The 57,118-nt window shown below is 64.3% G+C and carries 53 protein-coding genes and 1 pseudogene (2 of these 54 only partly in view); 32 read left to right on the top strand and 22 right to left on the bottom strand.

The features are described from left to right. Nucleotides 1-16, bottom strand: partial view of a hypothetical protein gene (locus LDZ24_RS02865; RefSeq protein ID WP_248321464.1) — the 5' end (the start) only. Its footprint begins 530 nt before the window's first position; the window shows 16 of its 546 coding nt (coding positions 1-16); it begins with the start codon at nt 14-16; its stop codon lies off the left edge, out of view. A 412-nt stretch (nt 17-428) separates the two neighbouring features. Between LDZ24_RS02865 and LDZ24_RS02860 the strand changes: the two genes are divergently transcribed. From LDZ24_RS02860 to LDZ24_RS02850, 3 genes are all read left to right on the top strand, one after another. After that, complete coding sequence (locus tag LDZ24_RS02860) at nt 429-1,118, top strand: hypothetical protein (RefSeq protein WP_248321462.1); 690 nt, start codon at nt 429-431, stop codon at nt 1,116-1,118. 456 nt (nt 1,119-1,574) lie between these two features. Further along, entirely contained in the window at nt 1,575-2,285 is a 711-nt protein-coding gene (locus LDZ24_RS02855; protein WP_248321461.1) for a pseudouridine synthase, read from the top strand. A 142-nt stretch (nt 2,286-2,427) separates the two neighbouring features. Further along, nucleotides 2,428-2,604 (top strand): hypothetical protein, encoded by a 177-nt coding sequence (locus LDZ24_RS02850; RefSeq protein WP_248321459.1) that lies wholly within the window; start codon nt 2,428-2,430, stop codon nt 2,602-2,604. Here LDZ24_RS02850 and LDZ24_RS02845 read toward each other — a convergent pair. Continuing rightward, a complete protein-coding gene (locus LDZ24_RS02845; protein WP_248321458.1) occupies nt 2,601-3,617 on the bottom strand; it encodes an NAD-dependent epimerase/dehydratase family protein in 1,017 nt (338 codons plus the stop codon). The genes LDZ24_RS02850 and LDZ24_RS02845 overlap by 4 nt on opposite strands. Before the next feature lie 81 nt (nt 3,618-3,698). Here LDZ24_RS02845 and LDZ24_RS02840 point away from each other — a divergent pair, with 81 nt between their 5' ends. The 3 genes from LDZ24_RS02840 (at nt 3,699) to LDZ24_RS02830 (ending at nt 6,614) form a co-directional block, all read left to right on the top strand. After that, the gene (locus tag LDZ24_RS02840; protein WP_248321456.1) at nt 3,699-4,730 is read left to right on the top strand and encodes a CDP-6-deoxy-delta-3,4-glucoseen reductase; all 1,032 of its coding nucleotides are present in this window, start codon (nt 3,699-3,701) and stop codon (nt 4,728-4,730) included. Nucleotides 4,731-5,010: 280 nt separating this feature from the next. Beyond that, complete coding sequence (locus tag LDZ24_RS02835) at nt 5,011-6,195, top strand: acetylornithine transaminase (RefSeq protein WP_248321454.1); 1,185 nt, start codon at nt 5,011-5,013, stop codon at nt 6,193-6,195. After that, a complete protein-coding gene (locus tag LDZ24_RS02830) occupies nt 6,192-6,614 on the top strand; it encodes a GNAT family acetyltransferase (protein ID WP_248321453.1) in 423 nt (140 codons plus the stop codon). Before LDZ24_RS02835 ends, LDZ24_RS02830 begins: the two co-directional genes overlap by 4 nt. A 732-nt stretch (nt 6,615-7,346) precedes the next feature. Here the strand turns inward: LDZ24_RS02830 and LDZ24_RS02825 are convergent. The 7 genes from LDZ24_RS02825 to LDZ24_RS02795 all read right to left on the bottom strand — a co-directional run bounded on the left by LDZ24_RS02825 (nt 7,347) and on the right by LDZ24_RS02795 (nt 14,231). Then, nucleotides 7,347-8,051, bottom strand: coding sequence for an ABC transporter ATP-binding protein (locus tag LDZ24_RS02825; RefSeq protein ID WP_159837870.1), 705 nt, complete (start codon nt 8,049-8,051; stop codon nt 7,347-7,349). Between the two features lie 18 nt (nt 8,052-8,069). Beyond that, the gene (locus LDZ24_RS02820; RefSeq protein ID WP_175939658.1) at nt 8,070-8,846 is read right to left on the bottom strand and encodes an ABC transporter ATP-binding protein; all 777 of its coding nucleotides are present in this window, start codon (nt 8,844-8,846) and stop codon (nt 8,070-8,072) included. 15 nt (nt 8,847-8,861) lie between these two features. Then, a complete protein-coding gene (locus tag LDZ24_RS02815; protein WP_248321451.1) occupies nt 8,862-10,031 on the bottom strand; it encodes an ABC transporter ATP-binding protein in 1,170 nt (389 codons plus the stop codon). A gap of 24 nt (nt 10,032-10,055) precedes the next feature. Beyond that, on the bottom strand, nt 10,056-11,006 hold the full coding sequence (locus tag LDZ24_RS02810; RefSeq protein WP_248321449.1) for a branched-chain amino acid ABC transporter permease: 951 nt from the start codon (nt 11,004-11,006) through the stop codon (nt 10,056-10,058). Nucleotides 11,007-11,227: 221 nt separating this feature from the next. Further along, nucleotides 11,228-12,445: a branched-chain amino acid ABC transporter substrate-binding protein gene (locus LDZ24_RS02805; protein WP_248321447.1), complete on the bottom strand. Its 1,218-nt coding sequence runs from the start codon at nt 12,443-12,445 to the stop codon at nt 11,228-11,230. Nucleotides 12,446-12,804: 359 nt separating this feature from the next. After that, complete coding sequence (ispH, locus tag LDZ24_RS02800; protein WP_248321446.1) at nt 12,805-13,773, bottom strand: 4-hydroxy-3-methylbut-2-enyl diphosphate reductase; 969 nt, start codon at nt 13,771-13,773, stop codon at nt 12,805-12,807. A gap of 2 nt (nt 13,774-13,775) precedes the next feature. After that, nucleotides 13,776-14,231, bottom strand: coding sequence for a peptidylprolyl isomerase (locus tag LDZ24_RS02795; RefSeq protein ID WP_206467698.1), 456 nt, complete (start codon nt 14,229-14,231; stop codon nt 13,776-13,778). Nucleotides 14,232-14,435: 204 nt separating this feature from the next. Here LDZ24_RS02795 and radC point away from each other — a divergent pair, with 204 nt between their 5' ends. From radC to nadB, 4 genes are all read left to right on the top strand, one after another. Continuing rightward, nucleotides 14,436-15,323, top strand: a complete 888-nt coding sequence (gene radC, locus LDZ24_RS02790) for a DNA repair protein RadC (protein WP_248321444.1) — start codon at nt 14,436-14,438, stop codon at nt 15,321-15,323. A 262-nt stretch (nt 15,324-15,585) separates the two neighbouring features. After that, on the top strand, nt 15,586-15,819 hold the full coding sequence (rpmB, locus tag LDZ24_RS02785; RefSeq protein WP_175939651.1) for a 50S ribosomal protein L28: 234 nt from the start codon (nt 15,586-15,588) through the stop codon (nt 15,817-15,819). An 11-nt stretch (nt 15,820-15,830) separates the two neighbouring features. Then, nucleotides 15,831-15,998 (top strand): 50S ribosomal protein L33, encoded by a 168-nt coding sequence (rpmG, locus tag LDZ24_RS02780; protein ID WP_007180630.1) that lies wholly within the window; start codon nt 15,831-15,833, stop codon nt 15,996-15,998. A 216-nt stretch (nt 15,999-16,214) separates the two neighbouring features. Next, on the top strand, nt 16,215-17,813 hold the full coding sequence (gene nadB, locus LDZ24_RS02775) for an L-aspartate oxidase (protein ID WP_248321442.1): 1,599 nt from the start codon (nt 16,215-16,217) through the stop codon (nt 17,811-17,813). 3 nt (nt 17,814-17,816) lie between these two features. Here the strand turns inward: nadB and nadC are convergent, their stop codons facing one another. From nadC to purN, 6 genes are all read right to left on the bottom strand, one after another. Continuing rightward, nucleotides 17,817-18,689 (bottom strand): carboxylating nicotinate-nucleotide diphosphorylase, encoded by an 873-nt coding sequence (nadC, locus tag LDZ24_RS02770; protein ID WP_248321440.1) that lies wholly within the window; start codon nt 18,687-18,689, stop codon nt 17,817-17,819. Further along, on the bottom strand, nt 18,689-19,816 hold the full coding sequence (gene nadA / locus LDZ24_RS02765) for a quinolinate synthase NadA (RefSeq protein ID WP_248321438.1): 1,128 nt from the start codon (nt 19,814-19,816) through the stop codon (nt 18,689-18,691). The genes nadC and nadA overlap by 1 nt, the downstream gene beginning before the upstream one ends. A 102-nt stretch (nt 19,817-19,918) precedes the next feature. After that, nucleotides 19,919-21,118, bottom strand: a complete 1,200-nt coding sequence (locus LDZ24_RS02760) for an acyl-CoA desaturase (RefSeq protein ID WP_248321436.1) — start codon at nt 21,116-21,118, stop codon at nt 19,919-19,921. A 251-nt stretch (nt 21,119-21,369) separates the two neighbouring features. After that, a complete protein-coding gene (locus tag LDZ24_RS02755; protein ID WP_248321434.1) occupies nt 21,370-22,746 on the bottom strand; it encodes a mechanosensitive ion channel family protein in 1,377 nt (458 codons plus the stop codon). Between the two features lie 7 nt (nt 22,747-22,753). Next, a complete protein-coding gene (locus LDZ24_RS02750) occupies nt 22,754-24,091 on the bottom strand; it encodes an RsmB/NOP family class I SAM-dependent RNA methyltransferase (RefSeq protein WP_248321433.1) in 1,338 nt (445 codons plus the stop codon). Further along, complete coding sequence (gene purN / locus LDZ24_RS02745; RefSeq protein WP_248321431.1) at nt 24,088-24,738, bottom strand: phosphoribosylglycinamide formyltransferase; 651 nt, start codon at nt 24,736-24,738, stop codon at nt 24,088-24,090. The genes LDZ24_RS02750 and purN overlap by 4 nt, the downstream gene beginning before the upstream one ends. A gap of 166 nt (nt 24,739-24,904) precedes the next feature. Between purN and LDZ24_RS02740 the strand changes: the two genes are divergently transcribed. The 6 genes from LDZ24_RS02740 (at nt 24,905) to dut (ending at nt 32,062) form a co-directional block, all read left to right on the top strand. After that, nucleotides 24,905-25,900, top strand: coding sequence for a bifunctional riboflavin kinase/FAD synthetase (locus tag LDZ24_RS02740; RefSeq protein WP_175939644.1), 996 nt, complete (start codon nt 24,905-24,907; stop codon nt 25,898-25,900). A gap of 99 nt (nt 25,901-25,999) precedes the next feature. Next, entirely contained in the window at nt 26,000-28,831 is a 2,832-nt protein-coding gene (ileS, locus tag LDZ24_RS02735) for an isoleucine--tRNA ligase (protein WP_248321430.1), read from the top strand. Continuing rightward, entirely contained in the window at nt 28,831-29,337 is a 507-nt protein-coding gene (gene lspA / locus LDZ24_RS02730) for a signal peptidase II (RefSeq protein WP_175939642.1), read from the top strand. The genes ileS and lspA overlap by 1 nt, the downstream gene beginning before the upstream one ends. 55 nt (nt 29,338-29,392) lie before the next feature. Beyond that, a complete protein-coding gene (coaBC, locus tag LDZ24_RS02725; RefSeq protein WP_248321428.1) occupies nt 29,393-30,598 on the top strand; it encodes a bifunctional phosphopantothenoylcysteine decarboxylase/phosphopantothenate--cysteine ligase CoaBC in 1,206 nt (401 codons plus the stop codon). A gap of 7 nt (nt 30,599-30,605) precedes the next feature. Then, nucleotides 30,606-31,613 carry an LLM class flavin-dependent oxidoreductase gene (locus LDZ24_RS02720; RefSeq protein ID WP_248321426.1) on the top strand — a complete coding sequence of 336 codons (1,008 nt, stop codon included), beginning with the start codon at nt 30,606-30,608 and terminating at the stop codon, nt 31,611-31,613. A 2-nt stretch (nt 31,614-31,615) separates the two neighbouring features. Continuing rightward, on the top strand, nt 31,616-32,062 hold the full coding sequence (gene dut / locus LDZ24_RS02715; protein ID WP_175939640.1) for a dUTP diphosphatase: 447 nt from the start codon (nt 31,616-31,618) through the stop codon (nt 32,060-32,062). A 71-nt stretch (nt 32,063-32,133) separates the two neighbouring features. On the opposite strand, the gene clpA is transcribed toward dut, so the two are convergent. Both clpA and clpS read right to left on the bottom strand, forming a co-directional pair. Further along, nucleotides 32,134-34,437, bottom strand: a complete 2,304-nt coding sequence (clpA, locus tag LDZ24_RS02710) for an ATP-dependent Clp protease ATP-binding subunit ClpA (RefSeq protein ID WP_175939639.1) — start codon at nt 34,435-34,437, stop codon at nt 32,134-32,136. Further along, nucleotides 34,434-34,748, bottom strand: coding sequence for an ATP-dependent Clp protease adapter ClpS (gene clpS, locus LDZ24_RS02705; RefSeq protein ID WP_008351199.1), 315 nt, complete (start codon nt 34,746-34,748; stop codon nt 34,434-34,436). The genes clpA and clpS overlap by 4 nt, the downstream gene beginning before the upstream one ends. 514 nt (nt 34,749-35,262) lie before the next feature. On the opposite strand from clpS, the gene LDZ24_RS02700 reads away from it, so the two are divergent. Beyond that, nucleotides 35,263-35,469 carry a cold-shock protein gene (locus LDZ24_RS02700; protein ID WP_175939638.1) on the top strand — a complete coding sequence of 69 codons (207 nt, stop codon included), beginning with the start codon at nt 35,263-35,265 and terminating at the stop codon, nt 35,467-35,469. A gap of 91 nt (nt 35,470-35,560) precedes the next feature. Here LDZ24_RS02700 and icd read toward each other — a convergent pair whose 3' ends face one another. Further along, nucleotides 35,561-36,817: an NADP-dependent isocitrate dehydrogenase gene (gene icd, locus LDZ24_RS02695; RefSeq protein WP_248321424.1), complete on the bottom strand. Its 1,257-nt coding sequence runs from the start codon at nt 36,815-36,817 to the stop codon at nt 35,561-35,563. A gap of 220 nt (nt 36,818-37,037) precedes the next feature. On the opposite strand from icd, the gene LDZ24_RS02690 reads away from it, so the two are divergent. The 10 genes and pseudogenes from LDZ24_RS02690 to LDZ24_RS02645 all read left to right on the top strand — a co-directional run bounded on the left by LDZ24_RS02690 (nt 37,038) and on the right by LDZ24_RS02645 (nt 48,197). Then, nucleotides 37,038-37,613 (top strand): pseudouridine synthase, encoded by a 576-nt coding sequence (locus LDZ24_RS02690; RefSeq protein ID WP_248321422.1) that lies wholly within the window; start codon nt 37,038-37,040, stop codon nt 37,611-37,613. 347 nt (nt 37,614-37,960) lie between these two features. Then, nucleotides 37,961-38,179, top strand: a complete 219-nt coding sequence (locus LDZ24_RS02685; protein ID WP_248321421.1) for a hypothetical protein — start codon at nt 37,961-37,963, stop codon at nt 38,177-38,179. Between the two features lie 333 nt (nt 38,180-38,512). Continuing rightward, a complete protein-coding gene (locus tag LDZ24_RS02680) occupies nt 38,513-38,983 on the top strand; it encodes a DUF192 domain-containing protein (protein ID WP_371747403.1) in 471 nt (156 codons plus the stop codon). Nucleotides 38,984-39,308: 325 nt separating this feature from the next. Beyond that, nucleotides 39,309-41,414, top strand: a complete 2,106-nt coding sequence (gene fusA, locus LDZ24_RS02675; protein ID WP_248321419.1) for an elongation factor G — start codon at nt 39,309-39,311, stop codon at nt 41,412-41,414. A 102-nt stretch (nt 41,415-41,516) separates the two neighbouring features. Continuing rightward, nucleotides 41,517-41,996, top strand: coding sequence for a cupin domain-containing protein (locus LDZ24_RS02670; protein WP_248321417.1), 480 nt, complete (start codon nt 41,517-41,519; stop codon nt 41,994-41,996). A 113-nt stretch (nt 41,997-42,109) separates the two neighbouring features. Then, complete coding sequence (locus tag LDZ24_RS02665) at nt 42,110-43,771, top strand: ABC transporter substrate-binding protein (RefSeq protein ID WP_248321415.1); 1,662 nt, start codon at nt 42,110-42,112, stop codon at nt 43,769-43,771. Next, a complete protein-coding gene (locus LDZ24_RS02660) occupies nt 43,768-44,787 on the top strand; it encodes an ABC transporter permease (protein ID WP_371747379.1) in 1,020 nt (339 codons plus the stop codon). The genes LDZ24_RS02665 and LDZ24_RS02660 overlap by 4 nt, the downstream gene beginning before the upstream one ends. Further along, nucleotides 44,784-45,635 (top strand): ABC transporter permease, encoded by an 852-nt coding sequence (locus LDZ24_RS02655; protein ID WP_248321413.1) that lies wholly within the window; start codon nt 44,784-44,786, stop codon nt 45,633-45,635. The genes LDZ24_RS02660 and LDZ24_RS02655 overlap by 4 nt, the downstream gene beginning before the upstream one ends. Further along, complete coding sequence (locus tag LDZ24_RS02650) at nt 45,632-47,713, top strand: ABC transporter ATP-binding protein (RefSeq protein WP_248321411.1); 2,082 nt, start codon at nt 45,632-45,634, stop codon at nt 47,711-47,713. The genes LDZ24_RS02655 and LDZ24_RS02650 overlap by 4 nt, the downstream gene beginning before the upstream one ends. Nucleotides 47,714-47,789: 76 nt before the next feature. Then, nucleotides 47,790-48,197: pseudogene (locus tag LDZ24_RS02645) on the top strand (hypothetical protein). Between the two features lie 139 nt (nt 48,198-48,336). Here the strand turns inward: LDZ24_RS02645 and LDZ24_RS02640 are convergent. From LDZ24_RS02640 to aspT (LDZ24_RS02630), 3 genes are all read right to left on the bottom strand, one after another. Then, nucleotides 48,337-49,182 carry an aldo/keto reductase gene (locus LDZ24_RS02640; protein WP_248321409.1) on the bottom strand — a complete coding sequence of 282 codons (846 nt, stop codon included), beginning with the start codon at nt 49,180-49,182 and terminating at the stop codon, nt 48,337-48,339. 78 nt (nt 49,183-49,260) lie between these two features. Next, on the bottom strand, nt 49,261-50,949 hold the full coding sequence (aspT, locus tag LDZ24_RS02635) for an aspartate-alanine antiporter (protein ID WP_248321407.1): 1,689 nt from the start codon (nt 50,947-50,949) through the stop codon (nt 49,261-49,263). Between the two features lie 22 nt (nt 50,950-50,971). After that, complete coding sequence (gene aspT, locus LDZ24_RS02630; protein ID WP_248321405.1) at nt 50,972-52,654, bottom strand: aspartate-alanine antiporter; 1,683 nt, start codon at nt 52,652-52,654, stop codon at nt 50,972-50,974. Here aspT (LDZ24_RS02630) and LDZ24_RS27970 point away from each other — a divergent pair. The 3 genes from LDZ24_RS27970 (at nt 52,653) to LDZ24_RS02620 (ending at nt 55,252) form a co-directional block, all read left to right on the top strand. Further along, nucleotides 52,653-52,778, top strand: a complete 126-nt coding sequence (locus LDZ24_RS27970) for a hypothetical protein (RefSeq protein ID WP_256465380.1) — start codon at nt 52,653-52,655, stop codon at nt 52,776-52,778. The genes aspT (LDZ24_RS02630) and LDZ24_RS27970 overlap by 2 nt on opposite strands. Before the next feature lie 365 nt (nt 52,779-53,143). Then, entirely contained in the window at nt 53,144-54,151 is a 1,008-nt protein-coding gene (locus LDZ24_RS02625) for a LysR family transcriptional regulator (protein WP_248321404.1), read from the top strand. A gap of 69 nt (nt 54,152-54,220) precedes the next feature. Beyond that, nucleotides 54,221-55,252, top strand: coding sequence for a 2-hydroxyacid dehydrogenase (locus LDZ24_RS02620; RefSeq protein WP_248321402.1), 1,032 nt, complete (start codon nt 54,221-54,223; stop codon nt 55,250-55,252). 47 nt (nt 55,253-55,299) lie between these two features. Here the strand turns inward: LDZ24_RS02620 and LDZ24_RS02615 are convergent, their stop codons facing one another. Next, entirely contained in the window at nt 55,300-55,797 is a 498-nt protein-coding gene (locus LDZ24_RS02615) for a hypothetical protein (RefSeq protein WP_248321400.1), read from the bottom strand. Nucleotides 55,798-56,015: 218 nt separating this feature from the next. Here LDZ24_RS02615 and LDZ24_RS02610 point away from each other — a divergent pair, with 218 nt between their 5' ends. Together LDZ24_RS02610 and LDZ24_RS02605 are read left to right on the top strand one after the other, a co-directional pair. Then, nucleotides 56,016-57,065, top strand: coding sequence for a ligase-associated DNA damage response exonuclease (locus LDZ24_RS02610; protein WP_248321398.1), 1,050 nt, complete (start codon nt 56,016-56,018; stop codon nt 57,063-57,065). Then, nucleotides 57,062-57,118: the start of an ATP-dependent DNA ligase gene (locus LDZ24_RS02605; RefSeq protein ID WP_248321397.1), read on the top strand. The gene runs 1,611 nt beyond the window's last position; the window shows 57 of its 1,668 coding nt (coding positions 1-57); it begins with the start codon at nt 57,062-57,064; the stop codon falls past the right edge of the window. Before LDZ24_RS02610 ends, LDZ24_RS02605 begins: the two co-directional genes overlap by 4 nt.

The following is a 57,118-nucleotide window of genomic DNA, read 5'->3' as shown; positions in this document are numbered from 1 at the left end:
CGACAGCCCCCGCCAAGTCCGTGCCGCCTGCGTCCGCTCTCGCGGCCAACGTTCCTGTTGGTCCGGCTGCGAGCGAACGCGCGCAGTCAAAGGCCGATGCGACGCCGAGCGGTTCCCATGCGCCGATGTCTTCGTTGCCGATGACTGCGCCAGCGCCCCACGCCGAACCGCAGGCCCATGCGACGGCGATGACGCATCCGGCGCCCGCTTCGCCGATGGCTGCTTTGCCGGCGAACGGCTTGGCGCCAAGCCTCGCTTCTCAGCCGCAAATGACGACGACGCATCCGGCACAACCTTCGTCGATGGCATCGCTGTCGGCGAACCGTCCAGCGTCTGGCCTCGCGCCGCAGTCGCAAGATGCCGCTGCGCGCCCGGCGCCGGTCTCGCCGATGGCATCGCTGTCGGGAAGCGGTTCAGCGTCTAACCTCGTGCCGCGAACGCAAGAGCCGGCCGCGCGCCCGGCGCAAGCCTCGCCGACGGCATCGCTGCCGGCGAACCGTCCGAGTCTCGCGCCGCAGTCGCAGACGGCCATGGCCGACAAGCCGACGCTACCGGCAGCAAACGCCAACGCAAGCACAACCGCACGCCCCCAAGACAACTCGCCGCAAAAAGCATCGCCCGCGGTCGCGCGAAACATCGTCGCGGTAAAGCAGGCGCTGGCCGCTCACGACCTAACCGCAGCGCGCCGCCACATGCGCGGCCTGTACGCGAATCAGGCGCTGAGCCCGGAGATCCAACAACTGGCCGCCGATGTCGCGCGTCAGGAGCGCGCACGCGACAGCGCGATGGCCAACGCCCGCTCATGCTCGGTGAAGCAGGAGCCCGCCTGCGCCGTGCGCAACGCGCGCCGCGCGGTGGCGCTCGATCCGCGCAATCCGCAGACGCAGACGCTGCTGCGCCAGGCGACCGCCGCCCAGGCCGAAGCCAACACCGCGTATTTCCGTCAGGCGAGCGCGCTGCCCGCGCCGATGCCGGCAGCCATGACCTTCGACGGACGCTGGAGCGCCGCAGGCAGGCATGTCGCCACGGCGAGCCAGCAGGACCGCTCGCCGTCGACGTTCACGATCTTCGGCTTGGGCGTGCCGACGGTGGCGAAGGGTCGCGGCGACGCGCACTGAGGAAGCAGCGGTCCGCGCCTGTTCGACGCACGTAACTGCCCGGCGAGTGGCTTAGCCGACAGCACCGAACGCGCATGCGATTCGGCGATCGACCGTCCCCGCGCCTGTTCAACTCAGACAACTCGCCTCCGCGCGGCTTGGCCGAAAGCTCCGAACGCGCGTGCCATGCGGCCATCGGCCGTCCCCCGCCCGTTCGACGAGGACAACTGGCCGGCGCGCGGCTTCGCCGACAGCACCGAACGCGCATGCGATGCCGCGATCGACCGCGCCCGCGCCTGTTCGGCTCAGACAACTCGCCTCCGCGCGGCTTAGCCGACAGCGATCGGCCGCCCGCCCGCCTCTCCGCCGAGGGCAACCGCAGCCGCGCAGCTCAGCCGACAGCGCATGCCGGTGACTGACCTCGCGCGTTCACGCGCTCCCGCTTGCTAAAATGCGCCCTCCGTCCTCACTCGTCCGATGGACCTCGAATCACTCCTCTTCTCGCAAGGCTTCGGCTCGCGCCGTCAATGTCGCGGCATCATCGCGGAGGGCCGCGTGCGCATCGGCGGCGAGGTATGCAGCGATCCGAACGCCGATGTCGCGGTCGCTGAATCGCCGGACTTCGAAGTCGACGGCACCGTGTGGACGTATCGCGAGAAGGCGTATATCGCGATGAACAAGCCCGCGGGCTACGAATGCTCGCGCGATCCGCAACATCATCTGAGCGTATTTCACCTGTTGCCGCCGCAACTCATCGAGCGTGGCGTGCAGCCGGTCGGCCGGCTCGATCAGGATACGACGGGCCTCCTCCTTTTCTCCGACGACGGCGCGTTCGTCCACGCCTTGACGTCGCCCAAGCGCAAGGTGCCGAAGGTGTATCTCGCGACGCTGCGCCACCCGCTCGACGACGCCCAACTCACCAGCCTGCGCGACGGCGTGCTGCTGCACGGCGAAACGAAACCCAGCGCCGCGCTGGCCGCGCTTCGCCGCGACGAACGGCTGCTCGAACTGACCGTGCTCGAAGGCAAATACCATCAGGTGAAGCGGATGGTCGCGGCAGCGGGGAATCGCGTGGAGAAGCTGCATCGGGAGCGCGTGGGCGGTTATGCGCTGCCGGCATCGCTCGCGGAAGGCGAATGGCGCGGGCTCGACAGCGCCGATCTCGCTGCACTGCGCGCCCACGACTGACGCGCCCCGCAGCCACCAATCTTCACGCCAATCGGTACAAGCCCCGATGCCTCGCCGCTGCGCCGCAGCATGCCTTCTGCGCGCGGCGCTCATATACTCGTCTTACGGAATCAAAATCACTAGAAGAAAGCAGGAGGGCATCATGGCTTCCCACATGAGCGTCGCGCTGATCGCGTTCGTGGCGTCGAGCGCGGTCGTGATCGGGGTATTGGGTGTCGTCATGCACGTGCGTCACCGCTACTCGCCGAACCTCATCGGCGCTCTGATCGGCGCGCTGATGTGCTTCGTCCTGCTCGAAACGATTCCCGCGCTGATCTAGCGCAGCGTCGTACCGGCGCGAGAGCGCAAGAAGTCGTCCACGGTCGGATGACGCAGCGCGTAGCCTAACTCGCGCTTCATGCGTGCGTTGGACAGACGGCGCGACTCGCGCATGAACGAGAGCGTGAGCGGTTCCAGACGCGCTTCCGCCTCCTCGCGCGTGATGCGCGGCACGCGCGGCAAACCGTACGCGTCGGCGACGCGATCGAAATAGTCGGCCATGCGCAAATCCGTGTCGTCCGACGCGTTCACGACGCGCTGCGCCCGCCCGCGCCCGAGCGCGCGCACGAGAATCGCGGCGAGATCGTCCGCGTGAATGTGATTCGTGTAGACATCGTCGCGTTCGATGAGCGCGGGCATCGCCCGTTCGATGCGCGCAAGCGGCAGGCGATTCTCCGCGTAAATGCCGGGAATCCGGACGATGGAAACGCGCCAGCCGCTTCGCGCGCCCACGCGGCGCAACTGCTGCTCCGCCGACACGCGCCGCCGCGCGCGCTCGTTCTCCGGCCGCGCAGGCCGCGTTTCGTCGATCAGCGCGCCGCCGCAGTCGCCGTAGACGCCCGTCGTGCTCGCATACACGAAGCGATAAGGCATGGCTCCCGATGTGGCTCCAAAAGGGGCGTCGGGTACAATGAAAGTCGATGCGCGCCAAGCACGATGCCGGGCAACGGCGGCCTGAGCGCCACGCGCGACCGAACGGCGCGGCGCGCGCAAGGCCGCGAGCAACGCACGCGTGCGGCGGTCGGTGTCGCCTTCGCGCTGAGGCGGCGCAAGATGCAGCACGTGCGGCGCGATGCCCGCGAGCCTGCGAAGGCTGCGCTTCGCATCGAGGTCGCCGGCAATCGGCAACGCGCCCGCGGCACGAAGTTCGGCGGCGCGTTCCGGATGATGCGTGAGCGCGATCACGCGGGGGGACGCGGCGCGCGATCGCAAGAGCGGCAACACGCGCAGCCCGACATCGCCGCATCCGACGATCAGCACGCGCGGGCGGCGCAAGGTTCGAGTGGCGATCATGCCGAGCATTGTATCCGCCGCTTGCCTGACGCGTTCCGGCGTCATCGTAAGACACATTCACACATCGCTAGAAATCGATCTATGGCATTCAACGTAACGCTCCGGCAAAGCGGCCGGCAGTTTCAGGTGGAACCCGACGAGCCGGTGCTGACCGCGGCGCTGCGCCAGGGCATCGGCTTGCCTTACGGCTGCAAGAACGGCGCGTGCGGTTCCTGCAAGGGCGCGGTCGTCGAAGGCGAAGTCGAGCAGGCGCCGCATTCGTCGTCCGCGCTCTCCAACGACGAAAAAACGCGCGGCATGGCGCTCTTCTGCTGCGCGACCGCGCAGAGCGATCTCACCATCGACGTGCGCGAAGTCGCGGGCGTCGGCGACGTGCAGGTCAAGAAGCTGCCGTGCCGCGTGAACGCGCTTCAGCGCAAGGCCGACGACGTCATCGAAATGAAGCTGCAACTGCCCGCCAACGAGCGCCTGCAATACCTCGCGGGGCAGTACATCGAATTCATTCTGAAGGACGGCAAGCGCCGCAGCTATTCGATGGCGAGCCCGCCGCATCACGAAGGCCCGCTCGAATTGCACATTCGCCACATGCCGGGTGGCACGTTCACGGACCACGTGTTCGGCGCGATGAAAGAGCGCGACATCCTGCGCTTCGAAGGTCCGCTCGGGACGTTCTTTCTGCGCGACGAGTCGGACAAGCCCATCGTGCTGCTCGCTTCGGGCACGGGCTTCGCGCCGATCAAGGCGATCATCGAACATGCGGCCTTCAAAAACCTGAACCGGCCGATGACGCTCTACTGGGGCGGCCGCCGCAAGAAAGACCTGTACATGATGGACCTCGCCGAGCAATGGGCGAAGGAAGTGCCCAACTTCAAGTTCGTGCCGGTGCTGTCCGAACCCGATCCGCATGACGGCTGGACCGGCCGCACGGGCTTCGTTCATCGCGCTGTCATCGAAGATCTGCCAGACTTGAGCGCGTATCAGGTCTATGCGTGCGGCGCGCCCGTGATGGTGGAATCGGCGCAGCGCGATTTCACGCAGCATCACCGCTTGCCGGAGGACGAGTTCTACGCCGATTCGTTCACGAGCGCAGCGGACCTCGCGCATCCGGTCTGACGGCGCGCTCGGTCCACTTATGCCGCCGGCGCGCAACAAATCGACGCCGGCGGTTTACATGCACGAACGTCATCACGTATCCTTCGCGAATGAACCGAATCGCAACCATCGTCCGACGCCGCCGCTCGCCGCTTCCCTAGGGATGCCGCTGGCTCGTCATGCATTCGCGCTCGTCATGTTCGGTTAGTCTGAAGCGCAGAAAATGAAGCCACGGAAACACCGTGGCTTTTGTTTTTTGCGCGCCTTTTTTTACCTGAGTCAACGCCCGGAGCCCGCTGTCATGAATTTCAATGAGTACCCCGTCGATTCGCTGATGTACATCACGAACCGCCCCGAGATCGTGTTCACGCACGGCAAGGGCTCCTGGCTTCACGACAACACCGGCAAACGCTATCTCGACTTCATCCAGGGCTGGGCCGTCAACTCGCTCGGTCACTGCAACGACGGCGTAATCGAGGCGCTCGAGAAGCAGGCGCGCACGCTGATCAATCCGTCGCCCGCGTTCTATAACGAGCCGATGGCAAAGCTCGCCGCGCTGCTCACAGAGCACAGTTGCTTCGACAAGGTGTTCTTCGCCAACAGCGGCGCGGAAGCGAACGAAGGCGCGATCAAGCTCGCGCGCAAGTGGGGCCGCAAGTTCCGCAACGGCGCGTACGAGATCATCACGTTCGATCACAGCTTCCACGGCCGCACGCTCGCGACGATGTCCGCGAGCGGCAAGGCGGGCTGGGACACCATCTATGCGCCGCAGGTGCCGGGCTTTCCAAAAGCGGATCTGAACGACATCGCATCCGTCGAAAAACTCATCACCGAAAAGACCGTGGCCGTGATGCTGGAGCCGATTCAGGGCGAAGGCGGCGTGATTCCCGCGACGCGCGAGTTCATGCAGGAGCTGCGCGCGCTGACGAAGCGGCACAACATCCTGTTGATCGTCGATGAAGTGCAAAGCGGCTGCGGTCGCGCGGGGACGTTGTTCGCCTATGAGCTGTCGGGCATCGAGCCGGACATCATGACGCTCGGCAAGGGCATCGGCGGCGGCGTGCCGCTCGCTGCGCTGCTCTCGACTGCGGATGTGGCGTGCTTCGAAGCGGGCGATCAGGGCGGCACGTACAACGGCAATCCGCTGATGACGGCGGTGGGCTATTCGGTGATTTCGCAGCTGACGGCACCGGGCTTTCTCGAAGGCGTGCGCGAGCGCGGCGAGTATTTGCGTTCGGAATTGCTGAAGCTCTCGGACGAACGCGGTTTCAACGGCGAGCGCGGCGAAGGTCTCTTGCGCGCGTTGCTGCTGGATGGCGATCAGGGGACGCAGATCGTCGAGAAGGCTCGGCTGATGCAGCCCGATGGACTCTTGCTGAACGCGGCGCGGCCGAATCTGCTGCGCTTCATGCCTGCGCTCAATGTGACTAAGGACGAGATCGATCAGATGATGTCGATGCTGCGCTCGGTGCTCGATTCGCTGTGATCATCCGCACGTTCGATGCGAGCGATCGCGATGCCGTGATCGCTCTGTGGCGCGATGTGTTTCCAGAGTACGCGGATGCATCGCGGCCACAGCGCGATCCGGCGTTGTCGATTGCTAATAAGCTGCGCACGCAGCCGGAGTTGTTCTTTGTCGGCGCGCTCGATGGCGATGTCGTCGGCAGTGTGATGTGCGGGTATGACGGGCATCGCGGGTGGATTTATTCGCTCGCCGTTTCGCCTGCCATGCGGGGGCGCGGGTTCGGGCGCGCTCTGATGCTTCATGCGGAAGCGGCGCTTGTTCGGGCTGGATGTCCTAAGGTTAATTTGCAGATTCTTTCTGCTCGGCGGGATCTGGTTCCGTTCTATGAACGGCTTGGGTATCGGGTGGATGAGGTTGTTAGTCTTGGGAAGCGGCTTTAGTTTTTTGCTTCGTTCTTTTGTGTCAGTCTATTTGCGTCGCCCCTTCCCGGGGCGGGGTTGCTCGCTGCTTTCTTCGGGGAACTTGTGTTCGTGTCGGTCTATTAGCGTTGCCCCTCCCCGGGGCGGGGGTCACTTTCTTTGCTGCTGCAAAGAAAGTAACCAAAGAAAGCAGCTTTTTTCTGGCCCGCAGCAGCAAGAGTGCGGTCACTCCGCAGATATGCGGTGGCGCTCAGCTATAAGCAGCCTTGAATCACCCTCCGCACCCACTGAGCACCACGTCCTCCGAGCCCTTTGGCTCGTTAACACCGAACGGTTGCATAGGTACGCGCGCTTGTCCGCGCGAATGCGCGTCCGCATAACGTTAGTATTCCGAACAGCGTTTGGGCGGTCTTCAACTAAGCCTGGATCGCAGGCGGAGCATAAAACGGGGGTGTGGTGTTAACGAGCCAAGGGGCTCGGGGGACGTGGCGCTCAGCGGGCGTGGAAGGTGATTCAGGGCTGCCGATTAGCTGAGTGCCACGGTTCTTCTGCGGAGTGACCACGCTATTACTGCTGCGGGCCAAGAAAGCTGCTTTCTTTGGTTACTTTCTTTGCAGCAGCAAAGAAAGTGACCCCCGCCCCGGGGAGGGGCAACGCTAATAGACCGACGCGAAGACAAGTTCCACGAAAGAACCAAGAAAGACGAGCGGGAAGCAAAGAAAGCCCCCCGCCCCGCGAGAAAAGAAAACCCCGTCACTCGCCCAAATAAGCAGCCCGAACCTTAGGATCATCGAGCATGACCTTAGCATCGCCGGACATGGTGACGGTACCCGAATCCATCACATACCCGCGATTAGCGGCCTGAAGCGCCAACCGAGCATTCTGCTCGACGAGCAGCACCGTCAGCCCTTCGCTGGAAATCTCGCGAACGACTTCGAAGATCTTCTCAACCATGATCGGCGAAAGTCCCATCGAAGGCTCATCCAAAAGCAGCAGTTTCGGACGCGACAACAACGCACGCGCCATCGCCAGCATCTGCTGCTCGCCGCCGGACAGCGTGCCCGCATACTGCGACGCCCGCTCCTTCAGACGCGGAAAGAAGCCGAACATCCGTTCGGTGTCCTTCTGAATGCCATCCGAATCGTTGCGCAGGTACGCGCCCATCTGCATGTTCTCGAGAATCGACATGCGCGCGAAAATGCCGCGGCCTTCCGGCACCATCGCGAGGCCGCGCTTCAACAGCTCGTGCGTGGGCACGCCCTTGATCGACTGGCCCATGTACTCGATATCGCCACCCGAGAACGGCTTCAGGCCCGTGATGGCCTTCATCGTCGTGGTCTTGCCCGCGCCGTTCGCGCCGATCAGCGTGACGAGTTCGCCCTGCCCGACTTCCAGATCGACACCCTTCACCGCCTGGATGCCGCCGTAGTTCACCTGCAGACCCTTGACCTTCAACATTGCGCTTGTGGTCGCCATTTAGTGCACCCCCGCACCCAGATATGCCTCGATCACCTTCGGGTCCTTCTGCACGTCCTGCGGCAGACCCTCGGCGATCACCTTGCCGTAATCGAGCACCGTCATGCGGTTGCACAATCCCATCACGAGTTTCACGTCGTGTTCGATCAACAGAATCGTCTTGCCGTCCGCGCGAATCTTGTCGAGCAGGCGCGTGAGTTCCACCTTCTCCGTCGCGTTCATGCCGGCTGCGGGTTCGTCGAGCGCGAGGAGCTTCGGATCGGTCGCCAAAGCACGCGCGATTTCCAGACGACGCTGGTGGCCATACGACAGATTGCGCGACGTGTAGTCCGCGTATTGCAGCACGCCGACGTACTCCAGCAGTTCCAGCGCGCGCTCCTTGATTTCCTTTTCTTCGCGACGCTCGGCGGGCGTCTGGAACACCGCGCCGATCAGGCCGTGCTTCGTGCGCACGTGGCGGCCGACCATCACGTTCTCCAGCGCGGTCATCCCGCCGAAGAGGCGAATGTTCTGGAACGTGCGCGCAATGCCCGCCTTCGCCACCTGATACACGGCGGTCGGTGTGTAGGCTTCGCCGTCGAGCTTGAATTCGCCGGAATCCGGCGTGTAGAGGCCGGTGATGACGTTGAAGAACGTCGTCTTGCCCGCGCCGTTCGGGCCGATCAGGCCGTAGATTTCGCCTTCCTTGATTTCGAGGCCCACTTCCGACAGCGCCTGCAAGCCGCCGAAACGCTTGTTCACGCCCTTCACGGACAATCGAGTACGTTTGTCGCTCATTTTTGATTCCCCCGCTTAGGCGCGCACCGGCTTCTTGCCGTTGCGCTTCGCGATCTTCGCGATCTTGTCTTCGTGTTTCGCGGCGGGCCACAGGCCTTCCGAGCGATACAGCATGATCAGCACCATCGCCAGGCCGTACAGCAACTGGCGGATAACTTCGGTATCCACGATCTGATGGCCGAAGACGGCGTTTTGCAGCGGACCCATCGTCGAGCGCAGGAATTCGGGGAACACGGCGAGCAGCACCGCGCCGAGAATCACGCCCGGAATGTGGCCCATGCCGCCGAGCACCACGCACGCCAGCACGACGATCGACTCCCAGAACGTGAACGATTCCGGCGACACGAAGCCTTGGAACGCGCCGAACATCGCGCCCGACAGGCCGCCGAACGACGCGCCCATCGCGAATGCGAGCAGCTTCACGTTACGCGTGTTGATGCCCATGGCCTTCGCGGCGATTTCGTCTTCGCGGATCGCAGCCCATGCGCGGCCGATACGCGAGTGTTGCAGGCGCGTACAGACCCAGATCACGATGAGCGCGCCGATCACGAACAAGTAGTAGTACATGTACACGGACGGGAACTTCATGCCGAACAGCTCGTGCGTCTGCGACAGATTGAAGCCCGCCACCGTCACCGGATCGATGCCCGTAATGCCCTTCGGGCCGTTCGTGATGTTCACCGGACGGTCGAGGTTGTTCATGAAGATCCGCACGATTTCACCGAAGCCGAGCGTCACGATAGCGAGGTAGTCGCCACGCAGACGCAGCGTCGGTGCGCCGAGCAGCACGCCGAACGTGGCGGCGAGCGCCATCGCGACCGGCACGATAAGAAGGAACGGCACATGCAGCCCGCCCGGCGCGAGATGCGCGATCCATTCGAACTGCGAGGTCAGCTGCGGCGAAGACAAGAGCGCCGCCGTGTACGCGCCGACCGCATAGAACGCGATGTAGCCCAGGTCGAGCAGGCCGGCGAAGCCGACCACGACGTTGAGACCGAGCGCGAGCATCACGTAAAGCATCGCGAAGTCGAGCACGCGGACCCAGTAGTTGCCGCCGGCTGCGCCGATCACCATCGGCGCGGCGATCACGAACGCGGCGACGATGATGCCGACGACGAGCGTCTTGCCCGTGTTTTTCTCGGGGATGAGCGTCGTAGACGGCTCAATCGGTTGAATCGAAGTCATTTTGTAGAGCTCCTCACACGGTCTTTAAGCGCGGTCCGCGACACGTTCGCCGAGCAGACCCGACGGACGGAACACGAGCACGATGATCAGCACGATGAAGGCGAACACGTCCTGATAGTTACTGCCGAAGACGCCGCCCGTCAGATTGCCGATGTAACCGGCGCCCAACTGTTCGATCAAACCGAGAAGCACGCCGCCGACCATCGCGCCGCCCAGGTTGCCGATGCCGCCCAAGACCGCTGCGGTGAACGCCTTCAGGCCGGGAATGAAGCCCATGTAGAAGTGCGCGTTGCCGTATTCGGACGCGATCATCACGCCGGCGAGCGCAGCAAGCGCCGAGCCGATCATGAAGGTCGCCGAGATCACGAAGTTCGGGTTCACGCCCATCAGCGAAGCGACGCCGGGGTTTTCCGCGATCGCGCGCATCGCGCGGCCGAGCTTGGTCTTGTGCACGAGCAGCAGGAGGCCGCCCATCACGAGGAACGCCACCACGATGATGACGATTTCCGTCATCGAGATGACCGCGCCGGGACGCGTTTCAGTCGCGGTGATGACGTTGATCGGGTCGGTGGGCAGAAGCTGCGGGAACGCGAGCGGGTTGCGGCCCCAGATCATCATCGCGACCGTTTGCAGCAGGATCGACACGCCGATTGCGGTGATGAGCGGCGCGAGACGCGGCGCCTTGCGCAGCGGCCGGTACGCGACGCGTTCGATGGTGTAGCCGACGATCGCGCAGACGATCGCCGCGACGATAAGCGCGATCGTCAGCATCATCGGGCCGGGCATCGAGGGAAAGTGGTTCTGCATGACGCCGATGGCTGAAAGGGCCACCATCGCGCCGACCATCAGCACGTCGCCGTGCGCGAAGTTGATGATGCCGAGAATGCCGTACACCATCGTGTAACCCAACGCGATGATGGCGTAGACGCTGCCAAGCACCAGACCGTTGAGGATCTGCTGGATGAAAATATCCATTTAAAGCTCCTTAGCCCCGTGCGACCGGATGACGCTTTTATCACCGGCCGATAAACCGGTGTGAAGCGAAATCTGGAGCGGCACTGCGCGTACTTTTAAAAAAACCGGTAAGGGTTAATCGCCTGTCGTTGCGCCCGCCGCCGGATAGGTGCGGGCGTCCGCCAGACGGATGCGAAACGGCGCTTGTCGGATAGGCGCCGCAAGACTGCAAACGCCTGCTGCTACTGCTTCACGACGTCGAGCACGTCCTTCTTTTTGTCCTTGAAGTCGTAAAGCGTGATGGTGCTCGTCTTCAGATCGCCTTTGTCGTCAAAAGCGATATGCCCCGTCAGACCGTTGAAATCCGTCGTGGCCATCGCCGCGAGCACCTTGCTCGCTTCGATGGAATTGGCGCGCTTCATCGCATCGACGATCACGTACACCGCGTCGTACGTGAACGGCGCGTAAATCTGCACTGGCGTGTGAAACCGTGCCTCGTACTTCTGCGCGAAGTCCGCGCCCTTGTCCATCTTCGCGAGCGCGGGCCCCGCTTCCGAACACACGACGTTCTGCACCGCGTCGCCCGCCAGTTCCGGCAGTTGCTGCGTGCAGACGCCGTCGCCCGCCAGAATCTTCGCCTTCACGCCGAGCGCCGCCGCTTCTTTCGCGAACGGGCCGCCCGTTGCGTCCATGCCGCCGTACATCACGGCGTCCGGCTGCATGCGCTTGATCTTCAGAAGGATCGCCTTGAAGTTGCGCGCCTTCTCCGATGTCGTCTCGCGCGCGGCGACCTTCACGCCGCCCGCCTGCGCCGTCTTCGCGAACTCGTCGGCGAGGCCGCGGCCGTAGGCGGTGGCGTCGTCCACGATCACCACTTTCTTCGCGTGCAGCGTCTTGATCGCGTAGCCGGCCAGCACGGGGCCTTGCAGCGCATCGGTTGCGACCACGCGGAAGGTTGTCTTGTAACCCTGCTTCGTGTACTGCGGGTTCGTCGTCGACGGCGAAATCTCCGCGATGCCCGCATCGCTATAAATCTTGGACGCCGGAATCGATACGCCCGAATTCAAATGGCCGATCACCGCGACCACATGGTCATCTACCAGGCGCTGCGCGGCTTCTTCGCCGGTGCGCGGGTCGGCTGCGTCGTCCTGGCTGTCGAGCACGAGGCGAATGGAGCGCCCGTCGATGGTGAGACCCTGCGCGCTGATTTCCTCCAGCGCGAGCCGCGCGCCGTTTTCGTTGTCTTTTCCTAAATGCGCCTGCGTGCCGGACAACGGCGCGACATGGCCGATCTTCACCACCGTCGCTTCGCTCGCCGGTGCCGGCGCAGCCGTCGCCGCCGTCGGGGCGCTTGCCGCCGGTGCTGCTCCGCTCGCTCCGCCTTCGTCCTTCTTGCCGCATGCGGTTGCCATTGCAACCGCAGCCGCGATGGACACGGCGTAAGCAAACTTGAATCGCATCAAATGAGATCTCCTGCGCCTTTCAGAACCGTTGCCAGAGGCCCTTCCGGACTCAGGACGCGCGAATTGTAACGCTAAATATGAGACGAGCAATATTCTTGCGTGGCGGGGTTTTCCAGCATTGCAACCCGCATTTTTCGGCGATTTTCGCGCTAAAGCGCAACCCGGTTGCGATCCGGTTTTGTGCAGTAGTTGCACCATTCCGGGAGCGGGGTTTAATCGGTTCGGCGACGGGTACGTTTGCGCGATTGCTTACATATGGCGGCGCCCCCTGATGGTGCATCCGTCTCTTAGGCCCGACAATGCGCGCAGGCGAAAAAAAAGCGCCCGCAGGCGCTTTTTCGAAGGTTTCGTCTAACTTATTGTGGCAACGACAAGCCGCGCGGCAGCGGAAACGAGATGGTCTCTTCGATCCCTTCGAGCGAGCGCACGCTGCGCACGCCGAGTTCGCGCAGCCGCGCGATCACGGCCTGCGCGAGCACTTCCGGCGCCGACGCGCCCGCCGTCACGCCGATGCGCTTCTTGCCTTCGACCCAGTTCGGATCGATCTGCGTCGGCGAATCCACCATATAGGCGGGGATGCCGCTGCGCTCGGCCACTTCGCGCAGCCGGCTCGAATTCGAGCTGTTCGGGCTGCCGACCACGATCACGACATCGCACTGCGGCGCGAGGAACTTCACCGCGTCCTGGCGATTCTGCGTCGCGTAGCAGATGTCCTGCTTCTTCGGCTCCTTGATCGCGGGATACTTGTTCTTGAGCGCGTCGATGATGGCCGAGGCGTCGTCGACCGAAAGCGTCGTCTGCGTCACGTACGCAATGCGGTTCGGGTCGGGCAGATCGAGCTTCAGCACGTCCTCGATATCTTCGACCAGATGCATGCCTTCGCCGGACTGCCCCATCGTGCCTTCGACTTCGGGGTGTCCCTTGTGGCCGATCATCACGATATCGAAGCCTTCCTGCCGCATCTTCGCGACTTCCATGTGCACCTTGGTCACGAGCGGGCACGTGGCGTCGAACACGCGCAGCCCGCGCGTTTCCGCTTCAACGCGCACGGCTTTCGAGACGCCGTGCGCGCTGAAAATCAGCGTGCTGCCTTCGGGCACGTCCGACAGTTCCTCGATAAAGATCGCGCCCTTCTTGCGCAGATCCGCGACCACGTACGCGTTATGCACGATCTCGTGGCGCACGTAGATCGGCGCGCCGAACAGCTTGATCGCGCGCTCGACGATTTCGATCGCGCGGTCCACGCCCGCGCAGAAGCCGCGCGGCTGCGCGAGCAGGATTTCGACGTCGGTTTCGATATCGGTGAGGCTTTCGATCAGGCTCATGGCTACAGAATTCCGATGATTTTCACTTCGAACGCCAGCGTCTGGCCGGCAAGCGGGTGATTGAAGTCGAAGAGCGCCGACGTCTCGCCCACTTCCTTGAGCACGCCCGCGTAGCGCCCGCCGTTGGGCGCGTTGAATTCGACGAGATCGCCGGGAGAAAAATCCTCGCCGACCATGCTGTTTTCGCGCAGCGTCGCGAGCGACACCCGCTGCAGCAGTTCCGGATTACGCGGCCCGAACGCCTGCTCCGGCGTTAGCCGAAAGGTCGAATGGTGGCCGACCTTGAGCCCGAGCAGAATTTCTTCGAGCGGCGGGGCGAGCTGGCCCGCGCCGAGCAGGAGCGTGGCGGGCTTGTCGGTGAAGGTGTTGACGATGTCGGCGCCGTCGGCCAGTGCCAGCCGGTAATGCAGCGTGACATGGGAGCCGGGCTTGACCTCGGAGATATCGATGATGCTCATGAGTATTGGATGTGGCGGTTCAGTCGAAAGCGCGGCGTGGGCCGGGCGAGCGGCGGCTCGTCGGCGCGAAGCTGCGAACCGCGTGGCGCAGGGTCGAAACGGGCGCCAAAACCGCTATTGTAAGACAGAGTGGTCCGGCGACGCGTCAGGCGCGTGCGGCGTTGGTGCGGCGGCGCGCGAAACGCCGTCGGTGGAGGGTGGGCGATGACGGGCGCTGTGGAGCCGGTGGCCGGGGTGAATGCCGCGTCAGGTGCCGGGCTGGTTGGTGGGCCGGTTTCCGCGTCGGTTGACGAGCCGATTGCCGCGTCAGGCGCCGATGCGGTTGACGGACCGCTTTCCGCGTCAGTTGACGAGCCGGTTGCCGCACCGGTTCCGAGCGCGCCAGCGGAGGCCGCGACGACGCCCCGGCTCGGCACACTCGCCATCTCGCAATGGGACAAGGCCGACCGGCCGCGCGAACGCCTGCTTAAATCCGGTGCCGAGACGCTTTCCGACGCCGAGCTGCTCGCGCTGTTCCTGCGCACCGGCGTGCCCGGCCTCACGGCCGTCGATGTCGCGCGTGCACTGCTGCGGCGCTTCGGCTCGCTGCGGTCCATGCTGGGCGCTTCCGCGGCCGAACTCAGCGCCGAACGCGGCATCGGCGAGGCGCGCGCCGCGACGCTCATCGCGGTATCTGAATTGTGCCGACGCGCGTTGGCGGAGCGGGCGCGGGATCGAATGCTTTTGAATTCGCCGGGCGCGGTCGAAGACTTTCTGCGCCTGAAAATCGGCACGCGGCCGAACGAAGTGTTCATTTGCATCTATCTCGACGCGCGCCATCAGTTGCTGGACATCTGCGAGGAAGCGCGGGGCTCGCTCACGCGCGTAGCCGTTTATCCGCGCGAAATCGTCAAGCGCGCGCTTTCGCTGAATGCGGCCGCGCTGATCGTCGCGCATAATCACCCTTCCGGCGCCAATCAGCCGAGTGCGGGCGATCGCAAGCTCACGCGCACGCTACTCGACGCGCTCGCGCTCATCGACGTGAAGCTGCTGGATCACATGATCGTCGCGTCGAATGACATTTTTTCGTTCGCGCGGGAAGGCTGGCTGTGAGGTGGCTGCGAGATGGGCTGTGAGATAGGCTGTGAAGCGGGTTCGCGGACCAGCAAAAAAGCCGAAACGTCTTGATAACGCACGGCTTTTCCTGCTAGAATCCGCGTTTGCTTTTCTCAACCCACCTGTTCTGAGCTTACGCGGTCCTCATTGGCATAACCGTGCTGCCAAGTTCCCGGTAAAGGCAACCAGGGAAAAAGAGGTCGGCTTACAGCATCCGCTGCGCCGAGCGTAGGAATCAGACTGTATTAGGAGTGCTCGCATGGCACGCGTATGCCAAGTAACTGGGAAAGGGCCGATGTCCGGCAACAACGTTTCCCACGCCAACAACAAGACCAAGCGTCGTTTCCTGCCGAACCTGCAGAACCGCCGTTTCTTCGTTGAAAGCGAAAATCGCTGGGTCCGTCTGCGCGTCTCGAACGCCGGTCTGCGCCTGATCGACAAGAACGGTATCGACTCCGTGCTCGCAGATCTGCGCGCACGCGGTGAAATCTAAGGAGCACGCACATGGCCAAGGGCGCACGCGACAAGATCAAGTTGGAATCGACCGCAGGCACGGGTCACTTCTATACGACGACCAAGAACAAGCGCAACATGCCGGAAAAGATGCTGATCAAGAAATTTGATCCGGTCGTCCGCAAGCACGTTGAGTACAAGGAAACCAAGATCAAGTAAAGCGGCGTTGTTCCGCGCAAGCGGAAGACGGACCGCACTTGAGATTGAGTGCCTGACGAAGACAGCAAAAAGCCCCGCTCACGCGGGGCTTTTTGTTTTTGCCGCCCGCTTTTCATGCGCGTTTCACATGGTCGTGCATGGGTTTTCGCGGTTTCCCGGCGCTCGCGCGTTATGCTTGCCGGCTATCGACAACGACAGCGACGGAGACACGCCGGCATGAACTTCGATGTAGCGATCGTGGGGAGCGGACTCGCGGGCCTGAGCGTCGCGCTGAATCTGGCCGAGACGCGGCGCGTGGCGATCATCGCGAAGCGGGCGGTGAGCGAAGGCGCGAGCGACTGGGCGCAAGGCGGCATCGCGGCGGTGCTGGATTCGGCGGACAGCGTCGACGACCACGTGGCCGACACGCTCATCGCGGGCGGCGGCCTGTGCGACGAGGCGGCGACGCGCTACATCGTCGAGAACGGGCGCGCCGCGATCCAATGGCTGATCGACGAAGGCGTGCCCTTCACGCGCGACGTCTCCGCCGAACTCGGCTTCCATCTAACGCGCGAAGGCGGACATAGCCATCGCCGCATCATCCACGCCGCGGACGCCACCGGCCACGCGGTCGTCACGACGCTCGGCGAGCGCGTGCGCAATCATCCGAACATCACCGTTCTCGAAGACCACTACGCGATCGACCTGATCACGTCCGACCGGCTCGGGCTGCCAGGCCATCGCTGCCACGGTCTGTACGCGCTCGACCTGAAAAACGGCCGCACCGTCACGATCGAGGCGCCGCATACGGTGCTCGCAACGGGCGGCGCGGGCAAGGTCTATCTCTATACGACGAATCCCGATACCGCGACCGGCGACGGCATCGCGATGGCGTGGCGCGCGGGCTGCCGGGTCGCGAACATGGAGTTCATCCAGTTCCATCCGACCTGCCTCTTTCACCCGTACGCGAAGTCGTTTTTGATCTCGGAAGCCGTGCGCGGCGAAGGCGGCGTGCTGCGCCTGCCGGACGGCACGCGCTTCATGCCCGCGCACGACGAACGAGCCGAACTCGCGCCGCGCGATATCGTCGCCCGGGCGATCGACTTCGAGATCAAGAAGCGCGGCATCGACTGCGTGTATCTCGATATCAGCCACCAGCCGCGCGCGTTCCTCGAAGAACACTTCCCGACCATCCTCGCCCGCTGCCGCGAGTTCGGCATCGATATCGCGAAGGAGCCCATCCCCGTCGTGCCGGCCGCGCACTATACCGGTGGCGGCGTCGTGACCGATCTCGCCGGGCGCACCGACCGTCCCGGGCTCTATGCGGTCGGGGAAACATCGTGCACGGGGCTGCACGGGGCGAACCGGCTGGCGAGCAATTCGTTGCTGGAATGCATCGTGGTCGGCCGGGCGGCGGCGGCCGCCATCGAAGCGGACGGTTTCTCCGCCGGATGCCACGCGCCCCTGCCCGACTGGGACGAAAGCCGCGTGTCGGATCCCGACGAGGAAGTCGTCGTCGCGCATAACTGGGACGAGCTGCGGCTTCTGATGTGGAATTACGTCGGCATTGTGCGCACGGACAAGCGGCTCGCGCGCGCCCGGCATCGCATTGCGCTCCTGCGCGACGAAATCCACGAGTACTACGCGAATTTCAAGGTGAGCCGTGACTTGCTTGAACTGCGCAATCTGGTGGATGTGGCGTCGCTGATCGTCGAAAGCGCATGTTCGCGACGCGAAAGCCGCGGCCTGCACTACAGCCGCGACTGGCCCGAAACCTTGCCGAAGGCGCTGCCGACCGTGCTGACGCCGCCGGCGGCGCGGCGGCGCGCGGTCTGACGGCTAGATAAGCCGCATCGAATAATCGGTGGCGCGCACGTCTTTCGTGAGCGCGCCGATCGAAATGCGGTCGACGCCGGTTTCCGCAATCGCCCGCACGGTTTCGAAATTAACGCCGCCCGACACTTCCAGCAATGCGCGGCCCGCCGTCACGCGCACGGCGTCGCGCATGGCGTCGAGCGTGAAGTTGTCGAGCAGAATGGACTCCGCGCGGTGCGCGAGCGCCGTTTCGAGTTGCGCGAGCGTCTCGACTTCGATTTGAACCGGCACGCCCGCGTTCAGCGCGAGGGCCGCGTCCATCGCTGCGCCGACGCCGCCCGCCGCCGCGATGTGATTTTCCTTGATCAGAATGCCGTCGTAGAGTGCGAGCCGCTGGTTCGCCCCGCCGCCGACGCGCACCGCGTACTTCTGCGCGAGCCGCAGGCCCGGCAGCGTCTTGCGCGTATCGAGAATGCGTGCGCGCGTGCCTTCGATCGCGTCGACGTAACGGCGCGTCGCGCTTGCCACGCCCGAGAGCAGTTGCAAGAAGTTGAGGCCATTGCGCTCGGCCGTGAGCAGCGAGCGCGCGGGGCCGTGCAGCAGCGCGACGGGCGTATCGGCGGCCATGCGCTGCCCTTCGCGATACTGCCATTCCACTTCGATGGACGCGTCGACGCGCCGCATCACCTCGTCGAACCACGGCGCGCCGCACAGCACGGCTTCTTCCCGCACGATGATCCGCGCCGTGCGCCGCGCGTCGGCCGGAACGAGGCGGCCGGTCACATCGCCGGTGCCGATGTCTTCGGCGAGCGCATCGGCGACATTACGCGCGAGCGCCGCGTCGAATGCTTCGCCGTATTGCGAACGGACTTCGTCGAAAATCGGTGAGTACGGCATCACGCGGCTCCCACGTTCGAAAACAGCGCGGTGTCCTTCGCCAGATCGCCGCTCGCCTGCACGCGTTTCTTGTGACGCGCGGCGAAATCGAGCATCCGGTCGATCGGCACGCGCGCGCGCTGCCCAATGGCGGCGTCGACGTGAATCTCGTTATGCCCGCGTTCGAGCACGTCGGCGAGGTTCGCGAGACCGTTCATCGCCATCCACGGACAATGCGCGCAGCTCTTGCACGTGGCGCTGTTGCCGGCCGTCGGCGCTTCGATGAACGTCTTCCCCGGCGCGGCGAGCCGCATCTTGTGCAGAATGCCGAGATCGGTCGCGACGATGAAGCGGCTCGCGTCGAGGCGCACGGCGGCGTCGATTAGCTGCGTGGTCGAGCCGACGACATCGGCCAGCTTTACGACCGCTTCCGGCGACTCGGGATGCACGAGAATCTTCGCGTCCGGATACTCGGCGCGCAGCAGATCCAGTTCGATGCCCTTGAACTCGTCGTGAACGAGACAGGAGCCCTGCCACAGCAGCATGTCCGCGCCCGTCTTCTTCTGGATGTAGCCGCCGAGGTGACGATCCGGCGCCCACAGAATCTTCTCGCCGCGCGCGTGCAAATCCGCGACGATCTCGAGCCCAATGGACGACGTGACCATCCAGTCGGCGCGCGCTTTCACGGCGGCGCTCGTGTTCGCATACACGACGACCGTGCGGTCGGGATGCGCGTCGCAGAACGCGGCGAATTCGTCGGCGGGACAGCCGAGGTCGAGCGAGCACGTGGCGTCGAGGTCAGGCATCAGCACGCGCTTGTCCGGGCTCAGAATTTTGGCGGTCTCGCCCATGAACCGCACGCCCGCGACAACCAGCGTCTTTGCCGCATGATCGCGGCCGAAACGCGCCATTTCGAGCGAATCGGCGACGCAGCCGCCGGTTTCGTCGGCGAGTTCCTGTAGCTCGGCATCGACGTAATAGTGCGCGACCAATACGGCCTGTTCCCGCCGCAATAGCGCGCGAATGCGCTCCTTCAACGCGCGCTTTTCCTCCGGCGACGGCGCCTGCGGCACGCGCGCCCACGCCTCGCCTACTCCACACGTCAGCCCTTGCGGCCGGTCGTACTCGACGCTTTTGATCGCCTGCATGTCCCCTGTCTCCTGCCGAATCCAGCGAAAATCCGTCGCCCATAAACAAAAACCCCGCCAGAGCGGGGTCTTGTGACGTCTTCGAATTTTAGCGGATATCGCTTACAGGGCGTAGCGACGCAGACGCAACGCAAAGTCCTGCAACGCCTTGATGCCGCTTTGTTCCGCGCGATGACACCAATCCTGCAACTGCGCCAGCAGTTGCTCGCGCGATGCGTTCGAGCGGTCCCACATCGCCGCCAGATCTTTGCGCAGTTCGATGTACGTGCGCAGTTTCTGGTTGTCCGAGAACAGTTCCGGCAGTTGCTTGCGTTGCGGCTCGTTCAGGCCGTCCTCGTCCTTGTGGAACCACTTGCGCGCGCCGCGCATCAGCTGATACTTCTCGCGCGCGCCGGCTTCCTTCAGCTTCACGAGTTCCTGCTTGTACGCACGCTTGAGCGCCTTGCCGTAACGCGCCATCACTTCGTAGCGGTTCGCGAGCACGGCTTGCAGGGTGTCGTGGTCCGGCACCGACTTCGATTCCGACAGGCGCGGCGTGGGCGCGAGCTTCTTCACCTTCGCGAGGCCGATGGCCGACAAAATGCGGATGTACAGCCAGCCGATATCGAACTCATACCACTTGCTCGACAGCTTGGCCGACGTCGCGTAAGTGTGGTGATTGTTGTGCAACTCTTCGCCGCCGATCAGGATGCCGAGCGGGAAGATGTTCGTGCTCGCATCGCTCGAATTGAAGTTGCGATAACCCCAGAAGTGCGCGAGACCGTTGACGACGCCCGCCGCCCAGAACGGAATCCAGATCATCTGCACGGCCCACACCGACAGCCCGACGATGCCGAACAGCGCCACGTCGATGACCATCATGATGCTGATGCCGAGGATCGGATAACGCGTGTACACGTTGCGCTCCATCCAGTCGTTCGGCGTGCCGTGGCTGAAGCGGCGCAGCGTTTCTTCGTTCTTCGCTTCGGCGCGATACAGTTCCGCGCCTTCCAGCAGCACCTTCCAGATGCCGCGCGTTTGCGGGCTGTGCGGATCTTCTTCGGTCTCGCACTTCGCGTGGTGCTTGCGGTGGATGGCCGCCCACTGGCCGGTCAGCATGCCGGTGGTCATCCACAGCCACAGGCGGAAGAAGTGGCTCGCGATGGGGTGCAGGTCCAGCGCGCGATGCGCCTGGCAGCGGTGCAAATAAATGGTGACGCCCGCGATGGTGACGTGCGTCATCGCCAGCGTGAACAGCAGAATCTGCCACCAGGAGAAATCCAGCAATCCGTTGGCGAGAAATTCGAGGGAGGAATTCAGCAAGGCAATTTACCTATGTAGCTGTGAAATTCGGAAAAAATGGCCGACGAAAACTGTCGAAAATCGACTGCATCGCCGCATGTCGGGCGCGTGAAAGGTCAGCGCCGAAGTTCGATCGCATTCTACTGCATGCGTTCCAAGTCGTTGTCGTAAAGGTGAATTTTTTTGAATCTCGGCCCTACGAGAAAAATCTCACGCGGCCAAGAATGGCGTCACCCTTGCAAAAACGGAAGGAATGGCGCACTGCTGTTGCTTCAGGCGGCGCTTCCAGCCTTTGACGGGGGTGCATCGCCCTGAAAACCGGCATTTTCTACCGATTCACTCGGCGCACCGCCGACGATCCGCACTTCGCGCTGCGCGTACGGAATCTCGATGCCATGCTCGCAGAATAACCGCCACACGCTGCGATTGACTTGCGACTTAACGCCGCCCGTGCCCTTCGCCGCGTCCTCGATCCAGAAGCTCAGTTCCAGATTGATCCCGTCCGCGCCGAAACTCGCGAGCAGCGCCGCGGGTGCCGGATCCTGCAACACCCGCTCGACGCCCTGCGTTGCTTCGACGAGAAGTCGCATCGCGCGTTCCACGTCCGAGCGATAACTCACCTGCACCGCGATCTTCGCGTTGCCGCGCGTCAGATACGACGAGTGATTCTGTACGACATCGGTAATCAGCTTTTCGTTCGGAATCAACGTTTCGATGCCGTCCAGCCCGCGCACGACCGTGTACCGCGTGCGAATCTGCGTGACGGTGCCCTGAAAGCCGCTGACGTTGATCATGTCGCCGAGCCGCAGCGACCGGTCGAGCAGAATGATGAAGCCCGACACGTAATTGCTGGCGATCTTTTGCAAGCCGAAGCCGAGCCCGACGCCGAGCGCGCCGCCGAACACGCCGAGCACCGTGATGTCGATGCCGACGATCGACAGGCTTACGAGAATCGCCGCGAGAAACATCAGCGCCCGCGCGACGCGCCCGAGCACCACTTTGAGATTCGCGTCGAGCGAGCGCGAACGCATGAGGCGGTCGTCGAGCAGCGCGCCGGCCCACATCGCCACGATCAGCGTCACGCACACCCAGAGCACGCCCGAGGCGAGCGAGAGCAGCGTCATGTGCGCGTTGGCGAAGTTGAAGCGCACGCTCGCCATCCAGCGCACGACGTCGTCCTGAATGCCCATCACCGTGAGCAGCATCGCGAACCAGACGAGCACCGTCACCACTTTCTCGAACAGAAAAAGCAGCGCGCCGGCCTCGTGGTCCGCGCCGCCCGTCGCGCTCTTGCTGAACACGCGGCGCACCACGTAGAACATCGTGTAGATCACGGTAATGCCGCAGAGCGGCACCAGCGCGAGCCGCAGCAGCGCGGTGTGCATGACGGGCGCGAGCGCAAGTTGCGCGACCCAGACGAAGACGGTCCCGAGCAGCGGAAACAGCGCCTTGTTGAGACTCTCCGCGCCGAAGCGGACGGCTTCGAAGCGCGACTGGCGCCGCGCGTCGAGCTGTTTGCGCAAGAGACCCGCGCACCACCACGCGATGGCGACGAGCGCGATCAGCGCGCCGACTTGCCACAGCACTTCCGGCTCGCCGAAGTCCCGGACGAGCCGTTCCGACAGGTGGCTCAGAAAGCGGTTCTGCATCGGGCGCTTATGCGCTCTCTTCCCCGGCGCTTGCTTCCCCGGCGCTTGCTTCTCCGGCGTTTTCATCCGCCGCTTGCGCCTTCGCCCCGGGCACGCGCTCCAGCACGGCCGCGAAGAAGCCGTCCGTGCCGTGCTTGTGCGGCCACAGCGACAGATACTCGCCCGTGTCGAGTTCGATGCGCTGCTCGGCCAGCACGTCGCGCGCCGGCACCACGCGGAAGTTCGGATGCGTCTCCAGAAACTGCGCGACGACGCCTTCGTTTTCCGCTTCGAGCATGCTGCACGTCGCGTAGACGAGACGGCCGCCCGTCTTCACGAGCCGCGCGGCGCTCGTGAGAATGGAAAGCTGCTTCGGCGTCAGTTCCGCGACGGTCGCGGGCGACTGCCGCCACTTGAGGTCGGGATTGCGGCGCAGCGTGCCGAGCCCGGAGCACGGCGCATCGACGAGCACGCGGTCGATCTTGCCCGCGAGGCGCTTGATCTTCGCGTCGTGCTCGCTGTCGATCAGCACCGGATTCACGTTCGACAGACCGCTGCGCGCAAGACGCGGCTTCAGCTTCGCGAGCCGCCGGTCGGACACGTCGAAGGCATACAAACGGCCGGTGGAGCGCATCATCGCGCCGAGCGCGAGGGTCTTGCCGCCCGCGCCCGCGCAGAAATCGACGATCATCTCGCCGCGTCGCGGGGCCACCAGCGAGCACAGCAACTGGCTGCCCTCGTCCTGCACTTCGATCCAGCCTTCCTGAAACGGCTGCAAGCGCGTGAGCGCGGGCTTGCCTTCCACGCGGATGCCGAACGGCGCGAACGGCATGTCGAATGCGTCGATGCCAGCTTCGATGAGCGCCTTGCGCACGACGTCGCGGCTCGCCTTGATCGGATTCGCGCGCAGGTCGAGCGGCGCCGGATAGTTCAGCGCGGCGGCAAGCTGCGCGAGCTCGTCCGGCTCGAAGCGCTTGGCCATCGCGTCGTAGATCCACTGCGGCAGGTTCGTGCGCACGCGCACCGGCAGGCTCGCGGGATCGATCTTCGACACTTGCGCGAGCCACTGATGCTCGTCCGCCGAGACGAACGGCTTGAGCGCGGTGAGGCCCGCGGTCTGCATCAGCCCGAGCAGCGCGAGACGCCGCGCCTGATTGCCCGTGCCGCTTTCCGCGAGATGCGAAAACTCCATCTTCCGCCGCAGCACGGCGAAGACCGCCTCGGCAATCACGCCGCGCTCGCCGTGACCGAGCTTCGGGTGCGCGCGGAAGAAACGGCTCGTCGCCGCATCGGCGGGACCGGAAAAGCGGAGCACGTCCGCGAGCAACGTTTCGGTTTGACCAATCAGAAATCCATGCAGCCTCATGCGCCCTCCCCGGCAATGTCGGCAAAGAGCCACTGCGGCTCAGACGGCGTGAGGGCGACTCGTTCGCCCTCGATAGAAAGACGCCCTTCCACGAACCAGCGCACCGCGCGCGGGTAAATGATGTGTTCGACGGCGAGCACGCGCGCCGCGAGCGCGGCGGCGTCGTCGCCCGCGATGACCGGCACCGCGCCCTGCGCGACGATCGGCCCGTGATCCAGCTTCGCCGTCACGAAATGCACGCTCGCGCCGTGCACGCGCACGCCGGCATCGAGCGCCTGCTGGTGCGTGCGCAGCCCGGCAAAGCACGGCAGAAGCGACGGATGCACGTTCAGCATACGCCCGGCGTAGCGTTCGACGAACGCATCGGTGAGCACGCGCATGAAGCCGGCCAGCACGACGCAATCCGGCTCGAAGCGGTCGATTTCACGCGCGAGCGCGGCGTCGAACGCTTCGCGGCCGTCGAATTCCCGATGATCCACCACCACAGTCTCGATGCCGTTCGCGGCCGCGAAGCCGAGCCCGGCGGCATCCGGCCGGTTTGAAATGACCGCACAGACGCGCGCCGGCCAGCCCTCGCGCGCGCAAGCACGCACGACGGCCTCCATGTTGCTCCCGCGTCCGGAGATCAGAATGACGATTTTTCTCATCCGCGGATTTTATCATTCCGGGGACGGCGAAAATCGTGCCAGTAACACGACGGCGGCGCGCAAGTCGCTCCGGCGCCGCTGCCCGGCCGGCGCGCCCCTGCATCCGTGCGAGCGTTTATAATCGAACGCTTTGCAGCATCAGCCCTCCCACCGACCAACGCCTATCGTGAGAGTCTTTCGCGGCCTCCCCAATGCCGAAAGCCGGGCGCCCTGCGCACTGACCATCGGCAACTTCGACGGTGTCCATCGCGGGCACCAGGCGCTGCTCGCGCGCGTGCGGGCCGCTGCGGACGCGCGCGGGCTGCCGGTCTGCGTGATGACTTTCGAACCGCATCCGCGCGAGTTCTTCAATCCGGCCGGCGCGCCGCCGCGCATCGCCATGCTGCGCGACAAGCTCGAAGCGCTGCGCACGAACGGCGTGGATCGCGTGGTGGTCGAGCATTTCAATCACACGTTCGCGAGCCAGCCGCCGGACACGTTCGTGAAGAACGTCATCGTGGACGGCCTGCACGCGCGCTGGGTCATGGTCGGCGACGACTTCTGCTACGGCGCGAAACGCGCGGGCAATTTCGATTCCCTCAAGGCCGCAGGCGACAAGTACGGCTTCGAAGTCGAGCAGATGGCGACCGTCGCGCATCCGAACGGCGCGCGCATTTCGTCGTCGTCGGTTCGGGCGTCGCTCGTCGCGGGCGACCTTGACGCCGCGAACGTCGCGCTCGGGCGTCCGTATATCATCAGCGGCCACGTCGTGCATGGCGCGAAGCTCGGCCGCGATCTCGGCTTTCCCACGCTCAACCTTCCGATTGCCCACAAGCGCCCGGCGCTCGCGGGCATTTTCGTCGTGCGCGTGCATGGTTTGGCGGACGAACCGCTGCCCGCCGTCGCGAGCCTCGGCCTGCGTCCGACCGTGGACGATTCCGGCCGCGTGCTGCTCGAAGTCTTCGTGCTGGACTGGCACGGCGACGCGTACGGCAAGCTCGTGCGCGTGGAGTTTCTGAAGAAGCTGCGCGACGAGGAGAAGTACGTCGACCTCGAAACGCTGTCCGCCGCCATCGCGAGGGACGTCGACAACGCGCGCGCCTATTTCGGCCTGCCGCCCGCCAGCAACGCCGGCAGCCGCGCGACGGGCTTCGCTATTTCGGCCACCGACCGAATTAGGTGAGCGCGCCGTGCCGCATGATCCATGCGCGCATCGCCCGCTGCCCCGCCTCCGAATCATCGCGCGCCAACGCGCCGTCTCACCGAATTCACTGAGTCACCCATGAGCGACAAGAAAGAGAAAGCCTCCTCGAAATATCCCGTCAACCTGCTCGACACGCCGTTTCCGATGCGCGGCGATCTGCCCAAGCGCGAACCCGCGTGGGTCAAGGAATGGCAGGAGAACAAGGTCTACGAGAAAATCCGCGCGGCGAGCCGCGGCCGCAAGAAGTTCATCCTGCACGACGGCCCGCCGTATGCGAACGGCGACATCCACCTCGGTCACGCGGTCAACAAGATCCTGAAGGACATGATCGTCAAGGCGCGCAATCTCGCGGGCTTCGACGCCGTGTACGTGCCGGGCTGGGACTGCCACGGCATGCCGATCGAGATCCAGATCGAAAAGCAGTTCGGCAAGTCGCTGCCCGCCGCCGAAGTCATGCAGAAGGCGCGCGCCTACGCGAGCGAGCAGATCGAAAAGCAGAAGGTCGGCTTCCGGCGTCTGGGCGTGCTCGGCGACTGGGACAATCCGTACAAGACGATGAACTTCGTCAACGAAGCGGGCGAAATCCGCGCGCTGGCGAAGATCATGGAAAAGGGCTTCGTGTTCCGTGGCTTAAAGCCCGTGAACTGGTGCTTCGACTGCGGCTCGGCGCTGGCCGAAGCGGAAGTCGAGTACAAGGACAAGACCGATCCGACGATCGACGTGCTGTTCCCGTTCGCTGAGCCGGACAAGACCGCGCAGGCGTTCGGCCTGCCGTCGCTGCCGAAGACGGAAGGCGGCATCGTCATCTGGACGACGACGCCGTGGACCATCCCGGCGAACCAGGCGCTGAACGTTCATCCGGAGATCGTGTACGCGCTCGTGGATACGCCGCGCGGCTTGCTGATTCTTGCGGCCGAGCGCGTCGAAGCCTGTTTGCAGAACTACGGCCTGCCGGGCGAAGTCATCGCCACGACGACCGGCGCGAAGCTCGCGAACGTGCGCTTCCATCACCCGCTCGCGGCGGCGCATCCGGGCTACAAGCGCACGTCGCCCGTCTATCTCGGCGAGTACGTCACGACCGAAAGCGGCACGGGCGTCGTGCATTCGTCGCCGGCTTATGGCGTGGAAGACTTCGTATCGTGCAAGGCGCACGGCATGGCGGATTCGGACATCATCAACCCCGTGATGGGCGATGGCCGCTACATCGAATCGCTGCCGCTGTTCGGCGGCCTGTCGATCTGGAAAGCGAATCCCGAAATCGTGGAAGCGCTGAACCACGCCGGGTCGCTGCTCAAGACCGAGAAGTACACGCACAGCTACATGCACTGCTGGCGTCACAAGACGCCGATCATCTATCGCGCGACGTCGCAATGGTTCGCGGGCATGGACGTCACGCCGAAAGACGGCGGCAAGACACTGCGCGAAACGGCGCTCGAAGGCGTCGAGAACACGGCGTTCTATCCGTCGTGGGGCAAGCAGCGCCTTTTCAGCATGATCGCGAATCGTCCGGACTGGACGCTCTCGCGTCAGCGTCAATGGGGCGTGCCGATGGCGTTCTTCGTGCACAAGGAAACGGGCGAACTGCATCCGCGCACCATCGAATTGCTGGAGGAAGTGGCGAAGCGCGTGGAGCAAGGCGGCATCGAGACGTGGCAAACCCTCGACGCGCGCGAGCTGATCGGCGACGACGCGAACATGTACGAAAAGAACCGCGACACGCTCGACGTCTGGTTCGACTCCGGCACGACGCACTGGCACGTGCTGCGCGGCTCGCACAAGGAGGAGCTGCAATTCCCGGCTGACTTGTATCTCGAAGGCTCGGACCAGCATCGCGGCTGGTTCCATTCGTCGCTGCTCACGGCATCCATGCTCGACGGCCGCCCGCCCTACGACGCGCTGCTCACACACGGCTTCACCGTCGATGGCGAAGGCCGCAAGATGTCGAAGTCGCTCGGCAACGGCGTCGATCCGCACGAAGTGGCGAATCGCCTCGGCGCGGAAATCATCCGCTTGTGGATCGCATCGACGGACTATTCCGGCGAGCTCGCCATCTCCGAAGAAATTCTCAAGCGCGTGACGGAGACGTATCGCCGTATCCGCAACACGCTGCGCTTCCTGCTCGCGAATCTCTCGGATTTCGACTTCGAGAAGAACGCGGTGCCGGTCGCGGATTGGCTCGAAATCGACCGCTACGCCGTGGCGCTCACGCGCAACCTGCAGGACGACGCGCTCTCGCACTACGAGAAGTACGAGTTCCATCCGGTCGTCGCGAAGATCGCAACGTTCTGCTCCGAAGACCTGGGCGGCTTCTATCTCGACGTGCTGAAGGACCGTCTCTACACGACGAAACCCGATTCACGCGAGCGCCGCAGCGCGCAGACCGCGCTGTTCTACATCGCGCACGGCTTGCTGCGACTCGTGGCGCCGTATCTCTCGTTCACGGCGGAAGAAGCGTACAAGGTGCTGAAGCCCGGCCAGGACACGATCTTCGCCGAGGTCTACGCGACGTACCCGGACATTCCGAACGGCGGCGAGTTGCTGGACAAGTGGTCGCTGATCCGCTCGGCGCGCGGCGACGTGACGAAGGCGCTGGAAGAAGCGCGCACCGCGAACCTGATCGGCTCGTCGTTGCAGGCGGAAGTCGTCGTTCGCGCGAGCGGCGCGCGTTACGACGCGCTCGCGAGCCTCGGCGATGCGCTGCACTTCGTGCTCATCACGTCGCAGGCTTCGGTCGAGCGCGTGGCGAGCGAAGCCGAAGAAGGCGTCGACGTGACCGCGTCCCGCTACCTGAAGTGCGAACGCTGCTGGCACTACTGCGCCGACGTCGGCTCGCACCCTGAGCATCCGGGTCTCTGCGGCCGCTGCTTCTCAAACCTCTTCGGCGCTGGCGAAACGCGAGGCGCAGCATAATGGCAAGGACTATGGCGAAACAAAGTACTTCGAGCGGTTCGCTCGCGCCGTGGATCGGCGTCGCGCTCATCGTGATTCTGTTCGACCAGTTGACGAAGATCGCGGTGCAGAAGGTGTTCGCGTACGGCGAGCCGCATGCGCTGGCGCCCTTCTTCAATCTGCTGCTCGTCTATAACCGCGGCGCGGCGTTCAGCTTTCTGGCGGCGGCGGGCGGCTGGCAGCGCTGGGCGTTCACCGCGCTCGGCGTCGTGGCGGCGGCCGTCATCTGCTATCTGCTCAAGAAGCATTCGGCGCAGCGGCTTTTTTGCACGGCGCTCGCGCTCATCATGGGCGGCGCCATCGGCAACGTGATCGACCGGCTGGCTTACGGTCATGTGATCGACTTTCTCGACTTCCACGTGAAGACCTGGCACTGGCCGGCGTTCAATCTCGCTGACAGCGCGATCACGGTCGGCGCGGTGCTGCTGATTTTCGACGAACTGCGGCGCGTACGCGGCTCGAAGTGATGTGCTCAGGCGCGGCTCCCTTTGCGGAGCCGCGTTTTTTTGCGACGGAGGCAAGTTGGAACTCGCAGGCAAACATCTCGTGCTGGGACTGACCGGCGGCATCGCGTGCTACAAGATCGCGGAGCTCACGCGGCTACTGGTGAAGGCAGGCGCGACCGTGCAGATCGTGATGACGGAAGCGGCCACGGAATTCATCACGCCCGTCACCATGCAGGCGCTGTCGGGCCGTCCCGTGTACGTGTCGCAATGGGATGCGCGCATGCCGAACAACATGCCGCATATCGATCTGTCGCGCGAGGCGCATGCCATCGTCATCGCGCCTGCCTCGACCGACTTCATCGCCAAGCTCGCGCACGGCATGTGCGACGACCTGCTCTCCACGCTTTGCGTCGCGCGTGATTGTCCGCTGCTCGTCGTGCCCGCGATGAACCGCCAGATGTGGCAGAACCCGGCGACGCAGCGCAACGTCGCGCAGATCCGCGCGGACGGCGTGGAAGTGCTCGGACCGGATTCCGGCTCGCAGGCGTGCGGCGAAGTCGGCGACGGCCGCATGATCGAGCCGGAAGCCGCGTTCGAAGCGATCTGCGCGTTCTTTCAACCGAAGATTCTGCGCGGCCGCCGCGTGCTGATTACCGCGGGCCCGACGTTCGAGCCGCTGGATCCGGTGCGCGGCCTCACGAATCGCTCGTCGGGCAAGATGGGCTTCGCGCTCGCGCGCGCGGCGGCGCAGGCGGGGGCGGACGTGCATCTTGTCGCCGGGCCGGTTTCGCTGGCGACGCCGTGGGGCGTCTATCGCGAAGACGTGCAGACCGCGCAGCAGATGCACGATGCCGTCATGCAGGCCGCGTCCGATGCCGAGATTTTCATCGCGGTGGCGGCGGTGGCGGACTGGCGCGTCGATCACGCGAGCGAGCACAAGATCAAGAAGTCCGGCGATGCGTTGCCGGCGTTCAACTTCGTCGAGAATCCGGACATTCTCGCGTCCGTTGCGAATCTGCCGAATCCGCCGTACTGCGTCGGCTTCGCGGCCGAAAGCGGCGACCTCGACTTGCACGGCGAGGAAAAACGCATGCGCAAGAACGTGCCGCTCTTGATCGGCAACCTCGGGCCGCTCACCTTCGGCCGCGACGACAACGAAGTCGTGCTTTTCGAAACATCGGGCAGAACGCCGTTGCCGCGCGCCGATAAACAGTCGCTCGCGCGCACGCTGATCGCGGAAATCGCCAAGCGCGCGCCGAGCGGCGGCTCGCTTCTCTCGTAGGCTCGACATGACGAAGTTATCCGTTCTCGACCAGACGCCGGTCATCCACGGCCACACGACGGCGGACGCCATCGCCGCGACGCTGGACCTCGCGCAACTCGCCGACGATCTCGGCTACACGCGCTACTGGTGCGCGGAGCATCACGGGCTGTACGGCGTGTCGAACCCGTGCCCGGAAGTAATGCTCGCGCGTATCGGCAGTCTGACGAAGCGCATTCGCATCGGCTCGGGCGGCGTCATGCTGCCGTACTACAGCCCGTTCAAGGTCGCCGAGCAGTTCCTTATGCTGGAGGCGCTGTTCCCGAATCGCGTCGATCTGGGCGTCGGCCGCGCGCCGGGCGGTGACATGCGCACCGCGCAGGCGGTGGCCGCCGGTTCCTACAATCGCGGCGATATCTTTCCGCAGCAAGTGGCGGAACTCATCGCGCTCTTCGACGGCAAGATTGCCGACGATTCGCTCGCCAAAGGCGTGCTGCTGCAACCGCAGATCGACACGCGCCCCGAACTATGGATGCTCGGATCGAGCGATTTCGGTGGTCTGCTCGCCGCGCAACTCGGCATTCGCTTCGCGTTCGCGCATTTCATCAACGCGCACATGGGGCATCACGTGGCCGAGGCGTATCGCGAGCGGTTCGTCGCGGGTCACGAAGAGAAGCCGTATCTCGCGGCGGCAGTCTTCGCAATCTGCGCCGATACCGAAGACGAAGCCGAGGCGCTGGAAAAGGCCGTCGATCTGCGTCGCGTGCAGATGGCGTATGGCCTGAACCAGCCGATTCCGTCGATCGCGCAGGGCGTCGCGCAGCAATACGGCGAGCGCGAGCGCGCGGTGATCGCGCATGAGAAGGCGCGCAGCATCATCGGCACGCCGGAGCGCGTCACCGAAAAACTCCACGCGCTGCAAGAACAATTCGACGCCGACGAACTGATCGTCCTGACGGTCGCCGGCAGCTACGCCGCACGCATGCGGTCCTATCAACTCCTCGCCGACGCGTTCGCGCTCGGCCGTTCAGCCTGACCATGAAACTCGACGTCAAGATTCTCGACGCGCGTATGCGCGATTTTCTGCCCGCTTATGCTACGCCCGGCAGCGCCGGCCTGGACCTGCGCGCGTGTCTGGATGCGCCGCTCGTCATCGAGCCGCATCAGACGGTGCTCGTGCCCACCGGCCTCGCCATTCACCTCGCCGATCCCGGCTATGCGGCGCTCATTCTGCCGCGCTCCGGCCTCGGCCATAAGCACGGCATCGTGCTGGGCAATCTGGTTGGCCTGATCGATTCGGATTATCAAGGGCAACTGATGGTCTCGACGTGGAATCGCGGCGACACCGCGTTCACGCTCAATCCGATGGAACGGCTCGCGCAACTGGTCATCGTGCCGGTGGTGCAGGCGCAGTTCAATATCGTCGATGACTTCGAGGCGAGCGAACGCGGCGCGGGCGGATTCGGCAGCACGGGCAAGCACTGAGCTTTCTCGGGACGAAAAAAAACGGCGCGTTCGTCAAGAACGCGCCGTTTTTCTTTGAGGCTAACTCACGATCAGTCGACTTCGATCGCTTCCGGATTCGGATTACGCGGCGGCGCCGAGTTCTCGTCGAACGTCAGCTGCACCTTGTCTTCCGCATCGACGTCCACGGTCACGCGGCCGCCGTTGAGCAGCTTGCCGAAGAGCAACTCGTCGGCGAGCGCGCGGCGAATCGTGTCCTGAATCAGACGCTGCATCGGACGCGCGCCCATCAGCGGATCGAAACCGTGCTTCGCCAGGTGCTTCCTCAGCGCATCCGTGAACACCGCATCGACCTTCTTCTCGTGCAGCTGATCTTCCAGTTGCATGAGGAACTTGTCGACCACGCGCAGGATGATTTCCTCGTCCAGCGAGCGGAAGCTGATGATCGCATCCAGGCGGTTGCGGAACTCCGGCGTGAACATGCGCTTGATGTCGGCCATTTCATCGCCCGACTCACGGCGCGACGTGAAGCCGATCACCGCCTTGCCCATCGCCTCGGCGCCCGCGTTCGTCGTCATGATGATGATGACGTTGCGGAAATCCGCCTTGCGCCCGTTGTTATCCGTCAGCGTGCCGTGGTCCATCACCTGCAAGAGCACGTTGTAGATGTCCGGGTGCGCCTTCTCGATTTCGTCCAGCAGCAGCACGCAATGCGGCTTCTTCGTGACGGCCTCGGTCAGCAGACCGCCCTGATCGAAACCGACGTAACCCGGCGGTGCGCCGATCAGCCGGCTCACCGCATGGCGCTCCATGTATTCCGACATGTCGAAGCGCAGCAATTCGATGCCGAGCGTGAACGCGAGCTGCTTCGCCACTTCCGTCTTGCCGACGCCCGTGGGGCCGGAGAACAGAAACGCACCGATCGGCTTGTCCGTCTTGCCGAGACCCGCGCGCGCCATCTTGATCGACGCCGACAGCGCGTCGATGGCCGGATCCTGACCGAACACGACGGCCTTCAGATCGCGGTCCAGCGTCTGCAGCTTGCTGCGGTCGTCCTGCGACACGCTTTGCGCCGGCACGCGCGCGATCTTCGAAATGATCTCTTCGATCTCGCTCTTGCCGATGGTCTTCTTCTGCTTCGACTTCGGCAGAATGCGTTGCGCCGCGCCCGCTTCGTCGATCACGTCGATCGCCTTGTCCGGCAGATGACGGTCCGTGATGAAGCGCGCCGACAGTTCAGCCGCCGCCGAGAGCGCACCCGACGAATACTTCACGCCGTGGTGTTCCTCGAAGCGCGACTTGAGACCGCGCAGAATCGCGACCGTCTGCTCGACGGAAGGCTCGGTGACATCCACCTTCTGGAAGCGCCGCGACAGCGCCGCGTCCTTCTCGAAGATGCCGCGATATTCCGTGAACGTCGTCGCGCCGATGCACTTCAACTGCCCCGACGACAACGCCGGCTTCAGCAGGTTCGAAGCGTCGAGCGTGCCGCCCGATGCCGCGCCCGCGCCGATCAGCGTGTGGATCTCGTCGATGAACAGAATGGCGTGCGGACGCTCCTTCAGTTCCTTCAGCACCGTCTTGAGACGCTGCTCGAAATCGCCGCGATACTTCGTGCCCGCGAGCAACGCGCCCATGTCGAGCGAGTAGACCTGCGCATCCGCGAGGATGTCCGGCACTTCGCCGCGCGTGATGCGCCAGGCGAGACCTTCGGCGATGGCCGTCTTGCCGACGCCCGCTTCGCCCACGAGCAGCGGATTGTTCTTGCGGCGGCGGCAGAGCACCTGCACCACGCGCTCGACTTCCAGCTCGCGGCCGATCAAAGGATCAATCTTGCCGTCCTTCGCCTGCTGGTTCAGGTTCTGCGTGAACTGCGCGAGCGGCGTTTCCTTCTGCGCGGCGGCGTCTTCCGATTCCGGATTCGCTTCGCTGTTCGCCTTCGCGGCGTCGCCGCTGTTCGTCTTCGCGATGCCGTGCGAAATGAAATTCACGACATCCAGACGCGTCACGCCCTGCTGCTGCAGGTAGTAGACCGCGTGCGAGTCCTTCTCGCCGAAGATCGCGACGAGCACGTTCGCGCCCGTCACTTCCTTCTTGCCGTTCGAAGTCGATTGCACATGCATGATCGCGCGCTGAATCACGCGCTGGAAACCAAGCGTCGGCTGGGTATCGACGTCGTCCGTGCCGGGCACGGTCGGCGTGTTGTCATGAATGAAATTGCGCAGGTTCTGACGCAAATCCTCGATATTTGCTGCGCAGGCGCGCAGCACTTCAGCCGCGGTCGGATTGTCCAACAAGGCCAGTAAAAGATGCTCGACCGTTATGAACTCGTGCCGCGCCTGACGTGCTTCCATAAACGCCATGTGCAGACTGACTTCCAGTTCCTGGGCAATCATGCTTCCTCCATCACGCACTGCAGCGGATGCCCCGCTTGCCGTGCATGGCTAACGACTTGCTCAACTTTGGTCGACGCAATATCCCGCGTATAGACCCCACAAACTCCCCTGCCCTCGCGATGAACCTTCAGCATGATCTGCGTCGCAGTCTCACGATCTTTATTGAAGTATTCCTGCACGATCATCACGACGAATTCCATCGGCGTGAAGTCGTCATTCAGCAGCACCACCTTGTACATCGCCGGCTTTTTGAGCTTCTGCTCCTGCCGCTCGAGTACCGTGCCATCCTGCTTGTTGGGATTTATCGCCATACACCCATTCTAAACAACACGGACGCCTTCGCAATTGCCGCTCCAGCACTGGCCGCACGGCCCTATGGTATGGCTGGAAAACACGCGTCGCGCAGCGACCGTCCATCGAATCCTGCCGGCGCCCAACCTTCGGCGCGGCCCGCTTGCACCTCGTCGAATCCAGTATCGCACAGCTTCAAAAAAAACGAACTGCACGACGGTGGCGCGCTGCCGGCGTATCACACAAGTGAGACGATTATGCGACTTTTCAAGATGCCTTGCTTGGACGGCGGCGCACATGCGAAAGCAGGAATTACCCTACGAATGTGGACTTTGCAACGAGCTTATCGGCCATCCCAAAAATTCCTTGACACTCGATTTAAGAGATTTAACAATCAAACTGGCACTTTTTTCCGGGGGCATCGGGCAAAAAAGGCCGAGGGGAGCAGTGAGGAGGGGGCGGTTCGCTGTGGGGTGGGCCGTCGAGCTTTTCGAGCGTGCTCTGGTTGCGACGAGAGTTAGAGGGGAAGTACGAATGTCTACTGGTACGGTCAAGTGGTTCAATGACGCGAAAGGCTACGGATTCATCACGCCCGACGAAGGCGGCGAGGATCTGTTCGCACATTTCTCGGCGATTCAGATGAACGGTTTCAAGACGCTCAAGGAAGGCCAAAAGGTCACTTTCGAGATCGTCCAGGGGCCGAAGGGCAAGCAGGCATCGAACATCCAGGACGCAGCCTGACCGTTCGGGTGCCATGAGCCCGTAAAACCCGGCTTCGCGCCGGGTTTTTTTATGCTTGCTCGACCGTAGAATGCGCGCCGCCAGCGCGACGTCACATGTTCTCGATCATCACCTCGCCGAATCCCGAGCACGACACCTGCGTCGCGCCTTCCATCAGCCGCGCGAAGTCGTACGTGACGCGCTTCGAAAGAATCGACTGCTCCATCGACGCGATGATGCGATCCGCCGCCTCTGTCCAGCCGAGATGGCGCAGCATCATTTCGGCGGACAGAATTTCCGAGCCCGGGTTCACGTAATCCTTACCGGCGTACTTGGGCGCCGTGCCGTGCGTGGCCTCGAACATTGCAACGGAGTCCGACATGTTCGCGCCCGGCGCAATGCCGATGCCGCCGACCTGCGCCGCGAGCGCATCCGAGATGTAATCGCCGTTCAGGTTGAGCGTGGCGATCACGTCGTATTCGGCCGGACGCAGCAGGATCTGCTGAAGGAACGCATCGGCGATCACGTCTTTCACGACGACGTCCGCGCCCGTCTTCGGGTTCTTCACCTTCATCCACGGGCCGCCGTCGATCAGCTCGGCGTTGAACTCCTTCTGCGCGAGCGCGTAACCGTAGTCGCGGAACGCGCCTTCGGTGAACTTCATGATGTTGCCCTTGTGCACGAGCGTGACCGAGCGCCGGTTGTTGTCGATCGCATATTGAATCGCCTTGCGCACGAGCCGCTCCGTGCCTTCGCGCGACACCGGCTTGATGCCGAGCCCCGACGATTCCGGGAAGCGGATCTTCTTCACGCCCATTTCATCGCGCAGGAACGCGATCACCTTCTTCGCTTCCGCCGATTCGGCCGGCCATTCGATGCCCGCGTAGATATCTTCCGAGTTCTCGCGGAAGATCACCATGTCGACCTTGTCCGGCTCGCGTAGCGGCGACGGCACGCCCTTGAAGTAGCGCACCGGGCGCAGGCAGACATAGAGGTCGAGTTGCTGCCGAAGCGCAACATTCAGCGAACGGATGCCGCCGCCGACGGGCGTCGTGAGCGGCCCCTTGATCGAAACGACGTATTCCTTCACGACATCGAGCGTTTCGTCCGGCAGCCAGACGTCCGGACCGTAGACGCGCGTCGCCTTCTCGCCGGCGAAAATTTCCATCCACTGAATCTTGCGCTTGCCGCCGTAGGCCTTCTCGACCGCCGCATCCACCACCTTGAGCATGACCGGCGTGATATCGACGCCCGTGCCGTCGCCCTCGATGTACGGAATGATCGGCTGATCCGGAACGTTGAGCGAGAAATCCGCGTTGACGGTGATTTTTTCACCGCCCGCCGGAACCTGGATGTGCTGATACGACATGGTCGACTCCAATGAAGGCCGGACTTGAAGATTGGTTGCGCGGACGCTCGCTGCGCCAGCGCTTTCATTCTAGCCACGGCGGGCGGGCGGCAAGCCCCCTCGCCCGGCGTGGCAATGAGAGAAACGGATCGCGGTCCATTATGCATTAAGATGCCGCATTCACGCCCCGGCGCCCTGCCGCGCGGCGCGCACGCCTGCCACCTGTTCCGCTCGTCTGCCGATGCCGCTCATCGCTTTGAATAAACCGTTCGGCACGATCTGCCAGTTCTCCGCGCACGAAACGCGCGCGTCGCTCGGCGACTTCGTGACGCTGCCGGGCGTCTATCCGGCGGGCCGGCTCGATGCGGACAGCGAGGGCCTTCTCCTGCTCACCGACGACGGCGGGTTGCAGGCGCGCATCGCGGAGCCGCGCCACAAGCTCGTCAAGCGCTATTGGGCGCAGGTCGAAGGCGCGCCCGGCGACGATACGCTCGCGCGTCTCGCGAAAGGCGTCGATCTCGGCGATTACGTGACGCGGCCATGCAAGGCGGCCTTCGTCGCGGAGCACGACGCCGAACAGCTGTGGCCGCGCAATCCGCCGATCCGTTATCGCGCTGCCATCCCGACGACGTGGATCGAGCTCGCCATCACCGAAGGGAAGAACCGCCAGGTCCGGCGCATGACGGCAGCCGTCGGCTTTCCGACGCTGCGGCTCGTGCGCGTGTCGATCGGCGCGCTCGACGTGTTTTCGCTGCGACTTGCGCCCGGCGAAAGCGTCGAAGTGCCGGCGCAATCTCCGTGGAAGAGCGGGCGTTGAATCGGATTCACCTATCGCGCCAGGCGCTTGTGTGAAACGCGCGGATTAGCCGCGTACCTACCCGCGAAGATTTTTTGCATCTGAGCAGTGAATCGCTGCGAAATCGCGTCAACCGACTCTTTCGGCGACGCGTTAAGGGCCACAGATGCCGCACAAAGCTATCCGGCATGAACGAAACACCCTTTCGATTAACCTGTGTGCTCCAGGCTTTTTGAAAGGAACAAGCGTTCACAGCCGTATCGAGTTTTTGCCGATACGACTGTCAACCGAAAGGTGGATGGCTCGTTTACCGACATGACTCAATGACCGGGTCGTTTGGTTAATTAACTCAAGCTGAGGATTCACAAATGAACAAACTGATCGCTGCTCTCGTCGCTGGCCTGTTCGCAACGGCTGCATTCGCACAAGCTTCGGCTCCGGAAGCGGCTGCTCCGGCTGCTGCGTCGGCAACGGCATCGGCACCGGCTCACAAGGCTGCGAAGAAGCATTCGCACAAGAAGCATTCGCACAAGAAGTCGCACAAGGCTGCCGCTTCGGCACCGGAAGCTGCTTCCGCAGCTCAGTAAGTTCGTTGTAAGACGCGGTATAGCGAAGCTAAAAACGAGCATTACCGCCGTCTTCACGGCGTTAAAGGGCAGATCGCCGAATGGCAATCTGCCCTTTTGTTTTGCATCCGGCCTTTGCATCGTTTCGTATTTGCGCCGTGAGCTACATTCGCCGCCTTCGCCCGCGCTTTTTACATTCGCGTCGCGCTTCAAGTAACATGCGCGGGGCTGCTGTTTCTTTCTTAGCGCGGACGACCGATATTCAAGGAGCATCGTGTGAATTCGCTGTTGCTTTCTCTGCGCGCGTTGCGCGTGCCATTTCCGTTTGCTGAATCGATTCGCCGCGCGACTGTCATTCGACGACTTCGCACGCTCGTCATCGCGATTCTGCTGCCGTTCGCCGCGCTTTCGCTCGCGCACGCCCAGACGATGCCGCCCGGCGCGAAGCAGCCGTCGGAGTTTCCGCGCGCGAAGCTCACCGCCGGCATGTTCGTGATCGACGCCGCCGTGGCCGCCAACGACGCCGATCGCGAGCAGGGTCTCATGTATCGCACGCAGCTCGCCGCGAACGAAGGCATGCTCTTCGTCTTCGACGAGAACGCCGTGCATTGCTTCTGGATGAAGAACACGCTGATCCCGCTGTCGATCGCGTTCATTCGCGCGGACGGCACGATCACCGACATCGACGAAATGGATGCCGAGACCACGAATAACCATTGTCCGCGCAACAACGGCGTGTACGCGCTGGAGATGAGCAAGGGCTGGTTTACGGCGAAGGGAATCAAGCCCGGCATGAAAATCAAGGGTTTGCCGGGCGCGCAGTAAGCGTAAGTCTGGCAGAACGATAGAAACGGCGTGTCGCCTGACGCGCCGTTTTTTTTCGCCCTCGCGGGGGCGCGGCGGGACAATCCGAACCGTTCGTCGCAACGTTCGGCAGGGCTGGCAAGATTCCTGCAAGAAGCTGGTCTACGCGCTATCCTAAAAAGATTGCATGGGACGGCAGTAGAGGTTGAAACCCTGACTGCGGCCCACAGCTTTGCATGGGACCGCAGTAAGGGCTCAAGCCCTAACTGCGGTCGACAGCTTTGCATGGGACCGCAGTAAGGGCTGAAGCCCTAACTGCGGTCGACACACCACACAGGAGGTTCACGTGCCCCGCAAGACTCCCATCGAGCGCTATCGCAATATCGGTATTAGCGCCCACATCGATGCCGGCAAAACGACCACTACCGAACGCATCCTTTTCTACACCGGCGTGACGCACAAGATCGGCGAAGTGCACGACGGCGCGGCGACGATGGACTGGATGGAGCAGGAGCAGGAACGCGGCATCACGATCACGTCCGCCGCGACGACCGCCTTCTGGAAAGGCATGGCCGGCAATTATCCGGAACATCGCATCAACATCATCGATACGCCGGGACACGTCGACTTCACCATCGAAGTCGAGCGTTCCATGCGCGTGCTCGACGGCGCCTGCATGGTCTACGACTCGGTCGGCGGCGTCCAGCCGCAGTCCGAAACCGTGTGGCGTCAGGCGAACAAGTACAAGGTGCCGCGCATCGCGTTCGTCAACAAGATGGATCGCGTCGGCGCGGACTTTTTCCGCGTGCAGCGGCAGATCGGCGAGCGTCTGAAAGGCGTCGCGGTGCCGATCCAGATTCCGATCGGCGCGGAAGAGCACTTCCAGGGCGTCGTGGATCTCGTGAAGATGAAGGCGATCGTCTGGGACGACGAGAGCCAGGGCATCAAGTTCACGTACGAAGACATTCCCGACAATCTCAAGGACGTCGCGCATGAATGGCGCGAAAAGATGGTCGAGGCCGCGGCTGAATCGAGCGAAGAACTGCTCGAAAAGTATCTCGAAGACCACGAAAGCCTGACCGAGGAAGAGATCAAGACGGCGCTGAGAAAGCGCACCATCGCGAACGAAATCGTGCCGATGCTCTGCGGCAGCGCGTTCAAGAACAAGGGCGTGCAGGCGATGCTCGACGCGGTGATCGACTACCTGCCCTCGCCGGTGGATGTGCCCGCGATTCTCGGCCACACCGAAGACGACCAGGAAGCGGAGCGCCACCCGAGCGACGACGAGCCGTTCTCCGCGCTCGCGTTCAAGATCATGACCGACCCGTTCGTCGGCCAGCTGATCTTCTTCCGCGTGTATTCGGGCGTCGTGAATTCGGGCGATACGGTCTACAACCCGGTGAAGGAAAAGAAAGAGCGGCTCGGGCGCATCCTTCAGATGCACGCGAACGAACGCAAGGAAATCAAGGAAGTGCGCGCGGGCGATATCGCGGCGGCGGTCGGCCTGAAGGAAGCCACGACCGGCGACACGCTGTGCGATCCCGGCAACATCATCATCCTCGAACGGATGATCTTCCCGGAGCCGGTGATCTCGCAGGCCGTCGAGCCGAAGACGAAAGCCGACCAGGAGAAGATGGGCATCGCGCTCAATCGACTCGCGCAGGAAGACCCGTCGTTCCGCGTCACGACCGACGAGGAATCCGGGCAGACGATCATCTCCGGCATGGGCGAGCTGCACCTCGAAATTCTCGTCGACCGCATGAAGCGCGAGTTCGGCGTGGAGGCGACGGTCGGCAAGCCGCAGGTCGCGTATCGCGAGACCGTGCGAAACAAGGTGACGGATGTCGAAGGCAAGTTCGTCAAGCAGTCGGGCGGGCGCGGCCAGTACGGGCACGCCGTCATCACGCTGGAACCGGACCCGGGCAAGGGCTACGAGTTCGTCGACGCCATCAAGGGCGGCGTGATCCCGCGCGAGTACATTCCGGCGGTGGACAAGGGCATTCAGGAGTCGCTCAAGTCGGGCGTGCTAGCGGGCTATCCGGTCGTCGACACGAAGGTGACGCTGACCTTCGGCTCGTATCACGATGTCGACTCGAACGAAAACGCGTTCCGCATGGCTGGCTCGATGGCCTTCAAGGAAGCGATGCGCCGCGCGAAGCCCGTGCTGCTCGAACCGACGATGGCCGTCGAAGTGGAAACGCCCGAGGAATTCATGGGCAACGTGATGGGCGACTTGTCGAGCCGGCGCGGCATCGTGCAGGGCATGGAAGACATCGCGGGCGGCGGCGGCAAGATCGTGCGCGCCGAGGTGCCGCTTGCCGAGATGTTCGGCTACTCGACGTCGCTGCGCTCCCTGACGCAAGGCCGCGCGACCTACACGATGGAGTTCAAGCACTATGCCGAGACGCCGACCAACGTGTCGGAAGCGATCATCAACTCGAAGGGGAAATGATCGCCGCCCGGTTGAGGCGCTTCGCCGTGTAATATCGGAAGTCCGTTGCTCGCGCGGTGTCGGCGGCAACGGACTTTGTCTATCCGAGAGACCAGAGGCACCATGAGCGACGCACATCATATCGATTGGCGCGAGAACGGCGTCAAGGTCATCAAGGGCGATCAGCTCGACACCAACACGCCGCAGACGCCGGGCATGAACCGCGCGGCCGCCATCGACGCCGCGCGCGTCGGCGCGCAGAAGATCTGGGCGGGAACGGTCACCATTCATCCGAACGCGAAGACCGGCGCGCACCATCATGGCGCGCTCGAAAGCGTGATCTACATCGTGCGCGGCCAGGCGCGCATGCGCTGGGGCGAGCACCTCGAATTCACGGCGGAGGCCGGTCCGGGCGATTTCATCTTCGTGCCGCCGTACGTGCCGCATCAGGAAATCAACGCGAGCACAGACGAGCCGCTCGAATGCGTGCTCGTGCGCAGCGACAACGAAGCGGTCGTCGTGAATCTGAACATCGACGCGGTCGAAACGCCGGAAGAAGTCTTCTGGGTCGATCCAATCCACAAGCATCCGCACAAGCATTGAGGCGCCGCGCAATCAAGCGGCGCGTTACTTGCTTCCATGCCGAGTCGCGCTGAGTTCGCGTCACATCGGCGAAGCGCGCCGAACAACGACAACACGACAGGAAACGATCACCGATGAAGAAAGCATCGACGGACGCGCATCACCTGGAGCTTGCGCGCGGCAACGCGGGCGAGCTGGGCAATCACGCGATCGACGAGTTCATGGCCGGCCGCCTCACGCGGCGCGAACTGCTGCGGCACGCGAGCGTGCTCGGCTTCGCGCTGACCGCGGGCGGGCTCTTCGGCATGCCGACGGCGCGCGCGCAGGGCGCGGGCAAGCCCGGCGGCACGATCCGCGTCGCGCACATGACGCCAGCGGGCGCGGTCGATCCGCTGACCGTCACCGATGCGGCCGGTCTCGTGCTCATCAACCAGACGGGCGAATTCCTGATCGACGACGACAGCGAGACGCTCACGCTGCGCCCTGCCCTCGCGCTCTCGTGGTCGTCGAACGCAACGGGCGATGTCTGGACGTTCAAGCTGCGCCCGAACGTCAAGTTCCACGACGGCCAGCCGATGACCGCGAAGGACGTCGCGGCGACCTTCAACCGTCTGGCCGATCCGGGCGCGGGCTCGGCGGCGCTCTCGGTGCTGAAGGGCGTGCTGTCGAAGGATTCGGCGAAAGCGGTCGACGACCACACCGTCGAGTTCCATCTCGACGCGCCGAACGGCAATTTCCCGTACTACGTTTCCTCCGACAACTACAACGCGGTGATTCTGCCCGCGAACTTCAGCGGCCCGTACGAGAAGTCGTTCATGGGAACGGGCGCGCTGAAGCTGGAGAAGTACACGCCGAAGGTCGGCGCGTCGTTCGTGCGCAATCCGGACTACTGGGGCGACAAGTCGCTGCCCGACCGAGTGCAGTTCTCGTTCTACGCCGACCAGCAGGCGCAACTCCTCGCGATGCAAGGACGCCAGGCCGACGTGATGGGCGACTTCACCGTGCAGGGCGGCGTCTCGATGCTGTCGAACCCGCAGTTCAAGGTGCTGGGCGCGAAGTCGAGCTCGCATCGGCAGATCCACATGCGCTGCGACATGGGCGCGTTCAAGGACAAGCGCGTGCGTCAGGCGCTCGCGCTCGCGATCAATCGCGAAGTCATCGTGAAGGGCCTGTTTCGCGGGCGCGCGGTGGTCGGCAACGACAGCCCGTTCGCGCCGGTCTTCCCGTCGAGCGATCTCACCGTGCCGCAGCGGCATCTCGACATCGCGAAAGCGAAGCAACTGATGAGCGAAGCGGGCGTGGCCAACGGCTTCGACATCACGCTCACGACCGAGAAGTACATGGAGATTCCCGATCTTGCCGTGGTCGTGCAGAACGCGGCGAAGGCAATCGGCATTCGCATCGCGCTGAAGGTGGAGAGCCAGGATCTGTATTACGGCTCGGGCACGTTCGGCAAGTCGGACTGGCTGGATTCGCCGCTTGGCATCACGGACTACGGACATCGCGGCGTGCCGAACGTGTTTCTCAATGCGCCGCTCACGAGCAGCGGCACGTGGAACGCGGCGCACTTCAAGAACGCGGACTACGACAAACTCGTCGCGCAGTTCGTCGCGGCGCTCGACGTCGCCTCGCAGAAGAAGCTCTCCGGCCAGATTCAGCGCCTTCTGCTCGACGAAACGCCCGTCGTGATCCCGTACTTCTACGACCAGTTGATCGTCACGCGCGCGAACGTGTCGGGCGTGCGCTTCAACGCCATTTCGCAGATGTGGTTCGACCGCGCGACGGTGGCCGCTTGAGCACGATCACGTCACCGGCGGGAATCGGCGGCAAGCGCAACGGCACGGCGAAGGCGCGGCGCGTGCTGCGCTTCGTCGGCGTGCGCGTGCTGCTCGCGCTCGTCACGCTGTGGCTTCTGTCGATGATCGTGTTCGCGGGCGGACAGCTCTTGCCCGGCGACGTGGGCCGCGCCATTCTCGGCCCGCTCGCCGATGCGCGCGCCGTCGCGGCGCTCAATCATCAACTGGGCGTGGACCGGCCGCTTCTCACGCAATACACCGGCTGGATCACGCATTTTCTGCGCGGCGACATGGGCGAGTCCTACGCGTTTCGCGCGCCGGTTGCGCCGTTCATCGGCGGAGCGCTGTGGAATTCGGCGAAGCTCGGCGCGCTCGCGTTCGTGGTCGTGGTGCCGCTCGGCATCGCGGGCGGCGTGTACGCAGCGCTGCACGCGGGGCGCTGGATCGACCGGTTCATCAGCATCGGCGGACTTACGGCGACGGTCGTGCCGGAGTTCGTGTCGTCCATCGTGCTGATTCTGATTTTCGGCGTGTGGCTGCAATGGCTGCCGATCGAGGCGAGCGCGCCGGCCAACGCGAGCGCGCTCGTGCAACTGAAGCATCTGATTCTGCCGGTGCTGCCGCTCGTCTTCGTGTTCTTCGGCTATATCGCGCGGATGGCGCGCGCAGGCACGGTCGAGGCGCTCGACGCCGACTACACGCGCACCGCGATTCTCAAGGGCTTGCCGCGCCGCGTCGTGATCATGCGGCACGTGCTGCGCAATGCGCTTCTGCCGACGGTCACGGTCGCCGCAACGCAGCTCGGCTACATGATCGGCGGGCTCGTCGTCGTGGAGACGCTGTTTCACTATCAGGGCATCGGCTCGCTCATCTACAACGCCGCGAAAGCGAAGGACTTTCCGATGCTCGAAGCCGGCGTGCTGACCATCGGCGTGATCTACACGGCGGCGAATCTGATCGCGGATGCGCTCTATGTCGTGCTCAATCCGCGCCTTCGCACCGGAGGCGCGCGATGAGCACGGTCGCTGCCGTCAAACCGAAGCGGTTCGACGCCCTCGGCGCGCTGGCGCGTTCGGCCACGTTCGACGTCGGCGTGCTGATCCTGCTCTTCTGGGTTGCGTGCGCGCTGTTCGGGCACTGGCTCACGCCGCAAGACCCGTATGCCTCCGATCCGTTGAACTCGCTCACCGCGCCTTCCGCGGAACACTGGTTCGGCACGGACCAACTCGGCCGCGACGTGTTCGCCCGCGTGATCGTCGGCTCGCGCGACATTCTCACCATTGCGCCTTTAGCGACGCTGCTCGGCACGGCGGCGGGCACGGCGCTCGGGCTCGTGGTCGGCTATTTCGGCGGCTGGGTGGACGCCGTGGTCGGCCGCGCGATCGACGCGCTGCTCGCGTTGCCGCTCGTGATCGTGGCGCTGCTCGCGCTCGCCGCGGTCGGCGCGAGCAACACGACGGTGATTCTGGTCATCGGCCTCACCTTCGCGCCGATCACCGCGCGCACGGTCCGCGCGGCCGTGCTCGGCGAGCGGCATCTCGACTATGTGCTCGCGGCGCAACTGCGCGGCGAGAACGCGTTCTACATCATGTTCGCGGAGATTCTGCCGAACGTGCTCCCGCCGATCATCGTGGAAGCGACGGTGCGCCTCGGCTACGCGATCTTCGCGGTCGCGACGCTGTCGTTTCTCGGCTTCGGCATTCAGCCGCCTTCTGCCGATTGGGGCCTGGCGCTCTCAGAAAGTTACACGCTGATGGCGGGCGGCGCGTGGTGGACGGTCGTGTTCGACGCGGCGGCGATTGCATCGCTCGTCGTCGCCGTGAATCTCGTCGCGGATGCCGTGCAAGGAGTGCTCGACCGATGAACGGACCGCCGCCATCGGCCTTCCCCGCGTTCGGCGCGGCCAAAGGCAGCGAGACGGACGCGCTGACGGTCGTCGGCCTGACGGTCGCGTATCGCACGCGCTGGCACGACCGCGATGTCCTGCAAGACGTGACGCTGCGCGTGCGGCGCGGCGAGGCGTACGGGCTCGTCGGTGAATCGGGCTGCGGCAAATCGACGGCCGCGCTCGCGATCCTGCGCTATCTGCCGCGCAACGGCCGCGTGAAGGCGGGCCGCATCACGGTCGGCGGACACGACGTGGCGTCGCTGCCCGCCGAAGCGCTTCGCGTGCTGCGCGCCAACGCCGTGTCGATGGTCTATCAGGACCCGGGCCGCGCGCTCAATCCATCGCTGACGATCGCGCGTCAGGTGTCCGAAGCATTCGAAGCGGCGGGCGCCTCCGCCGACGACGCGCTCGCCCGCACCGTCGAGATGCTGCGCCGCGTGCGCATTGCGTCGCCGGAGCGGGTGATGGAGAGTTATCCGCATCAATTGTCGGGCGGCATGCAGCAGCGCGTCGTGATCGCGATGGCGCTCGCGTGCAATCCCGAACTGCTGATTCTCGACGAACCGACGACCGGGCTCGATGCCACCGTCGAAGCAGAAGTGCTCGACCTGATCGCCCAGTTGCGCGCGGAACTCGGCACGGCGGTGCTCTTCATCAGCCACAACCTCGCGGTGATCGGGCGCATGTGCGACCGCGTCGGCGTGCTGTACGCGGGGCGGCTCGTGGAAGAAGGCGCGACCGCCGACGTCTTCGCGAAGCCGCGTCATCCGTACACAGTCGGCCTCTTGCGCTGCCTGCCGACGAGCACGCGCACGAAGGACACCGGCCGGCTCGATACGATTCCCGGCTCGCTGCCGCTGCCGGGGACGGTTGCGCAAGGCTGCATTTTCGCGCCGCGCTGCAAGATGGCCGATGAACGCTGCGTGAAGGAAGCGCCGCCGCCGTATCGCGTGGCATCGCTTCACGGCGACCAGATGTCGCGCTGTCATTATCACGAGCGCGCGCACCTGTTGCCCCGCTCGACCGACGAAACGCCGCCGCCCGCGCCGCCGCGCGAGGACGCACCGCTCGCGCTGTCGGCCCGTCACGTGTCGAAGACCTTTCGTGTCGGCGATGAAGACGTGCGCGCCGTCCACGATGTCTCGCTCGATCTCGCGCAGGGCGAAACGCTCGGGCTCGTTGGCGAGTCGGGCAGCGGCAAGACGACGCTCGCGAAATTGCTGCTCGGCCTCGTCTCGCCGGATGAAGGCGCGACGCTCGAACTCGACGGCCAGCGCCTCGCCGAGCGCGTCACGCGGCGCAGCGGCGAGCAGGTCAAGTCGCTACAGATCGTGTTCCAGAATCCCGATTCGGCGCTGAACCGCGCGCATTCGGTGCGCAGGCTCATTGCGCGGTCGCTCGCGAAGCTCGGCGCGCTGCATGGCGAAGCGAAAGAGCGGCGGTTGCATACGCTGACCGAGGCGGTGCGGCTGCCCGAGCGTTATCTCGGCTCGCGCACGCGGCAACTGTCGGGCGGACTCAAGCAGCGCGTCGCGATTGCGCGCGCCTTCGCGGGCGATCCGCGCGTGGTCGTCTGCGACGAGCCGACTTCCGCGCTCGATGTCTCGGTGCAGGCCGCGATTTTGAATCTGCTCGCCGACTTGCAGCGCGAGCGGCGCGTGAGCTATGTGTTCATCTCGCACGATCTGCATGTGGTGCGCTATCTGTCGGACCGCATCGCCGTGCTGTATCTCGGGCGCATCATGGAAATCGGCCGCGCCGCCGATGTGTTCGACGGCCCGCAGCATCCGTACACGGAAGCGTTGCTGTCGTCGGCGCCATCGCTCGACGACGCGCACGCGGCGCATCAGCGCATCCGGCTGTCCGGCGAATTGCCGAGCGCGGCGAATCCGCCGTCGGGCTGTGTGTTTCACACGCGCTGTCCGCGCAAGGTCGGCGAGATTTGCGAGCGCGAGACGCCGCCCAGCCGCGATGCCGGAAATGGCCACGTCATCCATTGCCATATTCCGGTCGCCGAACTGCGAGCGCTGCGATCGCGCGAAAACGTGACCTGAAGCAAACGGTCGCCGGAACCAAAGCGCGCCGCTTCGCCTCTCAACGGTACACCGTTCATACAAGAGGATACCCACGATGAAACGCGCTCTCTCGCTCGCCGCTTCTCTCGCGCTTTGCGCAGCCACGGCCGCTCACGCGCAAACCGCGCCGACGCCCGGCGCATCGGATCCGAGCTTTTCCGCGTGGTCGCTCGCGCAGCAGTGCGGCCAGAAAGGCGACAACGCCGCGCAGGGACAATGCGTCGGCGCGGTGCGGGGCATCGTGCGCGGGTACCAGTAGGGCGTGCTGTTCTTGTCGCAACGCGCTTCCATGCCGGCGAACGAAACGCGGCGCGTGTCGCTGTGTTTGACGGATACGACGGTGTCGTCGATCGTCGATGATTTTCTTTCCGACGCGAAGCAGGTCAGCGAGGCGGATCTCAGGCGAACGCCGGCCGAAGTGGCGGTGCTCGGGTCGGTGCATGCGCATCATGCGTGTTCGTGATTAGGGGCGGTTAGCGGGCGCTGCTGGACGGCCCGCTGAGCCAGAAAGGCTTTTCACGCCTCATCGCAGCCAGCGAGCAATAGTCGGGATGACAGACTATTCTGCTCGCTGCTGTTCTTCAGCAACGGCGATATCGCCACTAAAGCATCTCCAACCCCCTCTTTCTCGTGGGCGGCCTGAACTCAGCATCGATCTGCGCCAACTCCTCCGCCGACAACCGCAAATCCGCCGCCGCGCGATTCTCCCGCACGTGCGCGACATCCGCGGCCTTCGGAATCGCGAACACCTCGGGCTGTTGCAGCACCCATGCAAGCGCCACCTGAAACGCCGACACGCCGCGCGCCGCCGCGACCTTCTCCAGCACGCCGCCGCGCGGCAGCCGCGCATGATCGACCGGGCTGTACGCCATCGCGGGCAGCCGGCGTTCGCGCAGCCACGGCAGCAAGTCGAACTCCGGCCCGCGTCGCGCGACGTTGTAGAGAATCTGATCCGTCGCGCAGGCATCGCCGCCATCGAGCGAGAAAAGCTCCTCCATGTCGTCGATGTCGAAATTACTCACGCCCCAATGACGAATCTTGCCGTCGCGCCGCAGCTTCTCGAAGCCCGCAACCACGCCCTGCAAGTCTTCGCCGCCGCGCCAGTGCAGCAAGTACAGATCGATGCGATCGGTCTTCAGCCGCTTGAGGCTCCGCTCACACGCCGCTTGCACGCCGCGCTCGCTGCCGTTATGCGGATACACCTTGCTCACGATAAACACGTCGTCGCGCACGTCCGATAGCGCCTCGGCGATGAGCTTCTCGCTCTCGCCGTCGCCGTACATCTCGGCGGTGTCGATGAGCGTCATCCCCAGTTCGACGCCTTCACGCAGCGCCGCGATCTCCGCCTTGCGCGCGTTCGGGCGCTCGCCCATTTCCCATGTGCCCTGACCGAGTTTCGGGATCGCTTCGCCGTCGGGCAGCGTGACGACGGGTAAGGTATTCGCCATGAAATGCCTCCTTGTTCGCCCGCCGATGATGGCGCAAGGAGCACGCCCGAGCCGCTACACCAACCGCTACACCAGCCCCTACACCAGCCCGACGACGAGCGGCCCGAGCAGCGTCAACAGCACGTTCGCGAGCGCATACGTCACCGCGAAGGCGGCCGTCGGCACCGGGCTTTCCGCCTTGTCGAGCACGCCGCCGAACGCCGGGTTCGCGCTGCGCGAACCGGACAGCGCGCCCGCGAACACCGCTGCGTTGTCGTAGCGCAGCACGTAGCGGCCAAAGAGCATCGTCAAGAGCAGCGGAAACAGCGTGACGAACACGCCGAGCAGGAAGATCGTGAGGCCGCTCTGCTTCACCGTGACGACGGCCTGCAAGCCCGAGTTCAGCCCGACCACCGCAACGAACGCCGCAAGGCCGAAGTCCTTCAGCAACTGCGACGCGGCAGGCGGCATGACGCCGTACATCGGATGCTTGCCGCGCATCCAGCCGAAGACGAGGCCCGCGAGCAGGCAGCCGCCGCCCGAGCCGAGCGTGATCGGAATGCCGCCCACGCGCACGACGACGAGCCCGAGCAACAGCCCGATCACGATGCCCACGCCCATATAGATGAAATCGGTCTTGTTGCTGTACGGCAGTTCGTAGCCGGCTGCGTCGACGGCGCGCTTCGTGTCCTGCGGCGAGCCGTAGAACGTGAGCACGTCGCCATGTTCGAGCCGCGTTTCCGGCAGCACGGGCAGCGGCATGCCGGCGCGCAAAATCGCCTGCAGATAGACGCCATGGCGCATCTCGCGGTCTACCGTCGCGCGCACGGCGGCGATCGTCGTGTGATTCATGCCGCGCCGCGCGAACACGCCCTGGCGCTTTTGCATCACGACGCTGATGCCGTCGCTGTCCGCGACTTCCTCGCCGATGTGCGACGCCGCGCCGGCCATCGCCTCGCGTCGCCCGACGACGAGCACGATATCGCCCGCTTCGAGCGTCGCGTCCGGGCGCGGTTCCAGCGCGTGGCCCGCGCGCCGCACGCGCTCGACGGTGATCAGATCCTGCTCCGCCATCTCGATCTGCGCGACCGTGCGTCCCGCCGCGCCTGCCGCCGTCACGCGATACGCGCGCCCGACGAGCGGCGGCAACGCAGAAACTTGCCCCGGCGCGGGACCGGCGTCGCCCGCAAGCGACTTCTCCGCCTCGATCGACGCGTCCTTCAGGCTCTGCCCCATGAATTTCGGCAGGATGTTCACGCACACGATGATGGCGCCCAGCGAGCCGAACACGTACGTCACCGCGTAGGCAATCGCCACGTCGCCCTGCAGCGCCTTCGTTTCGGCGGCGGGCAAGCCGAGCCGCGCGATGGCGTCGCCCGCCGTGCCGATGATCGCGGACTGCGTGAGCGCGCCGCCCGCCAGCCCCGCCGCGAGCCCTTTGTTGAGGCCGAACAGCTTCGCGCAGACGATCACCGTGACGAGCGCCGTCACGGCGAGAAAAACGGCCATCGCGATTTCGCGCAAGGTCTGCCGGTTCAGCGAGTTGAAGAACTGCGGCCCCGAGTCGTAGCCGACTGCATAGATGAACACGGCGAACATCACGGACTTCACGCCGTTGTCGATCTGCACGCCGACCTGGCTCACGACGACCGCGGCGATGAGCGAGCCGCCGACGCCGCCTAGCTGAAACTTGCCGAAGTTGATCTGGCCGATCAGATAGCCCGCCGCGAGCGACAGAAACAGCGCCGTTTCGGGTGACTTCGCGAAAATCGCGTGGAGCCAGTCCATTGAACCCCCGATGTTCATCGTTCTAGCCGAGCCTGCTCACCAGTCCGACGACGAGCGGCCCGAGCAGCGGCAGCAGCACGTTCGAAATGGCGTAGGTGATGGTGTAGCCGATGACGGGCGTCGCGTTGCCGGTCACGCCGACAAGCGCGCTGATCGCCGGCGTGCTGCACTGCTGGCCCGCGATCGCGCCGAGCAGCATCGGCACGTCGAGCCTGAGCAGCACGCGCCCGACGACGAGCGACGCGAGCGCCGGCACGAGCGTGATGACGATGCCCGCCAACGGCAGCGCGATGCCGAATTCGCGGATCAGCCGCAGCGCGTCCGCGCCCGCCGACAGGCCGACCGCCGCGATGAACGTGCATAGCCCGAAGTCCTTCAGGATTTGCGCCGCCGCCGACGGCAGCGAGCCGATTACCGGATAGCGCGAGCGAATCCACCCGAACACGAGCCCCGCGAGCAGACAGCCGCCGCCCGTGCCGAGCGACAGGTCGATGCCGCCGATGTGCGCCGACAGCCGCCCGATGCCGATGCCGGCCAGCACGCCGAGCCCGAGGAACACGAAGTCCGTCTTCTGCGTCGCGCGAATGATGTAGCCGAGCTTCGCCGCGCCGCGCGTCACGTCTTCCTTGTTGCCGACGAGCGTGAGCACGTCGCCGCGCTGCACCTGCGTGCCGGGCAGCGCGGGCACCGTGCTGTCCAGACGCGTCACGGCCGCGACGAACACGCCGCGCCCATCCGCCGGATTCGCGCGGGCGCGCGCCTGCGCGAGCGTGAGCCCATGCAGCGCGCGGTTCGTCAGCATCACGTCGACTTTTTCGACGAAGTAATCGGAGCCGCCGCCGTTGAACACTTCCTCGCCGACCCACGGAATCGCTTCGACGAGCGCCTCGCGCCGCCCCGCGATCACGATGCGATCGCCCGCCTTCAGCGTCACCGAAGGCTGCCCCTTGATGACCGAGCGGTCGCGCACCACGCGCTGTACGCTGATGTTGTGGCCGAAGCGCTTCTCCAGTTCACCGATGCTGCTGCCGGCCGCGGCCGTCACCTTCAGCTCGCGCGCGGCGAGCGGCATGATGGCGGGCGTCTGCCCTTCCGCGAGCGCGCCGTCGCCGCCGAGCTTGCGCCAGACGCGCTCGGCTTCGTCGCGCAGATTCACGCGCAAGATGAGCGGCGCAAACTGGCTCGCGAAAAGCACGATCGTCACGAGCCCGAAGAGGTAGCTGACGCTGTACGCGGTGACGATATTTGCCTGAAGGCGCGCAATCTCGGCCGCGGGCAAGCCGAGCCGCGCGACCGCCTCGGACGCCGTGCCGATCACCGCCGATTCCGTCGCGCCGCCCGCGAGCAGACCGGCCGCCGTACCCGGATCGAGCTTGAGCATCGCCGCGATGCAGAGCACGAGCGCGACCACGACGATGACTTCGACAAGCGACAGCGCGCCGTACCGCCAGCCGCGCCCGATGTTCGCGAAAAACTGCGGACCGCCCGTAAAACCGAGCGCGAAAATGAACAGCGCGAAGGCAATGTTTTTCAGATCCGGCGATATGCGCGCGCCGCTCTGACCGAGAATCAGCGCGACGATCAGCGTGCCGCAGACACCGCCAAGCTGAATGGGACCGAACTTGAACGAGCCGATAAAAAAACCAATGGCCAGACTGGCGAAAAGCGCGATTTCCGGTTGTGTCGCAAGGAGGTGCCACAGCATGAATCGGTTCATCCTTTCAGCTTTTGAGCATAAGGCCGCGATTTTTGAAATAGCGGCCGCGCCCGAAAATATTCAGCGCGCCATTGTTAAAATCTTTGCTCGCTTTGCGCCCGATGAATTTTGATTAAGCAAACGATGAAGCAGTAGCGCAATAACCCGACTAATTAAGTACATCCGTATAAATACGCTTCTCTTATATCGTTTCCCCCCATGCGAAGCGGGGCAGCGACGCCATCCGCGAACGAGATTTAAAACGAACTACCACAGATGTCTATGCTGTCAGTATGGAATACCATAGCTAGCACAATCGCGACTAAAATCCTCTGGATCGGAAACTATTTCCTCGGCGCGACCGATTATTTATTCTGATATTGCAACTTCTTCATTCTGTCAATATTATGCAGTGGTGGTACATCGAAAAGTGGGCGTGAAACGGGGAGATTTATCAGCCCACGTCACCGTGGCACAACAGAGAGAGAGGGCGTTCAGATGAACCAAATTCATGCTATGCGCGTATTTGTCCGGGTTGCCGACACAGAAAGTTTTCGGCGCGCGGCACAGCAACTCGACGTTTCGAATGCGCTCGTTACTCGCGCAATTGCGATGCTTGAAGCGCATCTGAGGACACGCCTTATTAACCGCACGACTCGCAATCTGTCGTTGACTGAAGCCGGCACGCGTTATCTGGAGGGCTGCCGCGCATTACTCGAAGAACTCGATCATCTGGAATCCGCGGTGACGCATACGGAAGGCGAGCCGAGCGGCACGCTTCGCGTAGTCGCATCGAGCGCGCTTTCGCTTCTTACTTTGACGCCGCTCATCGACGGTTTTCGCAAGCTGTATCCGAAAGTCAACGTGCGCCTCACACTGGCCGAGCGTCACGTCGATCTTGTCGAGGACGGATACGACGTCGGTATCGTCGCGGCGTTCATGGTGTCGAGCACGGCGCTCGTGGAACGGCCCATCGGCGTGAGCGCGCTCATTCCGGTTGCCACGCCGGCTTTCGTGGCCGAGCACGGAATGCCCGCCTCGCCGGCCGATCTGCAAGGCATGCCGTTCGTCGCGCTGCCCAATGAGATCCGCAGTTCGTCGTGGCACTTCAGGCACCGCCACGGCTCATCGGAACAGGTGACGCTCTCGGCGGTCTATTCGGTCAACAGCGCGTTGATGGTGCGTCTCGCGACGCTGCGCGGCATGGGCTTTTCGATCCTGCCGGAAGGCATCGTGGCGGGCGACCTCAACGACGGCACGCTCGTGCGCCTCTTGCCGGATTATTCGGTGGACGACCCCGAGATGAAGCTGTCGATCGTCTATCCGGGGCGGCAGTATCTGCCGGCCAAGACGCGCTTCTTCATCGACTACGCGCTCGAAAGACTCACGAAGGAAGTCAACGCCGCCAATAACAAGCCCGACGAGATCTATCGACAGACGCCGGCCGCTTTTCAGACCGCCGGCGCAAACGTTGGCCTGACCTCCGGCAGCCCGACGACGCACTGACGCGCACCGCCGGCTCCGGGCATTCCGGGCCGGCGCGCGTTCCCTCGACCTGAACGCAGCCGGCCCGACATGACCACAACAAACACCCGCCCGAACCCGCACTGCCTCATTCTCTTCAGCGCGCGCCCGTATGACGCCGACACCTTCAGGCAGGCGAACGAAGCCTTCGGCATCGAACTCGACTTTCAGGAAGCGCACCTGGATGCGCAGACGGCCGTGCTCGCGCAGGGCTACACGGCCGTGTGCCCGTTCGTGAACGACAGCGTGGACGAAGCCGTGCTCGAAAAGCTGCACGCGGGCGGCACGCGATTGCTCGCGTTGCGCTCGGCGGGCTTCAATCACGTGGATCTGAACGCGGCGAAGCGCCTCGGCATCACGGTGACGCGCGTGCCCGCGTATTCGCCGCATGCGGTGGCCGAACACGCCGTGGGCATGATCCTCACGCTCAATCGCCGGCTGCATCGCGCGGTGGCCCGCACGCGCGAAGGCGACTTCTCGCTCACCGGCCTGCTCGGCTTCGATCTGCACGGCAAGACTGTCGGCGTGATCGGCACGGGCATCATCGGGCGTGTGTTCGGCAACATCATGGCGGGCTTCGGCATGCGGGTACTCGCGTACGATCCCGGCCCGCCCGCGCAAGACCTGCTCGCGCGCGGCGCGCGCTACGTGCCGCTCGACGAACTGCTCGCGAACTCGGATATCGTGTCGCTGCACTGCCCGCTTCTGCCTTCGACGTATCACCTGATCGACGAACGCGCGCTCGCCAGCATGAAGCGCGGCGCCATGCTCATCAACACCGGGCGCGGCGGGCTCGTGGAAAGCAACGCGCTCGTCGGCGCGCTCAAGAGCGGCCAGCTCGGGCATCTGGGCCTCGACGTGTACGAGGAAGAAGGCGGCCTCTTTTTCGAGGACCACTCGGACCGCCTGTTGCAGGACGACGTGCTCGCGCGGCTGCTCACGTTTCCGAACGTCATCATCACCGCGCATCAGGCGTTCTTCACGCGCGAGGCGCTCATCGAAATCGCGACGACGACGCTCGGCAACGTGAAAGCGTGGGCAGACGGCGCGCCGCGTAATGTCGTCGACGCGTCGCCTGCGTGACACATCGCTCAGGCATCGCTCGGACATCGCTCAACATCGCTCACGCATCAGACCTCGCCGTACTCCGCGACCGCATCGCCCGGCGCGGCGCACATCGCGCGCAAAAGATCGGCCTCGCGTTCGTGCACTTCCACCGGCATGCAAAGCGCGCCGGCGTGCGCCATGTAGCGCGCGCGATGCTGTCCGTTGCGAAACGCGACGACGCCCTCCCGATGCACGCCGATCAGCCCGAGCAAGCCTTCCGCGCGCCGCACGCTGATGGTCACGTACGGCATTTCGGGCACGCGCGGGTTGTCCGGGTCGAGGAATTCGCGGATGCCGCGCACCTTGCCCGCGTGCCAGTCGTCGACGGCCTTGAGCACGTAGTCGGTGTCGTCGCGGTCGGCGCATTGCAGAAGCCGTTTGACATCCACGAGCACGACCTGATGGCGCGAGCCGGGCTCGGCGAACACCCGCTTCAGACGCACGAAGTCATACTGCGGATGGCTCCTGAGCCTGACAATCCAGACCGCCTCTGCGGCAGTCGACGCAACCATCGTGTCCATATTCGGCTTCATTCCAAAACACCAGCGGAAGATCACGTGAGACAGGGCATTGCAACGAGCCTCGCGGCTCGAACCGGCTCCTTCGTTCTCGGACGAGAATAAGACGATGCTGAACAAACCTTTTACACCGTAGTCGCTCTTCATGAAAGCGCCATGACGGGCATGTCACGTGCTTTGTTGCCTGCACGACACTTCTCAGGAGCACGACCGAAAAGCCCGTGAACACATCCGCAGATCTCATCGTCGCGCGTCCCGAGGGCCTGTACTGTCCGCCGGGCAACTTCTATATCGATCCGTGGCGGCCCGTCGAGCGCGCGGTCATCACGCACGCCCATGCCGACCACGCGCGCTTCGGTCACGCGCGCTATCTCACTGCCGAAGCGGGACTCGGCGTGCTGCTCTCGCGGCTGCCGGGCATCGACGTGCAAGGGCTCGCTTACGGCGAGCGCATCGATGTAAACGGCGTGCGGGTGTCGCTTCATCCGGCGGGGCATGTGCTCGGCTCGGCGCAAGTGCGCGTGGAGCATGGCGGGCGCGTGTGGGTCGCGTCCGGCGATTACAAGGTCGAGCCCGATCCGACCTGCGCGCCGTTCGAGCCGGTCCGCTGCGATACGTTCATCACCGAATCGACGTTCGGCCTGCCGATCTACCGATGGGAACCGTCGCGCGCCGTGTTCGAAGGCATCGATTCATGGTGGCGGCACAACGCGGCAGAAGGCCGCGCGTCGGTGCTCTTCTGCTATTCGTTCGGCAAGGCGCAGCGGCTGCTCGCGGGCATCGACGCGGGCATCGGCCCGATCTTCTGTCACGGCGCGGTGGAGCCGCTCAATCGCGCGTACCGTGAATCGGGCGTCGCGCTGCCGGAGACGCGGCTCGTGAGCGAGATCGCCGCGCGCGACAAGGCGGCGTTCCAGGGCGCGCTGATCGTCGCGCCGCCGTCCGCGCAGGGCAGCACGTGGATGCGCCGCTTCGGCGATTACAGCGATGCCTTCGCCTCCGGCTGGATGCGCCTGCGCGGCACGCGGCGGCGCAAGGGCGTCGATCGCGGCTTCGTGCTGTCGGATCACGCGGACTGGCCCGGCCTGCAAACGGCCATCGGCGCGACGGGCGCAGAACGCGTGATCGTCACGCACGGCCAGATCGAGCCGATGGTGCGCTGGCTGTGCGAGCAAGGGCTCGACGCGGGCGCGTTCAAGACCGAGTACGGCGACGACGCCATCGAGGCCGACATGCCCACCGCAACCACGACGGAGACGCCGTCGCAATGAGACGCTTCGCGACGCTCTATGCCGCGCTCGACGCGACGACTTCGACCAACGAA

Source organism: Caballeronia sp. Sq4a (genome assembly GCF_023170545.1).
Classification (GTDB): domain Bacteria; phylum Pseudomonadota; class Gammaproteobacteria; order Burkholderiales; family Burkholderiaceae; genus Caballeronia.
The sequence above is the reverse complement of the archived record's forward strand: the minus strand, read 5'-3'. Positions and strand labels throughout refer to the sequence as shown.

Coding starts and splice junctions, on each gene's coding strand:
- ispH (WP_248321446.1), bottom strand. CDS start 13,773: ATGAGCCTGATCGAAAGCCTCACCGATATCGAAACCGACGTCGAAATC.
- LDZ24_RS02670 (WP_248321417.1), top strand. CDS start 41,517: ATGAGCGACGCACATCATATCGATTGGCGCGAGAACGGCGTCAAGGTC.
- LDZ24_RS02665 (WP_248321415.1), top strand. CDS start 42,110: ATGAAGAAAGCATCGACGGACGCGCATCACCTGGAGCTTGCGCGCGGC.
- LDZ24_RS02700 (WP_175939638.1), top strand. CDS start 35,263: ATGTCTACTGGTACGGTCAAGTGGTTCAATGACGCGAAAGGCTACGGA.
- clpS (WP_008351199.1), bottom strand. CDS start 34,748: ATGGCGATAAATCCCAACAAGCAGGATGGCACGGTACTCGAGCGGCAG.
- LDZ24_RS02655 (WP_248321413.1), top strand. CDS start 44,784: ATGAGCACGGTCGCTGCCGTCAAACCGAAGCGGTTCGACGCCCTCGGC.
- LDZ24_RS02835 (WP_248321454.1), top strand. CDS start 5,011: ATGAATTTCAATGAGTACCCCGTCGATTCGCTGATGTACATCACGAAC.
- dut (WP_175939640.1), top strand. CDS start 31,616: ATGAAACTCGACGTCAAGATTCTCGACGCGCGTATGCGCGATTTTCTG.
- LDZ24_RS27970 (WP_256465380.1), top strand. CDS start 52,653: ATGAATCGGTTCATCCTTTCAGCTTTTGAGCATAAGGCCGCGATTTTT.
- clpA (WP_175939639.1), bottom strand. CDS start 34,437: ATGATTGCCCAGGAACTGGAAGTCAGTCTGCACATGGCGTTTATGGAA.
- LDZ24_RS02795 (WP_206467698.1), bottom strand. CDS start 14,231: ATGAGCATCATCGATATCTCCGAGGTCAAGCCCGGCTCCCATGTCACG.
- lspA (WP_175939642.1), top strand. CDS start 28,831: ATGGCAAGGACTATGGCGAAACAAAGTACTTCGAGCGGTTCGCTCGCG.
- LDZ24_RS02825 (WP_159837870.1), bottom strand. CDS start 8,051: ATGTTGAAGGTCAAGGGTCTGCAGGTGAACTACGGCGGCATCCAGGCG.
- LDZ24_RS02810 (WP_248321449.1), bottom strand. CDS start 11,006: ATGGATATTTTCATCCAGCAGATCCTCAACGGTCTGGTGCTTGGCAGC.
- LDZ24_RS02815 (WP_248321451.1), bottom strand. CDS start 10,031: ATGACTTCGATTCAACCGATTGAGCCGTCTACGACGCTCATCCCCGAG.
- LDZ24_RS02625 (WP_248321404.1), top strand. CDS start 53,144: ATGAACCAAATTCATGCTATGCGCGTATTTGTCCGGGTTGCCGACACA.
- icd (WP_248321424.1), bottom strand. CDS start 36,817: ATGTCGTATCAGCACATCCAGGTTCCGGCGGGCGGTGAAAAAATCACC.
- LDZ24_RS02855 (WP_248321461.1), top strand. CDS start 1,575: ATGGACCTCGAATCACTCCTCTTCTCGCAAGGCTTCGGCTCGCGCCGT.
- LDZ24_RS02620 (WP_248321402.1), top strand. CDS start 54,221: ATGACCACAACAAACACCCGCCCGAACCCGCACTGCCTCATTCTCTTC.
- LDZ24_RS02750 (WP_248321433.1), bottom strand. CDS start 24,091: ATGAGGCTGCATGGATTTCTGATTGGTCAAACCGAAACGTTGCTCGCG.
- LDZ24_RS02720 (WP_248321426.1), top strand. CDS start 30,606: ATGACGAAGTTATCCGTTCTCGACCAGACGCCGGTCATCCACGGCCAC.
- nadA (WP_248321438.1), bottom strand. CDS start 19,816: ATGCAGGCGATCAAAAGCGTCGAGTACGACCGGCCGCAAGGGCTGACG.
- LDZ24_RS02845 (WP_248321458.1), bottom strand. CDS start 3,617: ATGATCGCCACTCGAACCTTGCGCCGCCCGCGCGTGCTGATCGTCGGA.
- LDZ24_RS02755 (WP_248321434.1), bottom strand. CDS start 22,746: ATGCAGAACCGCTTTCTGAGCCACCTGTCGGAACGGCTCGTCCGGGAC.
- ileS (WP_248321430.1), top strand. CDS start 26,000: ATGAGCGACAAGAAAGAGAAAGCCTCCTCGAAATATCCCGTCAACCTG.
- LDZ24_RS02685 (WP_248321421.1), top strand. CDS start 37,961: ATGAACAAACTGATCGCTGCTCTCGTCGCTGGCCTGTTCGCAACGGCT.
- LDZ24_RS02805 (WP_248321447.1), bottom strand. CDS start 12,445: ATGCGATTCAAGTTTGCTTACGCCGTGTCCATCGCGGCTGCGGTTGCA.
- nadC (WP_248321440.1), bottom strand. CDS start 18,689: ATGCCGTACTCACCGATTTTCGACGAAGTCCGTTCGCAATACGGCGAA.
- rpmG (WP_007180630.1), top strand. CDS start 15,831: ATGGCCAAGGGCGCACGCGACAAGATCAAGTTGGAATCGACCGCAGGC.
- radC (WP_248321444.1), top strand. CDS start 14,436: ATGACGGGCGCTGTGGAGCCGGTGGCCGGGGTGAATGCCGCGTCAGGT.
- LDZ24_RS02640 (WP_248321409.1), bottom strand. CDS start 49,182: ATGGCGAATACCTTACCCGTCGTCACGCTGCCCGACGGCGAAGCGATC.
- LDZ24_RS02615 (WP_248321400.1), bottom strand. CDS start 55,797: ATGGACACGATGGTTGCGTCGACTGCCGCAGAGGCGGTCTGGATTGTC.
- LDZ24_RS02690 (WP_248321422.1), top strand. CDS start 37,038: ATGCCGCTCATCGCTTTGAATAAACCGTTCGGCACGATCTGCCAGTTC.
- LDZ24_RS02850 (WP_248321459.1), top strand. CDS start 2,428: ATGGCTTCCCACATGAGCGTCGCGCTGATCGCGTTCGTGGCGTCGAGC.
- rpmB (WP_175939651.1), top strand. CDS start 15,586: ATGGCACGCGTATGCCAAGTAACTGGGAAAGGGCCGATGTCCGGCAAC.
- aspT (WP_248321405.1), bottom strand. CDS start 52,654: ATGCTGTGGCACCTCCTTGCGACACAACCGGAAATCGCGCTTTTCGCC.
- purN (WP_248321431.1), bottom strand. CDS start 24,738: ATGAGAAAAATCGTCATTCTGATCTCCGGACGCGGGAGCAACATGGAG.
- aspT (WP_248321407.1), bottom strand. CDS start 50,949: ATGGACTGGCTCCACGCGATTTTCGCGAAGTCACCCGAAACGGCGCTG.
- LDZ24_RS02820 (WP_175939658.1), bottom strand. CDS start 8,846: ATGAGCGACAAACGTACTCGATTGTCCGTGAAGGGCGTGAACAAGCGT.
- LDZ24_RS02650 (WP_248321411.1), top strand. CDS start 45,632: ATGAACGGACCGCCGCCATCGGCCTTCCCCGCGTTCGGCGCGGCCAAA.
- LDZ24_RS02840 (WP_248321456.1), top strand. CDS start 3,699: ATGGCATTCAACGTAACGCTCCGGCAAAGCGGCCGGCAGTTTCAGGTG.
- nadB (WP_248321442.1), top strand. CDS start 16,215: ATGAACTTCGATGTAGCGATCGTGGGGAGCGGACTCGCGGGCCTGAGC.